At 36.3% G+C, this 57,671-nt stretch carries 58 protein-coding genes and 1 tRNA gene (1 of these 59 cut by a window edge); 24 read left to right on the top strand and 35 right to left on the bottom strand.

The genetic code is table 11. The annotated features are described in order from the left end of the window. Positions 1 to 5: 5 nt before the first annotated feature. Entirely contained in the window at positions 6 to 1,673 is a 1,668-nt protein-coding gene (locus JR347_RS12475) for a DEAD/DEAH box helicase (RefSeq protein WP_205720935.1), read from the bottom strand. 132 nt (positions 1,674 to 1,805) lie between these two features. Between JR347_RS12475 and JR347_RS18415 the strand changes: the two genes are divergently transcribed. The 3 genes from JR347_RS18415 (at position 1,806) to JR347_RS12460 (ending at position 3,247) form a co-directional block, all read left to right on the top strand. Beyond that, positions 1,806 to 2,222 (top strand): response regulator transcription factor, encoded by a 417-nt coding sequence (locus tag JR347_RS18415; RefSeq protein WP_262897025.1) that lies wholly within the window; start codon positions 1,806 to 1,808, stop codon positions 2,220 to 2,222. 88 nt (positions 2,223 to 2,310) lie between these two features. After that, the gene (locus JR347_RS12465; RefSeq protein ID WP_205720934.1) at positions 2,311 to 2,835 is read left to right on the top strand and encodes a DUF4199 domain-containing protein; all 525 of its coding nucleotides are present in this window, start codon (positions 2,311 to 2,313) and stop codon (positions 2,833 to 2,835) included. Further along, entirely contained in the window at positions 2,828 to 3,247 is a 420-nt protein-coding gene (locus JR347_RS12460) for a VOC family protein (protein ID WP_205720933.1), read from the top strand. Before JR347_RS12465 ends, JR347_RS12460 begins: the two co-directional genes overlap by 8 nt. Here the strand turns inward: JR347_RS12460 and JR347_RS12455 are convergent, their stop codons facing one another. The 3 genes from JR347_RS12455 to JR347_RS12445 all read right to left on the bottom strand — a co-directional run bounded on the left by JR347_RS12455 (position 3,248) and on the right by JR347_RS12445 (position 6,761). Continuing rightward, complete coding sequence (locus JR347_RS12455; protein ID WP_205720932.1) at positions 3,248 to 3,655, bottom strand: OmpA family protein; 408 nt, start codon at positions 3,653 to 3,655, stop codon at positions 3,248 to 3,250. A 46-nt stretch (positions 3,656 to 3,701) separates the two neighbouring features. Next, positions 3,702 to 5,735 (bottom strand): carboxy terminal-processing peptidase, encoded by a 2,034-nt coding sequence (locus JR347_RS12450; RefSeq protein ID WP_205720931.1) that lies wholly within the window; start codon positions 5,733 to 5,735, stop codon positions 3,702 to 3,704. 129 nt (positions 5,736 to 5,864) lie between these two features. Continuing rightward, positions 5,865 to 6,761, bottom strand: a complete 897-nt coding sequence (locus tag JR347_RS12445) for a nuclear envelope integral membrane protein (RefSeq protein ID WP_235689649.1) — start codon at positions 6,759 to 6,761, stop codon at positions 5,865 to 5,867. A 305-nt stretch (positions 6,762 to 7,066) separates the two neighbouring features. Here JR347_RS12445 and JR347_RS12440 point away from each other — a divergent pair, with 305 nt between their 5' ends. The 3 genes from JR347_RS12440 to JR347_RS12430 all read left to right on the top strand — a co-directional run bounded on the left by JR347_RS12440 (position 7,067) and on the right by JR347_RS12430 (position 8,466). After that, the gene (locus JR347_RS12440) at positions 7,067 to 7,312 is read left to right on the top strand and encodes a hypothetical protein (RefSeq protein ID WP_205720930.1); all 246 of its coding nucleotides are present in this window, start codon (positions 7,067 to 7,069) and stop codon (positions 7,310 to 7,312) included. 24 nt (positions 7,313 to 7,336) lie between these two features. Beyond that, positions 7,337 to 7,561: a hypothetical protein gene (locus JR347_RS12435; RefSeq protein WP_205720929.1), complete on the top strand. Its 225-nt coding sequence runs from the start codon at positions 7,337 to 7,339 to the stop codon at positions 7,559 to 7,561. Between the two features lie 119 nt (positions 7,562 to 7,680). Then, positions 7,681 to 8,466: a phosphatidylserine decarboxylase gene (locus JR347_RS12430; protein WP_205720928.1), complete on the top strand. Its 786-nt coding sequence runs from the start codon at positions 7,681 to 7,683 to the stop codon at positions 8,464 to 8,466. Here the strand turns inward: JR347_RS12430 and JR347_RS12425 are convergent. Next, the gene (locus JR347_RS12425) at positions 8,463 to 8,930 is read right to left on the bottom strand and encodes a pyrophosphohydrolase domain-containing protein (RefSeq protein WP_205723896.1); all 468 of its coding nucleotides are present in this window, start codon (positions 8,928 to 8,930) and stop codon (positions 8,463 to 8,465) included. The genes JR347_RS12430 and JR347_RS12425 overlap by 4 nt on opposite strands. Before the next feature lie 100 nt (positions 8,931 to 9,030). Between JR347_RS12425 and tyrS the strand changes: the two genes are divergently transcribed. Continuing rightward, positions 9,031 to 10,320 (top strand): tyrosine--tRNA ligase, encoded by a 1,290-nt coding sequence (gene tyrS / locus JR347_RS12420; protein WP_205720927.1) that lies wholly within the window; start codon positions 9,031 to 9,033, stop codon positions 10,318 to 10,320. 46 nt (positions 10,321 to 10,366) lie between these two features. Here the strand turns inward: tyrS and JR347_RS12415 are convergent, their stop codons facing one another. From JR347_RS12415 to JR347_RS12380, 8 genes are all read right to left on the bottom strand, one after another. Continuing rightward, the gene (locus JR347_RS12415) at positions 10,367 to 10,909 is read right to left on the bottom strand and encodes a porin family protein (RefSeq protein WP_205720926.1); all 543 of its coding nucleotides are present in this window, start codon (positions 10,907 to 10,909) and stop codon (positions 10,367 to 10,369) included. Positions 10,910 to 11,015: 106 nt separating this feature from the next. After that, positions 11,016 to 11,579 carry a porin family protein gene (locus JR347_RS12410; protein WP_205720925.1) on the bottom strand — a complete coding sequence of 188 codons (564 nt, stop codon included), beginning with the start codon at positions 11,577 to 11,579 and terminating at the stop codon, positions 11,016 to 11,018. 63 nt (positions 11,580 to 11,642) lie between these two features. Beyond that, positions 11,643 to 12,110 (bottom strand): outer membrane protein, encoded by a 468-nt coding sequence (locus tag JR347_RS12405; protein WP_205720924.1) that lies wholly within the window; start codon positions 12,108 to 12,110, stop codon positions 11,643 to 11,645. Positions 12,111 to 12,130: 20 nt separating this feature from the next. Then, on the bottom strand, positions 12,131 to 14,119 hold the full coding sequence (locus tag JR347_RS12400; RefSeq protein WP_205720923.1) for a urocanate hydratase: 1,989 nt from the start codon (positions 14,117 to 14,119) through the stop codon (positions 12,131 to 12,133). Beyond that, positions 14,116 to 14,886: a patatin-like phospholipase family protein gene (locus JR347_RS12395; RefSeq protein WP_205720922.1), complete on the bottom strand. Its 771-nt coding sequence runs from the start codon at positions 14,884 to 14,886 to the stop codon at positions 14,116 to 14,118. The genes JR347_RS12400 and JR347_RS12395 overlap by 4 nt, the downstream gene beginning before the upstream one ends. Then, positions 14,886 to 15,722, bottom strand: coding sequence for an MBL fold metallo-hydrolase (locus JR347_RS12390; protein ID WP_205720921.1), 837 nt, complete (start codon positions 15,720 to 15,722; stop codon positions 14,886 to 14,888). Before JR347_RS12390 ends, JR347_RS12395 begins: the two co-directional genes overlap by 1 nt. Beyond that, the gene (locus JR347_RS12385) at positions 15,719 to 16,366 is read right to left on the bottom strand and encodes a DUF6090 family protein (RefSeq protein WP_205720920.1); all 648 of its coding nucleotides are present in this window, start codon (positions 16,364 to 16,366) and stop codon (positions 15,719 to 15,721) included. Before JR347_RS12385 ends, JR347_RS12390 begins: the two co-directional genes overlap by 4 nt. Before the next feature lie 60 nt (positions 16,367 to 16,426). After that, on the bottom strand, positions 16,427 to 17,374 hold the full coding sequence (locus JR347_RS12380) for an acetyl-CoA carboxylase carboxyltransferase subunit alpha (RefSeq protein ID WP_205720919.1): 948 nt from the start codon (positions 17,372 to 17,374) through the stop codon (positions 16,427 to 16,429). 155 nt (positions 17,375 to 17,529) lie between these two features. On the opposite strand from JR347_RS12380, the gene JR347_RS12375 reads away from it, so the two are divergent. After that, a tRNA-Asp gene (locus JR347_RS12375) sits at positions 17,530 to 17,603 on the top strand. Between the two features lie 116 nt (positions 17,604 to 17,719). Here JR347_RS12375 and JR347_RS12370 read toward each other — a convergent pair. The 10 genes from JR347_RS12370 to JR347_RS12325 all read right to left on the bottom strand — a co-directional run bounded on the left by JR347_RS12370 (position 17,720) and on the right by JR347_RS12325 (position 29,644). Next, the gene (locus tag JR347_RS12370) at positions 17,720 to 18,901 is read right to left on the bottom strand and encodes a tetratricopeptide repeat protein (protein WP_205720918.1); all 1,182 of its coding nucleotides are present in this window, start codon (positions 18,899 to 18,901) and stop codon (positions 17,720 to 17,722) included. Between the two features lie 28 nt (positions 18,902 to 18,929). Continuing rightward, positions 18,930 to 21,452: a DNA gyrase subunit A gene (gene gyrA, locus JR347_RS12365; protein ID WP_205720917.1), complete on the bottom strand. Its 2,523-nt coding sequence runs from the start codon at positions 21,450 to 21,452 to the stop codon at positions 18,930 to 18,932. A gap of 133 nt (positions 21,453 to 21,585) precedes the next feature. Beyond that, positions 21,586 to 22,653, bottom strand: coding sequence for a hypothetical protein (locus JR347_RS12360; protein WP_205720916.1), 1,068 nt, complete (start codon positions 22,651 to 22,653; stop codon positions 21,586 to 21,588). 48 nt (positions 22,654 to 22,701) lie between these two features. Then, positions 22,702 to 23,313, bottom strand: a complete 612-nt coding sequence (locus JR347_RS12355; RefSeq protein ID WP_205720915.1) for a hypothetical protein — start codon at positions 23,311 to 23,313, stop codon at positions 22,702 to 22,704. Between the two features lie 114 nt (positions 23,314 to 23,427). Then, positions 23,428 to 23,883 carry a hypothetical protein gene (locus JR347_RS12350; RefSeq protein WP_205720914.1) on the bottom strand — a complete coding sequence of 152 codons (456 nt, stop codon included), beginning with the start codon at positions 23,881 to 23,883 and terminating at the stop codon, positions 23,428 to 23,430. A 116-nt stretch (positions 23,884 to 23,999) separates the two neighbouring features. Further along, the gene (locus JR347_RS12345) at positions 24,000 to 26,336 is read right to left on the bottom strand and encodes a TonB-dependent receptor (RefSeq protein ID WP_205720913.1); all 2,337 of its coding nucleotides are present in this window, start codon (positions 26,334 to 26,336) and stop codon (positions 24,000 to 24,002) included. Positions 26,337 to 26,356: 20 nt separating this feature from the next. Continuing rightward, positions 26,357 to 27,010: a ribulose-phosphate 3-epimerase gene (rpe, locus tag JR347_RS12340; RefSeq protein ID WP_205720912.1), complete on the bottom strand. Its 654-nt coding sequence runs from the start codon at positions 27,008 to 27,010 to the stop codon at positions 26,357 to 26,359. 24 nt (positions 27,011 to 27,034) lie between these two features. Next, entirely contained in the window at positions 27,035 to 28,612 is a 1,578-nt protein-coding gene (locus JR347_RS12335; RefSeq protein WP_205720911.1) for a S8/S53 family peptidase, read from the bottom strand. Then, a complete protein-coding gene (locus tag JR347_RS12330) occupies positions 28,599 to 29,258 on the bottom strand; it encodes a hypothetical protein (RefSeq protein ID WP_205720910.1) in 660 nt (219 codons plus the stop codon). The genes JR347_RS12335 and JR347_RS12330 overlap by 14 nt, the downstream gene beginning before the upstream one ends. A gap of 65 nt (positions 29,259 to 29,323) precedes the next feature. After that, complete coding sequence (locus JR347_RS12325) at positions 29,324 to 29,644, bottom strand: thioredoxin family protein (protein ID WP_205720909.1); 321 nt, start codon at positions 29,642 to 29,644, stop codon at positions 29,324 to 29,326. A gap of 110 nt (positions 29,645 to 29,754) precedes the next feature. Between JR347_RS12325 and JR347_RS12320 the strand changes: the two genes are divergently transcribed. The 8 genes from JR347_RS12320 to dapA all read left to right on the top strand — a co-directional run bounded on the left by JR347_RS12320 (position 29,755) and on the right by dapA (position 37,318). Continuing rightward, positions 29,755 to 30,336 carry a beta/alpha barrel domain-containing protein gene (locus JR347_RS12320; RefSeq protein ID WP_205720908.1) on the top strand — a complete coding sequence of 194 codons (582 nt, stop codon included), beginning with the start codon at positions 29,755 to 29,757 and terminating at the stop codon, positions 30,334 to 30,336. Next, on the top strand, positions 30,333 to 31,415 hold the full coding sequence (locus tag JR347_RS12315) for an aminotransferase class V-fold PLP-dependent enzyme (protein WP_205720907.1): 1,083 nt from the start codon (positions 30,333 to 30,335) through the stop codon (positions 31,413 to 31,415). The genes JR347_RS12320 and JR347_RS12315 overlap by 4 nt, the downstream gene beginning before the upstream one ends. Positions 31,416 to 31,470: 55 nt before the next feature. Next, entirely contained in the window at positions 31,471 to 32,391 is a 921-nt protein-coding gene (locus JR347_RS12310; RefSeq protein WP_205720906.1) for a universal stress protein, read from the top strand. A gap of 63 nt (positions 32,392 to 32,454) precedes the next feature. After that, positions 32,455 to 33,705, top strand: coding sequence for an exodeoxyribonuclease VII large subunit (gene xseA / locus JR347_RS12305; RefSeq protein WP_205720905.1), 1,251 nt, complete (start codon positions 32,455 to 32,457; stop codon positions 33,703 to 33,705). After that, entirely contained in the window at positions 33,692 to 33,886 is a 195-nt protein-coding gene (xseB, locus tag JR347_RS12300) for an exodeoxyribonuclease VII small subunit (RefSeq protein ID WP_205720904.1), read from the top strand. Before xseA ends, xseB begins: the two co-directional genes overlap by 14 nt. Positions 33,887 to 33,911: 25 nt before the next feature. Next, complete coding sequence (gene ligA / locus JR347_RS12295; protein WP_205720903.1) at positions 33,912 to 35,921, top strand: NAD-dependent DNA ligase LigA; 2,010 nt, start codon at positions 33,912 to 33,914, stop codon at positions 35,919 to 35,921. 3 nt (positions 35,922 to 35,924) lie between these two features. After that, a complete protein-coding gene (locus JR347_RS12290) occupies positions 35,925 to 36,440 on the top strand; it encodes a DUF6913 domain-containing protein (protein ID WP_205720902.1) in 516 nt (171 codons plus the stop codon). Beyond that, positions 36,440 to 37,318, top strand: a complete 879-nt coding sequence (gene dapA / locus JR347_RS12285; RefSeq protein WP_205720901.1) for a 4-hydroxy-tetrahydrodipicolinate synthase — start codon at positions 36,440 to 36,442, stop codon at positions 37,316 to 37,318. Before JR347_RS12290 ends, dapA begins: the two co-directional genes overlap by 1 nt. Positions 37,319 to 37,391: 73 nt before the next feature. Here the strand turns inward: dapA and JR347_RS12280 are convergent, their stop codons facing one another. Both JR347_RS12280 and JR347_RS12275 read right to left on the bottom strand, forming a co-directional pair. Then, the gene (locus tag JR347_RS12280) at positions 37,392 to 37,568 is read right to left on the bottom strand and encodes a histone H1 (RefSeq protein ID WP_205720900.1); all 177 of its coding nucleotides are present in this window, start codon (positions 37,566 to 37,568) and stop codon (positions 37,392 to 37,394) included. A gap of 109 nt (positions 37,569 to 37,677) precedes the next feature. Then, complete coding sequence (locus JR347_RS12275; RefSeq protein ID WP_205720899.1) at positions 37,678 to 38,925, bottom strand: aminotransferase class I/II-fold pyridoxal phosphate-dependent enzyme; 1,248 nt, start codon at positions 38,923 to 38,925, stop codon at positions 37,678 to 37,680. 166 nt (positions 38,926 to 39,091) lie between these two features. On the opposite strand from JR347_RS12275, the gene accC reads away from it, so the two are divergent. Genes accC through JR347_RS12260 form a run of 3 tightly spaced genes read left to right on the top strand, consistent with a single transcriptional unit; the run spans position 39,092 to position 42,430 of the window. After that, on the top strand, positions 39,092 to 40,585 hold the full coding sequence (gene accC, locus JR347_RS12270; protein ID WP_205720898.1) for an acetyl-CoA carboxylase biotin carboxylase subunit: 1,494 nt from the start codon (positions 39,092 to 39,094) through the stop codon (positions 40,583 to 40,585). A gap of 8 nt (positions 40,586 to 40,593) precedes the next feature. Then, complete coding sequence (locus JR347_RS12265; protein WP_205720897.1) at positions 40,594 to 41,895, top strand: DUF1015 domain-containing protein; 1,302 nt, start codon at positions 40,594 to 40,596, stop codon at positions 41,893 to 41,895. Continuing rightward, positions 41,861 to 42,430 carry a Maf family protein gene (locus JR347_RS12260; protein ID WP_205720896.1) on the top strand — a complete coding sequence of 190 codons (570 nt, stop codon included), beginning with the start codon at positions 41,861 to 41,863 and terminating at the stop codon, positions 42,428 to 42,430. The genes JR347_RS12265 and JR347_RS12260 overlap by 35 nt, the downstream gene beginning before the upstream one ends. On the opposite strand, the gene JR347_RS12255 is transcribed toward JR347_RS12260, so the two are convergent. Genes JR347_RS12255 through JR347_RS12240 form a run of 4 tightly spaced genes read right to left on the bottom strand, consistent with a single transcriptional unit; the run spans position 42,427 to position 46,086 of the window. Then, positions 42,427 to 43,518 carry a glycosyltransferase family 4 protein gene (locus JR347_RS12255; RefSeq protein ID WP_205720895.1) on the bottom strand — a complete coding sequence of 364 codons (1,092 nt, stop codon included), beginning with the start codon at positions 43,516 to 43,518 and terminating at the stop codon, positions 42,427 to 42,429. The two genes, JR347_RS12260 and JR347_RS12255, sit on opposite strands and share 4 nt — an antisense overlap. Next, positions 43,515 to 44,351, bottom strand: a complete 837-nt coding sequence (locus JR347_RS12250) for a class I SAM-dependent methyltransferase (RefSeq protein WP_205720894.1) — start codon at positions 44,349 to 44,351, stop codon at positions 43,515 to 43,517. Before JR347_RS12250 ends, JR347_RS12255 begins: the two co-directional genes overlap by 4 nt. After that, on the bottom strand, positions 44,348 to 45,106 hold the full coding sequence (locus JR347_RS12245) for a glycosyltransferase family 2 protein (RefSeq protein ID WP_205720893.1): 759 nt from the start codon (positions 45,104 to 45,106) through the stop codon (positions 44,348 to 44,350). The genes JR347_RS12250 and JR347_RS12245 overlap by 4 nt, the downstream gene beginning before the upstream one ends. Next, a complete protein-coding gene (locus tag JR347_RS12240) occupies positions 45,103 to 46,086 on the bottom strand; it encodes a glycosyltransferase family 9 protein (protein ID WP_205720892.1) in 984 nt (327 codons plus the stop codon). The genes JR347_RS12245 and JR347_RS12240 overlap by 4 nt, the downstream gene beginning before the upstream one ends. Positions 46,087 to 46,179: 93 nt before the next feature. Here JR347_RS12240 and JR347_RS12235 point away from each other — a divergent pair, with 93 nt between their 5' ends. After that, positions 46,180 to 47,199 (top strand): YncE family protein, encoded by a 1,020-nt coding sequence (locus JR347_RS12235; protein WP_205720891.1) that lies wholly within the window; start codon positions 46,180 to 46,182, stop codon positions 47,197 to 47,199. A 51-nt stretch (positions 47,200 to 47,250) separates the two neighbouring features. On the opposite strand, the gene JR347_RS12230 is transcribed toward JR347_RS12235, so the two are convergent. The 3 genes from JR347_RS12230 to sdaAB are packed head-to-tail and all read right to left on the bottom strand — an operon-like array spanning position 47,251 to position 50,763. Continuing rightward, a complete protein-coding gene (locus tag JR347_RS12230) occupies positions 47,251 to 48,624 on the bottom strand; it encodes an efflux RND transporter periplasmic adaptor subunit (protein ID WP_205720890.1) in 1,374 nt (457 codons plus the stop codon). A 2-nt stretch (positions 48,625 to 48,626) separates the two neighbouring features. Then, positions 48,627 to 50,075 carry a TolC family protein gene (locus JR347_RS12225; protein ID WP_205720889.1) on the bottom strand — a complete coding sequence of 483 codons (1,449 nt, stop codon included), beginning with the start codon at positions 50,073 to 50,075 and terminating at the stop codon, positions 48,627 to 48,629. Between the two features lie 10 nt (positions 50,076 to 50,085). Next, complete coding sequence (sdaAB, locus tag JR347_RS12220) at positions 50,086 to 50,763, bottom strand: L-serine ammonia-lyase, iron-sulfur-dependent subunit beta (RefSeq protein WP_205720888.1); 678 nt, start codon at positions 50,761 to 50,763, stop codon at positions 50,086 to 50,088. A gap of 132 nt (positions 50,764 to 50,895) precedes the next feature. On the opposite strand from sdaAB, the gene JR347_RS12215 reads away from it, so the two are divergent. Beyond that, positions 50,896 to 51,702: an aminotransferase class IV gene (locus tag JR347_RS12215; RefSeq protein WP_205720887.1), complete on the top strand. Its 807-nt coding sequence runs from the start codon at positions 50,896 to 50,898 to the stop codon at positions 51,700 to 51,702. Here JR347_RS12215 and JR347_RS12210 read toward each other — a convergent pair. Next, entirely contained in the window at positions 51,680 to 52,474 is a 795-nt protein-coding gene (locus JR347_RS12210; RefSeq protein ID WP_205720886.1) for a thymidylate synthase, read from the bottom strand. The genes JR347_RS12215 and JR347_RS12210 overlap by 23 nt on opposite strands. Before the next feature lie 143 nt (positions 52,475 to 52,617). On the opposite strand from JR347_RS12210, the gene JR347_RS12205 reads away from it, so the two are divergent. Together JR347_RS12205 and JR347_RS12200 are read left to right on the top strand one after the other, a co-directional pair. After that, positions 52,618 to 54,879: an efflux RND transporter permease subunit gene (locus tag JR347_RS12205; protein WP_205720885.1), complete on the top strand. Its 2,262-nt coding sequence runs from the start codon at positions 52,618 to 52,620 to the stop codon at positions 54,877 to 54,879. Next, positions 54,879 to 55,892: a glycoside hydrolase family 113 gene (locus tag JR347_RS12200; protein WP_205720884.1), complete on the top strand. Its 1,014-nt coding sequence runs from the start codon at positions 54,879 to 54,881 to the stop codon at positions 55,890 to 55,892. Before JR347_RS12205 ends, JR347_RS12200 begins: the two co-directional genes overlap by 1 nt. 1 nt (position 55,893) lies before the next feature. On the opposite strand, the gene JR347_RS12195 is transcribed toward JR347_RS12200, so the two are convergent. Next, a complete protein-coding gene (locus JR347_RS12195; protein WP_205720883.1) occupies positions 55,894 to 56,391 on the bottom strand; it encodes a TerB family tellurite resistance protein in 498 nt (165 codons plus the stop codon). 215 nt (positions 56,392 to 56,606) lie between these two features. Beyond that, positions 56,607 to 57,464 (bottom strand): hypothetical protein, encoded by an 858-nt coding sequence (locus JR347_RS12190; protein ID WP_205720882.1) that lies wholly within the window; start codon positions 57,462 to 57,464, stop codon positions 56,607 to 56,609. A gap of 143 nt (positions 57,465 to 57,607) precedes the next feature. Here JR347_RS12190 and JR347_RS12185 point away from each other — a divergent pair, with 143 nt between their 5' ends. After that, on the top strand, positions 57,608 to 57,671 hold the beginning of the coding sequence (locus JR347_RS12185) for a peptidoglycan DD-metalloendopeptidase family protein (protein WP_205720881.1). Its footprint extends 620 nt past the window's final position; only the first 64 of its 684 coding nucleotides appear in the window; its start codon is at positions 57,608 to 57,610; its stop codon lies beyond the right edge, outside the window.

Below are 57,671 nucleotides of genomic sequence, written 5' to 3'. Positions count from 1 at the left end.
GGGTATTATCTCCTCCTCTTTGATGGTTTGCCGTGTTTGGAAATCCTTCGTTTGCTTCTATCTTTTCTACCGCCTCTTCCTTGAGATTTTTGTCCAACTTCCTTATTTACCCTAAGCTTTCTATTATCCACATATAAATCACTAAATGCAGGTCCTACCAAGTGAGACGATTCTTTCTCAATCTCGAAATAAGACTTTTTATCATCAATGTTGATTTTACCTAGTGCCGATTTGCTTATGCCTACGGTTTCAGAAACAAAATCAACTAATTCTTTCTCATTCACCCCATCAATTAACCCTACATTGATAAAGTATTTATCATGTGTAGCGCTATGCCTTGAGTGCGTTGGAGTATCTTCCAGTGTTTGATTTTCGTCAAAAGCAGACTTTTTATTCAGCCCTAGTTCATTTAATTCCCAGGTAATTAGCTTGTCGATTAAATCCTCCTTAGTAAGCCCATTGAACTTCTCCCTAACATCATTCACATGCTCGGCAATCATGTCGTGATCGGCCTCGGTAGAAATAATTGTATCTGCCCATGTCATTAAACGTTTGTTTTCTACATGTTCAGCTTTAGGCAGTACATACTGGCTAAAATTCAGATTCAATTTCTTTTGTATAAAGCTAACTTTACGCTGCTCTGCACTTGTAATTAATGCCAGCGATATACCCTTTTTACCTGCCCTACCTGTTCTTCCACTTCTATGGGTATAATACTCCAGATCATCCGGCATAGAGTAATGTATCACATGCGTTAAATCATTTACATCAATTCCTCTGGCAGCTACGTCAGTAGCAATCAAAAACTCTAAGGAATGGTTTTTAAATCGCTTCATCACCTGATCACGCTGATTCTGTGATAAATCACCATGGATAGCATCTACAGGTAATCCTTTTTTCTGTAATTCTTCTGCCAGTTGTTGTGTTTCGCGCTTGGTTCTACAGAAAACGATCCCACGCATATCAGGCTCAAGCTCAATAATGCGTTTCATAATCTCTACCTTATCCTTGGCTTTAGCAATAAAGTATTTATGATCAATATTCTGGTTAACTACATTTGCCGCATCAATTTTCACCTCACTTGGGTTATCCATGTATTTCTTTACAATGGATTTAATTTCCGGTGCCATAGTAGCTGAAAATAGCCATGTTGATTTCTGGCCTTCGGTATAAGACAAAATATGATCTATATCTTCTCTAAAGCCCATATTCAGCATCTCATCAGCTTCGTCAAAAACCACATGCTTTATGCCAGAAAGGTCAATCGATTTTCTGTTAATTAAGTCTAAGAGCCTACCTGGTGTAGCTATAATTATATGTGGAGTATTTTTTAGTGCCTTCATTTGGGGCACTATAGATGCACCACCATAAACCACTTGAACACGCAGACCTTTCATATACTTGGAAAATGCCTGGAACTGCTGCGCAATTTGCTGACCCAACTCACGTGTTGGTGCCAATACAAGCGCCTGTGTTCTCTTTAAATCTGGATCCACTGCATCAAGCAATGGTAAACCAAAAGCGGCTGTTTTACCTGTTCCTGTCTGAGCCAGACCTAAAAAATCTCTTTCTTTTTCTTTTAGTAAAATTGGAATTGCCTTTTGTTGAATTTCTGTCGGTTGGTCGATATTCAACTCGGGAAGAACTTTAAGCAAAGGTGCTGAAAGTCCCATTTCTGAAAAACTTGTCAATCTATCTTAATATTAATGAGCCGCAAAGTTAGTGTTAATAATTTCAGGAAACTATTTGCACCCATTTTATTATATTGAGCTAAAAATAAGTACATCTACTAAAAATCGAGAGATTTGAAAGGACTTATCATCAAATTTGGACTGTTAGCGATCTTGTTAATGGTATTGATAGAGCTAAGCAATTACTCGGTATATACTGCCAACCATTACCGTGAGTTTCTCATTGCCATTTCTGCTATTGCTCTTGTGGTTTTCGGGTTCTTGTTAAGAAATCAACTAATCAGTAAATCATTGTTACTCAAAAGTGAATTAAAACCCGATGATGAAAAACTGGCTTTGCTGCAGATGAGTAAACGTGAGTTTGAGGTATTGGTAAAAATTGCTGAGGGAAGAAGTAACAGCGAGATAGCTGACTTATTATTTGTCTCGGAAAATACTATCAAAACGCATGTGTCTAACATATTTTCTAAGCTCAATGTAAAACGAAGGACTGAAGCTATTAAACAGGCCAAAGAGTATGGTTTGCTCTAATACTTTAGTACCAAATATTAAAAATCACCCAAAAGTATGAGTGCCATTTTCACTAAGAATGGCACTTTCGTCATTAAAAAAACGAACTATGAAAAACATTGTATTTAAAAACGGACTAATTTCTGTAGCCATAATAATGGGTATTCAGTTGATTACCTATCTTGTTTATGGCCTGCCCAATTCTTCAAATTTTGATAGGGATGAAATCATTGGGTACATATCCATCGTGGCATGTCTACTATTCGTGTTTTTTGGTATTAGGGAGTATGTCTTACTATATAGTAAGGGTTCATTTCTCAAATATTTAGGAATAGGTGCGGCTATTTCTCTATTCCCTTCCATGGCTTTTGGTGCTTACAGTGTGGTATACTATAAATGGATTAACCCCAACTTTCTTAAGGAGTATGGTGATTACCAGATTGAAAAATTGAAATCTACCTTGCCTGCGGATGAGTTTGAAGTGGCGAAATCGCAATTTATGGAGGAAATGGCTTTGTGGGATAGTGTAAGTTCACAATTCATTATTATGTTTTTGACAGTTTTTGTTATTGGTCTAATAATCAGCACCTTATCGGCATTATATTTTCAACTCAAAACATCTAAAAATGGCTAAAGGAAGAGTAACTGGTATTGGCGGTATATTTTTCAAATCCAATGAACCAAAGAAACTAACCAACTGGTATAAGGAACATCTTGGATTAGTGACAGACGAATATGGTTCTATGTTTGAGTTCAGGCATGCTAACAACCCCGAGAAAAAAGGCTATTTACAATGGAGTGCATTTAGCATAGACACTAAGTATATGGAGCCATCAAATCAGCCTTTTATGATTAACTACAGGGTAGAAAATATAGAGGCACTTGTTAAACAATTAAAAAATGAAGGTGTAAATGTGGTTGATGAAATAGCTTCGTATGATTATGGTAAGTTTGTTCATATAATGGATCCTGAAGGCAATAAAATTGAGTTATGGGAGCCTGTGGATGAAGGCTTTGGCGATTACTCAAAAAATACAACTAAGTAATTAAGAAGTGATGGGCACGAGGATAATATCTACCCTCCTGTTCATCACTCGCCCATCAGATGACTTATTGGAATAAAGTGGGTTATCCTGACCAAAGGCCCGTATGTCTATTTCCTCTTCTCTAATTCCAAACTGAATTAATTCATACTTGACAGCCTCGCTGCGCATATGAGACAACCACTCATTATATTGCTTGCCTCCTATGTTATCAGTATGGCTAAACAGAACAATTTCATATTTGGTAAGGTCATCGATGGAATTTAAAAAATCGATAATTTCGTCTCCTTGATATTCATCTATATAATAACTACCGCCACCAAAGTAGATGCTTTTTCTAATGAGACTATCCTGACCTTGAGCTGCTAGAGCTATACAAAACGCAAAATTTATGAATAAAAAAAGCCTCATTTTAACAACAACGTTAAAGTGAGGCTCTCTGTTATTTTACTAAAGGTTATCCGATAGCAGAAACAATGTCGCTTAATACGACTAATCCTTCTCTCAGGTATTTATCATCCACATCTATATTATTAACTTCATAAATGCCTTCTTTCCCTATTTTAGCTCCTTCCATAGCACTTTGCTCAGTTCGTCTTTTTTCAGCTTCTGCAATTTCTCTTTGTCTTTCTTCCTGATTTAATGAAATACGAGTAGTAGATATGCTTTTCTTAAGCTCTTCCGTTTCGCTAATCAAATCTTTCAAGTGCCTGTCATTCTGTAGGCGATCTCTATATTCCTTGCTTACCTCAGCAAGCATTTTCTGTGTTACCTGATCAGTAGGCTTGTATTTCGTGCCTTTTATCTGATCCCAGGGTAATGCACTTGGTCTGCTACTCTCCCCAAATTCTTCTGCTGAAAAAGCTGAAGGAAAATTAATATCAGGGTCAACACCTTTATGTTGTGTACTGCTACCTGTAACCCTGTAAAATTTCTGTAAGGTTAATTTTAACTGCCCTACTTTCTCTCCTTCAGGAACGTTTAGATACCTTCCTAAATCGATAACGCTTTGAACGGTACCTTTACCAAAGGAAGTTTCACCCAACACAACACCTCTGCCATAATCCTGAATAGCTCCCGCAAAAATCTCAGAAGCACTGGCACTGAACCTGTTAATCATCACTGTTAACGGTCCGTCATAAATAACTTTATCATCTACATCTTCGCCTAATTCTATTTTATTAGATGAATTCTTTACCTGTACAACAGGACCATCCTTAATAAACAAACCAGTAAGATCAATAGCTTCGGCAAGTGACCCACCTCCATTATTTCTCAAATCAATCATTAAACCATCAATATTCTTGGTTTCTAATTCTTCAATCAATCGTTTAACATCGCGGGTAGTGCTATTATAGTCTACATCACCCTTTTGATATGCTTCAAAATCCATATAGAAGCTTGGTAATGTTATCACTCCAAATTGATACTGGCGGCCATTTCTTGTTACGGGTACAACTTCTGCCTTCGCCTGCATGTCTTCGAGTTTAATCTTATCTCGAACCAAAGAAATGGTTTTTGATGCGCCATAAACACCAGATTCGGCAGGTATAATCTCTAATCTAACTGTAGTTCCTTTTGGCCCTTTAATTAGCTGAACCACATCATCAATTCGCCAGCCAATTACATCTACCATTTCACCATCTTCCCCTTGAGCAACACCAATAATTCGATCATCCGGATGAATCAGATCACTCTTCATGGCCGGCCCTCCTGGCAGTATCTCAACTACCTTGGTAAAATCATTATCAGTTTGAAGTCTGGCACCTATTCCTTCTAACGAAAGGCTCATATTTTGCTGAAACCGATCGGACGTTTTTGGCGAAAAGTAATTCGAGTGCGGATCATAAGCTTCTGCTATTGTATTTAAATAAAGCTCAAAGATGTCCTCACTATTATACTGACTAATAGCCTTTTTAAAGCGATCGTATCTCGTGACAATTGTTTTATTAATAGAACTATCAGCCTTACCATTAAGCTTTAAGCTCAGCACCTGGCTCTTGAGTATTTTTCTCCACAGATCATTTAACTCCTCTGTGTTTTCAGCATATTCCAATTCTGAACGATCAGTATCGTAATACTCATCGATGGTAAAATCAAAATCATAATCTAATAATGTACCATATACATAGTCCATTCGTTCATCAAACCGCTGCTTAAAACGATCGTAAATCGTGTAGGCAGGAAATACATTACCCTCTTTAGTTAAGTCGTCTAATTGTGTACTGTATTCCTGAAATTCAGCAATATCAGACTTAAGAAAATAGGATTTATTGTTATCCAACGTCTCGATGTATTCCTTTAAAATTACAGCTGACAAAGAGTCGTTCAGACTGATTTTGCGATAATGATAGGTATCCAATATTTGCACTGCTAACCGTGCTTCATCTCCGAAATATATCTTGGGTTTAAGATTTTCTTCTTGTGTAGATTGAGAATATGCAACTAAAGTTATTAGGCATAAACTCATTATTGATAAGTACTTTTTCATGCGGTTCTCCTCTATCTTCTTTTGTAATACTAGCTTAAACGAAAAACTTCTAATTTGTTTTACATTGAAACTAAATTTAAACAAAAATGAGACCGAAGTAGGTCTCATTTTAATGATTTTGATGGACGGTTATTTCATGGTGTCCACATCAAACTCTGACAGGAATTTTTCAGCCTGCTCAACAGTTTGAAATTCATAGTGCTTTTTCTGACCTAAGGCTACAACTTCTACTTTTACAAGATCAACTGATACATTCTTTTTAAAATGCATTTGATCTGGCTTAAAATGAGAGTAATCTTCCTCCTTAGCTATATTAAATGATGTTGCCCTAACTGAACTACAAAATTGACATTTATAATGTTTAATTAATTCTCCCTCTTGTTCAGCTGTTGGTTGCTGTACTATCTCCTCTCTTTCAACCTTCATAGTATAAAAACCACAATTACCACATTGAACGGCTTCTAAGTGGCCTTGATATTTTTCAATCTTTGTATCTCCGGTTGCCTCATCCAACCATACATCGTAATCCACACTAAATACTTCTTCTTCTGCCTGCATACCTTCATCTAAGTGAACATCTTCTTCATCTTCACTAAGAAGTCTCATTTTATTTCCTGTTTTAGGATTAACTCTTGGCATATAACGCCACTTTTTAAGTTTGCTATGGAGACGAGTTGGGTAATAATATTGTAAAATGAGTGCTCCCACGTAACCAATGAGTGTAGCTCCAGCTATAGAAATGAATATTAAAACAAAGAACCATACGAGGTCAAAAGTTCTAACATCTTTGCCATAAGTATTGATAATCATTCCAATACCTATCGCAATACAAATTATTGATGCCTTGAAGTACTTTATTTCTTTGGTGCTCAAGTAATCATATTTGGCTTTGTAGTCGCTTATACTTGAAACTTTAATTTGATGGATTAAATAGATGATTACTGCAATTGCAAAAAAAGCAATTGAACCTATCATCATAATGTTAATCCAAAGACTTAAGAATTCGTTTGGGGCGGTAGTCTCCATATTTTAGATTTTGATATAATATGCTCTAATATAAAGAATAATAACAGCAGGCAATACCCCATTTCAGGTGAATATTCACGGCTACACAAATTAGATTCTCATCACCCTAACAACCTGCATATAACTTAATTAATTATATCTAGTTGATTAATAGATAGTTATACATTTATACATTATCTAATAGTTGAGCTAATTAATTTTAAAATATTTGTGCATTTTTACACTATTATATTTGCATTTATTATTATATATACATATAATTACATCATTATTCATTTTTTAATAGTGCAATAACACACAACATTATGAGCGAGTTTGAGAAAAAAAGAATCGACAGAGAGTTTCAACTTTTTACAGCAAGAAACTTTGAGAACCCTAAGCGTTGCAAAAACCTCGATCAGATCAGGTTCTACGTGCAGGAGTTAAGCGCTAAAGTGGAAGAATTTAAAAGCAGGTTTAACTATGTGCCTTCTAAGGCCTATACCCTACTCACTCAGTACAACCAGATTCAGAATAAAATGGTATTCGCTGAGTTTAAGAATGCTTACTAAAAAATGGTTCGGACAACCAGATAAATGAGATATGTCCCCTCACCTATTAAAATGCGCTATAGTTTCATCTATAGCGCTACTGCTAACCCTTCAGGCAGGATGCAGTATCACAAAATCATTCCGGGTAAATCCAAAGTCAGAATTACCAGAACAGAATTTATCGAAGCGTTCAACACGCTCGAAATCCTTGCGCTAAAACCTATCCAGGAAAAGAACTCACCCGTATTCCAGTTGGAGTTTTATGTGTAGTAGGTCTTAATAACTACTCCGTTAATCTAAATTAAGTCGTCTTTAATCTAAAATAACTGTATTCAGAAATCCATGAGTCCTGCTTTGCGTTATACTGTAGCGAACAACATTATTAATTCATGACATCAGTCTATCGCTTTTTATCGCTTTCGGTTTGGGGTTCATTACCGAGTAACATACAAAGAAAAGTATCTAAATATTACTCGCAAGTTTATAACAAGAGCTTTACAAAGTATATTATTAAACCCTACTGCAGACTAAATAGACTGGATGAAGTGTATTTAAATCAGTTCAGGTCTGAAACCGGCAGTGTTAACTACTCTAGCTTTCAGGACTTTTTTACCAGAGTGTATAAAACAAGACCGAAAATATCCTCTGAATATATATGGCCGTGCGAAGGCCTTTTATGTGATAAAGGGAAAGTAGGTGAACTTCCCGCAATTAATGTGAAAGGTGACAAAAAGAATATAAAGGCCATATTCGGTAAGCAAGGTTGTAACATTCCAAATACGCATTATTTTACAAATGTATTCTTACATAATAATAACTACCATCGAATACATGCTCCTGTATCTGGCACAGTTAAATACATTGAGCACATACCAGGCGATCTAGTGATCCTTCGACCTTGGGTTTATAAACATGATCCATCTTTGCCCGCTATGCGAAATGAACGAGTAAACGTTACCATTGAAGATATATCTGGCAGATATTGGTATTTGTCCATTGTTGGTGGTCCGGCTGTTGGTACTATTGAGCTTCCTCAAGTGGTTAGAAAAGGAAATAGCATTACCATAGGTGACGAGGTGGGCAAGTTTTTATTGGGCTCTACCCTGTGCATGGCATCACCTCAACCAACGGATACGCCTAATAACTCGCAAGTTGTGGTTGCCCAGAAATACTAGCCTAAAATACTTTTTAGGTCTGCCGGGGAATAGTTGATTGATTTAATTGTTTTATTGTCGGATTTTCTGAACACTAAGTATTTACCATCTTTTTGTTCATAATAACATTCAGTATCCTTCTCATCTGCATAAAACTTTACAGTAGCCTGTGCTTCTTCTTCAGTATCGCAGGCTTTGCTCATATTAGATCTCTGCACTTCGTCAAAAAGCTCTTTAAACTTATTTGCCAAACCGAATTCTAATACTGCACCAGACAACACATATTGAATATCGCATAACGCATCAGCAATTTCTACTATGTCGTTATCTTTAATCGCTTCGGCTAACTCTTTTAACTCCTCAGATATTAACTCTACTCTTAAATCGCATCGCTTCTTATCAGGTATTTGAGGCGATTCCAATATTGGATGATTAAATGTTTTGTGAAATTGAGCTACTTGATTTAAAGAGTCTGGCTGTTGCATATTGATTGGATTACTTTTAGTTATTTGCGAATATCTGATATCTCTGGCAAATGCCATTGGTTTATGCGAGTTTTCTATATTTGCAGCTTAATTTTACACTATGACCAATTTTATTGAAGAACTTAAGTGGAGAGGTATGGTACACGATATCATGCCAGGTACGGAGGAGCAATTAAATAAAGAAATGACTAGTGGGTATATTGGCTTTGACCCAACAGCAGATTCACTTCACATTGGTCATTTGGTGCAAATAATGACACTAGTTCATTTTCAAAATTCTGGTCATAAACCATTTGCACTAATAGGTGGGGCAACTGGAATGGTGGGCGACCCATCAGGAAAATCGCAAGAGCGTAATTTACTTTCTCAGGAAACTTTAGAGCATAATCTTGAAAGTATTAAGCATCAGCTATCGAAATTTCTTGACTTTAATTCTGATACAAATTCGGCAGAACTAGTGAACAATTACGATTGGTTTAAGGAATTTAGTTTTCTGGATTTCATCAGAGATGTTGGTAAGCATATTACTGTCAATTACATGATGTCAAAAGACTCCGTAAAGAAACGACTGGAAGGTGAAAATGGAATGTCGTTTACCGAATTTTCTTATCAGTTAGTACAGGGTTATGACTTTTACTGGTTATATAAAAATAAAAACTGTAAACTACAATTAGGTGGGTCTGATCAGTGGGGTAATATTGTTACGGGTACCGAACTAATTAGAAGAAAAGATAGCGGTGAAGCATTTGCAGTTACTACTCCTTTAATTAAAAAGGCCGATGGGACCAAATTCGGTAAAACTGAAGGTGGTAATGTTTGGTTAGATCCTGATAGAACTTCTCCGTATGAATTTTACCAATACTGGCTCAATGCTTCAGATGTAGATGCAGCCAATTACATACGAATATTTACTTTATTGAGTAAAGAAGAAATTGAAACGTTAGAAAAGGAACATGCAGAAGCACCACATTTAAGAAGGCTGCAAGAAGCATTGGCGAAGGATATTACAATTCGTGTGCATTCTGAAAAAGAGTATGAATCTGCAGTGAAGGCATCTCAAATACTATTTGGAAAATCCACTACTGAAGATTTGGTAAACTTAGATGAAAAAACGTTTTTATCTGTTTTCAAAGGTGTTCCTCAAGCTAATATCTCTAAGGCTGATCTGGATAATAGTGGTGATGTAACCACACTCCTATCAGAAAGCACAGGTGGAATCATTTTTAAATCGAAAGGCGAGGCAAGAAAAATGATACAAGGTGGTGGTGTAAGCATTAATAAAACAAAAATTGCCACACCGAACGATGCTGTCGATTTTGAATTATTACAAGGTAAATACCTTTTAGCACAAAAAGGTAAAAAGAATTATTACATCATCCATATAAACTAAAAAAGGCCTCAAATGAGGCCTTTTTATTGTTATATAATTTCATCAATTAGTTGCCAAACAACTTGTAGCCTACATAAATCTGAAACGTTCTGTTTTTAGTTTCTGGTAGCGCGTCATTATCTGCAATATCACTTAAACCAAGTACATAACGCAAACCAGCAGATAGGCCTCCCGGAAGGTTTAAACCGGCTCCTACTACAGCACTTAAGTCCATTCCTTTAAGTTCATCCTTTATGTCCTGGCTACCTCCTCCAAAGTCTGCTTCAGCTTTAGTTAAGAAACCAAATTGCGGACCAAGGTGAACATTTAAAACTTTAGCAAAATTCTTTTTTAATAGAATTGGAACTTCAATGTAGGTAAGGTCAAAATCTTCAGCCCCTTTAAAAGAATACAATAATTCTGGCTGAATAAATATGCCAGCAGCACCAACTGTTAAAAATGCACCTACATGATATCCAGTTTTTCCATCTGGGTCACCGTCAGCATCAACGTTTGCAAAATTCACTCCTCCCTTTATTCCACCGGAAATTTGAGAATAGCCTAAAGTAGAAATAGCTATAAGACAAAATACAAGTAATACCTTTTTCATTTTAAAAAATTTAAGTTGTTAAAAAATTACTCTAAACTAGGTCGATATTAACATAAAAAGACCGGTTTTGCAACCGGTCTTTGTTAAATTCAATTAGTTGTAGGGATTAATTGCCAAACAGTTTCCAACCTACGTAAAGTTGAAATACTCTGTTTTTAGTTTCAGAACCTAAATCATTATCATTAATATCTGAAAGACCCAAACCATATCTTGCACCTGCAACAAGTCCAACTGGAAGATCAACTTGTCCACCAATTGCGAAAGTTAAATCTGTTCCTTTGACATCATCTTTAAAGTCATTTCCATCTTCATCTTCTGCTGATAGCAAGAAACCCAATTGAGGGCCAGCGTGTAAGCTGATCATTTCATTAATATTATAACGCACAAGTAAAGGAAGATTTAAATAATTGATATTTGCCTCAAAAGTTCCCGCACCAAAATCACGTTCGAAACCCTGTGCACTATACAAAAGTTCAGGTTGAAACCCTAAGTTATCTGAAAACATAATCACGCCAAAACCGCCTAAGTGTAGTGAAGTTCTAGCATCTGTTGAACCTTCAGTATCTACATTAGCAAAATTCAAACCAGCTTTTGCTCCAACAGTCACCTGAGCATTAGTTGAAAAAATCGCTCCAAAAATAAATAATGACAGAATAGTAATTTTTTTCATGTTTATTTCAATTTAGTGTATGTCAAATATATAAAAAATATCATACCTTAAAACTAACAGGTGTTAGTTTAATGGGAATTTTACACCAAAGGCAAAAACTGCTTGGTCAAAATCACTTAGAACAAATCTCAATTCTGCAAAAGGAATGATGGAGTCTCCCACATCAAAGTTCGCACCAGCACCAAGATTTAACCCCAATTCTGTATCAGAACTTTCACCAAAAGGTCCTAAATCTACTGACACTCTGGCCAAGTTCAAGCCACCCAGTGCATAAGCACTAACAGCACCTGACTCTGAAAAATAATAATTAATGTTAGCGTTTAACTCCCAAAAGCTAACCGGATCTTCAGCAAAATAATAGTTGAAGCTAGGAGCAATAGCCAAGTTATCATTAAAGAAAAATTCCCCTACAGCACCAATTCCTATTTCTTCAATTTCAGTACCATAGACCAAGTTTCCACCTATTCTTCTTTGAGACATAGATGAAATAGCAATTGTTAAAAATAATGCGAGTAAAAATGTCTTTTTCATAGTTTAAATGTTTTTGTACTCTAATTAAGTAAATCTTTAGATACTTTATTGGGTAATGTAACAATTAATTTGTCATTCATTTCCATGGCTCTTTTTATTGCGAACACAGCTTCTTCATTCCTCGCCCAGCTTCGTCTGGCAATGCCGTTATTCACATCATAAAAGAGCATATTTTCAATCCGTTTCTCCGCCTCGTTACTACCATCCAGAAGCATTCCGAAACCACCATTGATAACCTCTCCCCAACCTACTCCACCTCCATTATGTATCGATACCCATGTGGCACCTCTGAAAGAATCTCCAATGACATTATGAATGGCCATATCGGCTGTAAACCTGGAGCCATCGTAAATATTAGACGTTTCTCTGTATGGACTATCTGTACCAGAAACATCGTGGTGATCCCTACCTAAAACAATTGTACCTAATTCCCCTTTGCTGATCGCATTATTGAAGGCTTTTGCTATTTCTATTCTACCTTGTGCATCGGCATAAAGTATTCTAGCCTGACTCCCTACAACCAGTTTATTCTCCATAGCAGCTTCAATCCATTGAATATTATCAGCCATTTGTTGTTGAATCTCTGCAGGAGAATTTTCTTTAAGCTTCTTTAGTACATCAGCGGCAATCTCATCCGATTTAATCAGATCTTCTTCCTTACCTGATGTGCAAACCCATCTAAATGGACCAAAACCATAATCAAAACACATTGGCCCCATTATATCTTGAACATACGAAGGGTATTTGAAGTTGATTCCATCCTGAGCCATCACATCAGCTCCCGCTCTTGATGCCTCTAGTAAAAAGGCATTACCATAATCGAAAAAATAAGTGCCTCTTGCTGTATGCTTATTGATTGATGCAGAATGCCTAACCAGCGTTTTCTGTACCTCTTCCTTGAATTTAGCAGGATTTTCAGCCATCATTCTGTTAGACTCTTCAAATGAAATACCAGCTGGATAGTAACCTCCCGCCCAAGGGTTGTGCAAAGAGGTCTGATCTGAACCTAGGTCAACATAGACACCCTCCGCTTCAAACTTCTCCCACACATCAACAATATTACCTTGATATGCGATTGAAACTACCTCTTTGTTTGCCTTAGCCCTATTAACGCGATTGACCAATTGATCCAAATCCGCAATCACTTCATCAACCCAACCTTGGCTATGTCTGGTATTTGTAGCTTTAGGATTTATTTCGGCAACTACTGAAACACAACCAGCAATATTTCCTGCCTTTGGTTGCGCACCACTCATTCCACCGAGACCTGAAGAAACAAATAGTTTACCTGCTAAGCCCTCTCCTGCTTTAGAAATTTTTCTACCAGCATTTAAAACGGTAATGGTTGTTCCATGTACTATCCCTTGTGGGCCAATGTACATATATGAACCAGCCGTCATTTGTCCATATTGTGTGACGCCTAGTGCATTGAATTTATTCCAATCATCTTGCGAAGAGTAGTTAGGGATCATCATGCCATTAGTTACCACTACTCTTGGTGCTTCTTTAGATGAAGGAAATAATCCCATAGGATGACCAGAATACATATGAAGTGTTTGATCATCTTCCATTGTGGCGAGATACTTCATTGTTAACAGATATTGCGCCCAATTCTGAAACACAGCACCATTTCCCCCATAGGTTATTAATTCATGAGGGTGCTGCGCTACTGCCGGGTCGAGGTTATTCTGAATCATAAGCATAATTGCCCCAGCTTGTTGCGATTTAAAAGGATAATCACTCAAAGGTCGAGCATGCATTTCATAATCCGGGCGAAATCGATACATATAAATTCTCCCAAATTCCTCAAGTTCCTTCTTAAATTCAGGTAGTAGCACCTCGTGGTGTCTTGGCTCAAAATATCTTAACGCATTTCTTAAGGCGAGGATCTTTTCTTCATTACTGAGGATTTCTTTCCTCTTCGGTGCATGATTTATAGTTGGATCAAAAGGCTTATGTTCCGGCAATTGCTGTGGAATACCCTGTAATATTTGTTCTTTAAATGTCATATGGTTTCTAACATTTTTGATTCATTAATTTGGCGTATAGCTTCTTTGTAGCCAATGCTGAATATTTCTTCAGCTTTGCTAATGTCTAGTACTTTAAAAGGCTCTAAGCCGTTAGGTTCAATAAGAAAATTGCAATTTTTGGAACTTTGATAGACATTGCTTGTAATTGCTAGCATTAGTGCCCTTTCTAGTCCACTTGAGAAATTTTTAAGCTCAAAATTTCTATCAATCGGATTGGAGTGAACACCAATAACTATTTTTGTTTTATCTCTTATTGCCTCAACAGGTAAATTATTTAAGATTCCGCCATCGATATATAATTCATCATTGTATTGAACCGGATTGAACAGCACGGGAATACATGAAGAAGCACAAATGGCCGGCACTAGATGACCTTGATTAAAATATTCTGTTTTACCTGATTTTAGATTCGTAGCGGCTATGTAAAGAGGAATTGTTAGTGTATCAAAGCTATTTTCAGGAAGGTAGCTAATGAGAAACTTTTCAATTACCTCCATTTTAAGCAACCCTTTAGTATTCAGTGCCGGCTGAATAAATCGCATAGGTTTAAGTTCTATCAACAATTTTAAAATCTCATTGATACTTAAACCACCTGCATAAAGGGCTCCAATTATTGCTCCTGCACTAGTTCCTGAGATAACATCAATCTTTATATTATGCTCCTCAAGTGCTTTTAACACACCCAAATGGGCTATCCCCCTTGCTCCGCCTCCAGAAAGAACCAGGCCAATGTTGTATTCAGTCATCAAAGAATTTCAGATAACTTAAATGTTTCATCTAACCTTACTCCTTTTTCTGTGTGTTTAACTGTGCAGCATTCATTTACAGAGTCGTGCTCTAAGAAAAGGATATAATTATTGTCAGCAGCTTCATTCAGAAACCGTTCTTTCTCATCTAAAGTGAGTAATGGCCTTGTGTCGTAACCCATAACATAGGGCAAAGGAATATGACCAACAGAAGGTAACAGATCAGCCATAAAAACAATGGTTTTGTCTTTGTGCTTGATTTTTGGTATCATCTGCTTGTCTGTATGCCCGTCAAACGTTTCTACATCAAATTGGCCGAAGGCACCTTTAGTATGGTTCAAAAAATTCAAATGACCACTTTCTTTCATTGGTAGAATATTCTCCTTTAGAAATGAGGCCTTTTCCCTTGCGTTAGGCTGTGTTGCCCAATCCCAATGTTCACTATGCGACCAGTATTTTGCGTTTTTAAAGGTTAACTTCAGTTTCTCACCATCTTGCTTAACTCCGCCACCACAATGATCGAAATGCAAATGAGTTAAGAACATATCTGTTATATCATCTTCGGAAAATCCTGCTTCATTTAATGACTTCTTTAAACTATAATCGCCATGTAAGTAATAATGACTAAAAAATTTATCGCTTTGTTTATTGCCAATGCCATTATCTATTAAAATAAGGCGATCTCCATCTTCAATTAACAAACAGCGCATGGCCCAAGTGCACATGTTATTTTCATCTGCCGGGTTAGTTCTCGACCACAGTGTTTTTGGAACAACACCAAACATAGCACCACCATCTAGTTTAAATAAACCTGTATTAATAATGTGTAGATTCATTTAAGATTAGCTTTTAATTCTCTTTCTAATTTTAAAGCCAAATTATGCCCCCTCTGGTAGGCTTGAATCTTTTGTGCCAGGAAACTTGAGTGTAACCCTAAAACCGTTCTGAACTTATCAGATTTGATCACATCAGTGTTAAGGCCAGTTCCTGTTCCATAGGCGTCATTTAATAGAATGGGTATTATTTGGTTGTCAAAATTCATCCTATAATAGGACTCGATTTCATCAATTTGATCATAGCCTGAATGATAAAATTCAATAATATCTATCCTTAGCTTAAGATCAAGAAGTTCAAATTTGCCTGAAGATTTTATTGATTCATAGGTAATGTTTTTACTTGTAAATGAGTTTAATGAGGCAATTCTGGCGAAGGCTATGTTTAATGAATCATCTGATAAAGGCGGTTCACTTCTACTTAATAACCTTCTAAATATTTTAAGGCTTTCACTTTCATACTTCACCAATGAATCTAATTCAGCAATATCAAAGTCTAAATCGTCAATCATTGCCTGAATGTATGTATCATGCAATTCATTGGTCTTTTTCTCCTCATTCCAATTATTTAAAGCAAAGGCAACTGAAATACCTGTGATAACTACAATTAAATTTACAAAATGATCAAGCCAGCTTATTTTTCTCATAGTGATATAATTAAAAAGCCACGGAATATTCCGTGGCTCTAATTTATGAATCTTTAGTTTTTATTCCTTGAATTTACCCATAGAACAGAATTTGTCTATTCGAGCACTGATTCGTTCCTCTGCGGATTGCTTTGATAACTCCTCATAAGTACTTTTTATATACTTCTTAACTTCTTTAGACATCCATTTAAGGTCTGTATGTGCACCTCCTAAAGGCTCTTTTATAATACCGTCAATTAATTTGAGGTCCAACATATCTTTACCTGTAAGCTTTAAAGCTTCAGCTGCCTGTTCCTTGTAATCCCAACTTCTCCACAATATTGATGAACATGATTCAGGGGATATTACAGAGTACCATGTATTTTCAAGCATCACTACTCTATCACCAATTGCAATACCCAAGGCTCCGCCAGAAGCTCCTTCACCGATTATTATACATATAACAGGCACCTTGAGCATAAACATTTCTTTCAGGTTTCGAGCAATAGCTTCACCTTGCCCTCTCTCCTCAGCTTCAAGACCTGGGAATGCACCGGGAGTATCAATAAATGTGATGATTGGCTTATTAAACTTCTCAGCTAACTTCATTAACCTAAGAGCCTTTCTGTAACCTTCAGGATTGGCCATACCAAAGTTTCTCATTTGTCGCTGTTTGGTATTTCTACCTTTCTGCTGACCAATGACCATATAAGTTTGCTTGTCAATCGTTCCAAAACCTCCTACCATGGCTTTGTCATCTGCTACATTTCTATCGCCATGTAACTCAACAAAGTCATCTAAAATCTCATAAATATAGTCTAGTGTATATGGCCTTTCAGGGTGCCGGGAAAGCTGCACTCTTTGCCATCTGGTAAGGTTGTTGAAAGTATCTTTTTTCAGACTTTTTATTTTAGACTCCAGCGATTTTACAGCTTCCTCCACGTCAACATCGCTCTCAGAAGCGATTTTTTTCATGTCTTCTAATTTTGCCTCTAAATCTGCAATAGGCTTTTCAAAATCCAATAGCATATCTGTTTTATTAAAGGTACAAAATTAAAACTAATCCGCACTTATGACAGATTAATCTACTCTAATTCTAGGCTTAAAAAATAATGAAATAAATTCAACCTTAGTGTTGCAAATAATAAATGACCGATATACATTTGCACCACCTTAAACGAAAGGGTCTGGTAGTTCAGCTGGTTAGAATGCCTGCCTGTCACGCAGGAGGTCGCGGGTTCGAGTCCCGTCCAGACCGCTTAAGTAGCCTCTAGAGTAATCTAGGGGCTTTTTTTATGATTAATTGTTGAGGGTTATTATAAAAAAAGCCATCTGTAAATAACAGATGGCTTCTCATATTATTCTAATACTTGCTTATTCATCGCCCAAAGCTTCGAGTTGATTTGAAACCTTTTCAGCTTTGTCATACATTTTTAATTGGGTATAAATATATTGAAGCGTTTCCAAAGTAGTTCTGTCGTTGGCCTGAAGTGCATTTAATTTCTCCCAGTGTGGTAATGATTCTTTCAATCGCTTTTCAATTTCCAACTGCATTGCTTTAGCCTTTTTCTGATCTGCTTGAGAAATACCTAAATTATTCTTCTCTTTTATTAAATCTACAGCTTGGTTGTAAGAAAGAACAGCCAAATTGAAACGTGCATTATAATATTCAGGGTCAACTTCAATAGCTCCTCTGTATGCTTCTTTTGCTTTTGCTGGATCTCCAATCTCCTCGTACATTACTCCTAAAGTAAACCTCAAATTAGCATTATCAGGTTCACTAGCTATTGCAGCCTCTAATTCCTTTTGAGCCTCATCTATTCTTTCTAATTTAATTAAAGCGTTAATTTCAGATTTAGCAAAATCCATGTCAGAAGGAAACTGTGCTTTTGCGGCTCTTATCATTTCTAAAGCCTTTTCATTATCTTCATTTATAACACCTTCAATGTAAATAATTGCTGAATAAATATCCTTACTATGGTAATCTAAATCATTTGTAAGTACATAATAGTTCTTAAGTGCCTTATCATATTCTTTATCAGCTTGAGCAACAGAAGCAGAATAAATATAACCTGTAGTATCTTCAGGCTGCACCATGGTTGTTTTCATAAAGTACTTATATGCTCCTTTGTAATCTTGCACATTATAATACTCAACACCTTTATTTAAATAGTGCCCCCAAAGTGTACTTATTTGCTCTCCTTTGGTTACTGGAAACCCATTCGGACCAGTAATATAAAACTCGTTATTACCGGCATTCATCTCGTCTGCCTTTTTAAATGATTCCATTGCTGTTTTTAATGGATCATTCGCTAAGTTTTGATATGTTGGATTCTGAGTAGTATCTAAGGAAGCATATATAAGTCCTCTGTAGTACCATGTTTTTTCATCGTCCTTGGTTTTTTCATGCACGATAGCTTCATCAATAATATTCTTTGCTTCTCCCAAATTACCTTCAGTTCTTGCTTTTTCTGCTTGATTGATTTTCGGCTTCTTCTGTCCGTAAGAATAACCTACAACCATTATTGCAAGCATAAATACGATTAATCGTTTCATAGTTTGTGTATTAGTTTGATCTTTAAATTTATTCTTTTTCTTCATTATTAGGTTCAGCACCTTCATTATTTTCGTCTGCATCTTCCGATGAGTCATCCTCTACTCCTTCAATCCTTTCAATTTTCTCCACAGAAGAGATTTCATCATTTTCATTCAAACGAATAAGCTTTACACCTTGAGTGGCTCTTCCCATTACTCTCAAATCTTCAACTGCCATTCGAATGGTAATACCTGACTTGTTGATAATCATCAAGTCATCAGTATCAATTACTTCTTTGATAGCAACAAGCTTGCCAGTCTTCTCTGTGATATTAATTGTTTTAACTCCTTTACCACCTCGTTTTGTAATTCTATAGTCTTCAATTAATGATCGCTTACCGTAGCCCTTTTCTGAAACTACTAAAAGGTTTGAGTCTTCTCTATTAATACAAACCATACCCACAACTTTATCCTCACCTTCCAGAGTTACTCCCCTAACACCAGAAGCAGTTCTTCCCATAGATCTTACATCTGACTCATGGAAGTGTATTGCTTTACCTCCTGTTTTAGCAATAACTATGTGATTATCTCCATTTGTTAAGCTTACATTGAGTAACCTATCACCTTCTTTCACAGTGATGGCATTAATACCATTTTGGCGAGGTCTTGAATAAGCTTCTAAAGGTGTTTTCTTGATGGTACCATTTTCAGTACACATCATCACAAAGTTGTTGTTGATATAGTCTTCGTCATCTAAATTCTGAACGTTAATAACTGCTCTTACAACATCTCCTTGCTCAATGTTAATAAGGTTTTGTATAGCACGCCCTTTAGAAGTTTTGGATCCTTCAGGAATAGCATACACCTTTTTCCAGAAGACTTTGCCGTACTCTGTGAATATCAATAAGTAATTGTGAGCCTTTGCTATGAATAAATGCTCAGTGAAGTCATCATCCTTCGATTTGGCACCTCTTGAGCCAACTCCACCTCTACTTTGGGTTCTATATTCTACAAGCGGTGTTCTTTTAATATAGCCTTCATGAGAAATGGTAAGAACCATTTCATCATTAGGTATCATATCTTCAAAAGTAATATCATCTGCGCTATGAACAATTTCCGTTCTTCGCTCATCACCATAGCGCTCCTTTAACTCAAGCAACTCTGTTTTGATGATTTCCATTCTTCGAGGCTCATTAGAAAGAATGTCTTTTAGATCTTTGATCAATTCAACAACTTCTTCATATTCCTTCTGAATCTTATCTCTTTCAAGTCCTGTCAATCTCTGAAGACGCATCTCCAAAATAGCTTTGGCTTGAATTTCAGATAACTCAAATCTTTTTATTAATTCTTCTTTTGCCGTATCCGGATCTTTCGATTTTCTGATCAAATCAATGATCTCATCCAGATTATCAAGGGCTATAATATAACCCTCTAATATATGAGCACGCTTTTCAGCTTCATCCAACTCATATTGTGTTCTTCTCACAACAACATCATGACGATGTTCCACAAAATGAGCAATCATATCCTTCAAGTTCAGCGTCATAGGTCTGCCCTTAACCAAGGCAATGTTGTTGACACTAAATGAAGTTTGTAACTGAGTGTATTTGAATAAGTGATTTAAAACAATATTAGGAATAGCATCCTTTTTAATATCATATACTATTCTAAGTCCATCTCTATCCGACTCGTCCCTGATATCTGAAATTCCTTCAATCTTTTTCTCGTTAACAAGGGCTGCTGTTTTCTCAATCATATTAGCCTTGTTAACCTGAAAAGGTATCTCAGTAACAATAATTTGTTCCTTTCCAGTTTTAGTGGTTTCAATTTCTGCTTTTGCACGCATTAAAACTCTGCCACGTCCTGTTTCAAACGCCTCTTTTACTCCCTGATAGCCATATATAAGCCCCCCTGTTGGAAAATCCGGAGCAGTGATATGTTTCATCAACTCAGGAATATCTATATCCCTATTGTCGATATATGCAGATATACCATCTATAACTTCAGTTAAGTTATGTGGTGCCATGTTGGTAGCCATACCTACTGCAATACCAGAGGCACCATTCACCAATAAATTAGGAAGCTTAGCCGGAAGTACTGTAGGTTCCTTTAAGGAGTCATCAAAGTTAGATTGGAAATCAACCGTATTCTTATTGATATCTCCGAGCATTTCTTCTGAAATACGCTTCAACCTTGCCTCAGTATAACGCATGGCAGCGGGTGAATCACCGTCAATTGATCCAAAGTTACCTTGCCCATCTACTAGTGTATACCTTAGTGACCATACCTGGGCCATACGAACCATGGAATCGTAAACTGCAGTATCACCATGCGGGTGATACTTACCTAAAACCTCTCCAACAATTCTAGCCGACTTTTTATAGGGTCTGTTGTAGTTTACGCCCAGATCAAGCATACCGTATAAAATTCTTCTATGTACGGGCTTTAATCCGTCACGAACATCTGGTAATGCTCTAGAAATGATTACTGACATAGAATAATCTATGTAAGCACCTCTCATTTCATCTTCAATATTGATAGGAATGATATTCTCGTTTGCTCCTTCCGCCATTTTATCTATACACTTATCAGTTTAAAATAATGGCGAAATTACACAAAAAATATCAAGCTACACATGATTAGTATTGACAATCTTCAATAGGTCAAAAATGATGTAGTAACTATCAGATTATCAGTTATTTATACTAATAAGGATGGAGTTTTTTTCTATTCTTTTTCTTGTATTTAAATAGCTTTGGAAAATTCTCTCCGTGGTGAGGATTTTGCTTTTTCCATATAGGGTGCATTCTACTCCTGTACTGTTTATTTCCGTGTTGATGATTTATTTGTGTGGTACAACTTTTTATAAGGCACTTCTTCAACTCTGGAATTCTATAAAACACCCCAACACCTAAATAAAATGCATTCATGTTTGTTGTGATAGACGTACTAGATTCAGGCACATTTAAAGTGAAATTCTTGAAATCGAATGAAGGCCTAACAAATGCTGAGAAGTATTCGGATAGTTCTCTTTCTATGGTAGCTCCTATATTGAAAAACACGCCTTTCTGAATTAGTCCTTTGTCGAATTTATTAGATAGGTTAAATGCGCCAATATTAGCATCAACAGACAACACGTAATCGTAATATCGGTATACTTTACCACCTAGAATTAGAAAGTATTTTTTATAGAATGTGCTTCCAAAGTTTGGCGATATTGCAGCAATTGAACCGTCAAAATTCTTAGAGGTAAACTCACCAACCCTATGATATTCAAACATAAACCCACCACCTATTTTATATTTATTTTGGATTTCAACATGTAAGGTAAGTTGCAATGGAATACTTGTGCCCGGGGCTCTAAAAATTAGCTCTGAGGTATCTGAACCTACAAGAAAATCATTATTAACGTCTACAGCTACATTATCTGACTGATTGACTGTGTTAAACCAATATCTGTAACCTCTTGGGATATTACCGGTTGTAGGGTCAACATCGTTGGAAAACAATAGCGGTGTGCTATCCTGCTGTTGTAGAATACTGTAACCAGATAAATCTTGTCTGTAGAAGGTTCTGCCATATCCAGTAGATAAGCCAAAATGCAGCTTGGATAGCAATAGTCTTAAAGAGCTGACATTATCGGGTTTAGCATAGAAATGATCCAAAGGAATGGCTGGTTTTTCCTGATCCTGACCTTCAACTTGAAATGCACAGCAAAATAGCATCACGAATGTTGCTACTTTAATTAGCCGATTGATTTCTAAGTTGATCATGAAATTATAACAGGCAAAAATAGAGATTATTCTCAGAAGCCTGCTAAACTATTTCACATTGAAGGTTTTACAAAATGAAGCAAATACCAAATGTTCACTTAACTCCAATTTATTTCCTATATCCTGAATCTTTTCAAATTCTACTTTGGATATGCTGCGCTCATCTACAATCTCAGCTTCGTCATGCAGAAAAAATGAGCTAAGAAACCTAACATACGCATATGGAACTTGCATTAATTCCTGAGCAAATGTTGTAAGATTATAATCGTCCTGATCAGAACCTACTTTCCTCAGTTTAGAGTTATCAAACGTTTTAGCCATGCATATTTTTATTATCTTATAAAAAGGTAATTCCCATTTATCGAACGCTTTTATCAAAAATTTCATTGCATGAGCTACAGGATCTATTTTTAGAAAAAAACCTCCTTTAGACATTTTTCTAGCCATTTTATTTAAGGCGAGCTCTTCAAATAGGCTTATAGTACCATTGGCCAATGCTATACCTACTGTTGGTGTCATCATTACCAGAGAAAGAAAATCATGCTCTGATATTTCCAAAAAATTGGCCTCATTACCAATGAACTCCTTACGTGCGGCAACCACAGCATCCAACACTTCAGGAATCTCAATCATTATAGCAACTTCATTCTCTGTGAACATATTTTCTTAATTAAAGTCAAAAGATACAAAATCCCACTAATATTGATCAAGGATATAGCAACAAAAAAAGGCGCTTAAAAAAAGCGCCTTTTAAATTTTTAATATCAAAACTCGTTATGCACCTTCAGCTGGAGACTGAATTTCTGCCAGAATAGCATTGTAACGACTTTTTACACTTTCATCAGAACCTAATGCAGATTTTATAGCCTTGTAAGCTTTACCACCATCAGGAAGCATTTTTGTGGCTAAGATTTGTACTACATCTCCAATTGCTTCTTTTCTCTCATCCTGCATTTTTGTGATGTTCTCCATGAATTTTTGCTCGAATTCAGAAGCTGGTTCACCTTCACCTTTAGATAACTCCAAATACCTTTTACCAGTCATTCCTTCCTGGTTCTTAATCATTTCATTTGTTAAAACGCTAATTTCAGATTTCATAGCATCAACAGTTTCCATCATCAAAGCGTAACGTCTTAAGTTTTCGTCAGTGATTTCTTCGCTTTGTGCATTAGCTACTGTTGCGCAAAAACCCATTACAAATGCAGCAATTAAAAGTCTCATCTTCCTCATTGTATCAATAGTTTGTTATAAATAAAAATTAAAAATCTCGAAGAAAGGCCAATCACCCTTTTTAAACAAATTTATTGGCTAAAAATTAATGTTGTGTCCCGTATTTTACGTGACATTTAGATGTTAATTGTAGCTCTTATATTAAAAAACCGGGCAGATAATGAATTAGGAACGGCAAACTGATCATTATTAACATCAGATATCCAGGTATATGAAATTGGATTAGCAGTGCCAAAAAGGTTTAAAATTTCTGCAGAGATAGTCAATCTTCTAGCTCCTTCATATTTCTCTTTATTAAAGTAGAATAATCTTGAAAAGCCAATATCGAGCCTCGTATAATTACCACCATCATAACTATTTCTGTTTTGAAATTCACGTGGAGGACCAAATGGCAGGCCACTACCATAAAACAAATTTACACTCACCCGCATATCAGGATTGTTAGGGAAGTGATCCTGAAAGAAAATAGCAGCATTTATTCGTTGATCGGTCGGACGTCTAATGTAACCGTTCCCATCGCCTTCTACTTGTTCTTGCGTATTTAAAATACCTAAGCTAAACCAAGACTCAACGCCTTCAACAAATTCTCCACTTACTCGCATATCTAAGCCTGTAGCAAAAGCTTTCGCATTATTATTCGCATAGTATCTGATTTTCACATTCTCAACTTCGTAAGGAACTACATCTGTAATTCTTTTAAAATAGGCATCAGTTTGAATTACAAATGGTCTTCCCCACCACTCAACATTGTATTCTAAACCAGTAATGAAATGAATTGATTTTTGTGCCTTCAATTCTTTATTTATTGATCCATCAAATGCTCTTAACTCTCTATAGAAAGGTGGTTGAGAATAGGCCCCAATAGCCGTTGTAACTTTTAGCCTTTGATTTGGAAGAAAGGTTATTTGTGCCCTTGGGCTTATTAATAACTCGCCATTCAAATCCCAGTAATTGGCTCTAACGCCAATTGTTGAGAATACTTTCTTACTTAAGGTGATTGTATTTTGAATAAATCCAAAGTATTGATTGGATGCTAAATCTGCCTTAGATTGCACTGCGTCTACGTCAATTACATAATCTGCCGAATCAGTGAAACTATATTCCTGTAGCTGATCATCTATTAACTGCCTGCTGTAGCCAAACCCGAATTCAATTTTGTGGTTATCCAATTCAACCGTATTTCTATTTTCAAGATTCACCAATTCGGCCGTTAAATTATTTCTGCCATAGTCGTAATTAGTGCCAATGCCTCTTATGAAAACACAATCGTTAAAAGTTGAAGAAGAAACATTTTTATCAACATCACATAAGCGATAGCCACCTTCAACATCAGTATATTCCCTTTCAATAGCGTAAACAGCAGATCCTACCAACTGAGATGACCAAATAGAATTAAAACTGTGTGTTAGTTTAGTGCCTATCTGATAAGTATCATATTCCAACGTCTCCTCTCCTGCAAATGCCACAAACAATCGCAATGACTGATTAAAATTTCCAAACTCTGTTTCTCGGCTTTCAGGCCTTACTAAATATCTATTTCTGGCGTATGAAGAAAGAACGCTTAGTTTGGTCTTATCCTCATTGCCAGTTTTGCCCAACTTAAAATTTATAATTGACTGATAATCAGTAAATCTGGGTAAGTATTGACCTTGAGTCTCCAAGGTGTTTAAAAGGTACTGAGAAGACTTATGGCGAACTCCTAGCGCATAACTCATTCGGTTTTTAACTCCTACTCCTTCGGCATGTACTGACCCACCCAAAAGACCAATACTGGCAGAAGCATGAAATTCCTCTGGCTCTTTGTACGTGACATTTAATACTGATGAAAGTTTATCTCCGTATTTGGGTTGCCATCCACCTGCTGAAAATTGGACTGACGAAACCAAATTGTTATTAATGAAGCTTAGTCCTTCTTGCTGACCATTGCTAACTAAAAACGGTCTGTAGATGGGTATATCATTGACATAGATTAGGTTCTCATCATAATTACCACCCCTCACAGAATATGTAGATGATAATTCATTATTACTTGAAACTCCAGGCAGTGTTGCCAAAATCTTATTAAACTCTTGAAATGGCGTGGTAAGGGCTTCAACACTTTTAGGCTGAATTTTTGTTACAATAGCTTCTTTTTCACGCTCTCCACTGATACTAATTTCCTCTAAATAAGAAGTTTTACTTTTTAGCTGAATAGACTGTCTATTGACCAATTCACTATATCTTACCGTGAAAGATTCATGAGCCACATGTGAAAATATAATAAAAGTAGAGTCAGAGGTTGGCTCTAATTCATTCAAATTGAAATGACCTGATTCATCAGTAATAACACCTTTGTTACTGTTTTCAACCTGGACAGAAACACCTTCTATGGGCTTGTTCTTTTCATCAACTACACTTATTTGAGCATCAACAACCAACGGTAATAAAGAAAGTAATAGAAAATAAAGCCGCATTAACTAATAGAATTAATCTCTTAAACGGTCTTTAGCTTAGATATTGTATTGATTGGGTCTTCAGAACTAAAAACAAAGCTACCTGCAACAAGTACATCTGCTCCTGCATCAAGAAGATCTTTGGCATTATCCTGATTCACGCCACCATCAATTTCAATTAAAGTAGTAGCCCCGGCATCACTAATGATCTCCTTCAGCTGGCGCACTTTTTTATAGGTGTTTTCAATAAATTTCTGACCACCAAAACCTGGATTTACTGACATAATGCACACCATGTCAATATCCTGAATGACATCTTCTAATAATTGAACATTGGTATGCGGATTCAGTGCTACACCAGCTTTACAGCCTAAATCCTTTATTTGCTGAATGTTTCTATGTAAGTGTGGACAAGCTTCGTAATGTACAGTTATGATCTCTGCTCCGGCTTTTTTGAACGCCTGAACATAATTTTCGGGCTTTTCTATCATCAAATGAACATCTAAAGGTTTGTTAGCATGTTCATGAATAGCCTGCGTAACAGGAATTCCAAAAGAAATATTCGGAACAAATATGCCATCCATTATATCCACGTGAATCCAGTCAGCTTCACTGTTATTTAACATCTCTACTTCTCTTTGGATATTAGCAAAATCAGCTGCTAAAATGGACGGTGCTATGATAGGTGTTGTCATAGCCGCAAATATAAAAAAATTAACCTAGCGGACTTTTAGAAGTTTGAGTTTCTCTTGTTGATTATTTGAAAGGACTATATTGAAAATGTAAAGTCCGGAATGCCATTCTGAAGTATCTATAGATGCTTCAGTGTCTAAACTATTAAATTTATTAGACATTATTAGTCTTCCCATTTGATCATAAACAAAGATCATCTGTATATGCTCATTCGTTGATATTGTAACATTCTCATTAAATGGGTTTGGGAAGATTGATAACCTTTCTAAACCTTCATCGACTGAGGTAATTAACTTTTTATAGCTTGGCACACCGTAACCATACTCATTATCAGGTGACTGAAATCTATTTGCTGAAGATAAAATAAGGTCAAACAATTCCTTATTCGTTAGGTCTGGATATTGCTGCCATAACAGTGCTGCATACCCTGCAATTTGAGGTGAGCTGAACGAGGTACCCGAAGCACCTACCACATTACCCGAAGAGTTGACGACAGTTGCTCCGGAACCTAAAGCCATTACTTCTGGCTTGGTCTGGCCATTAGCATTGGGGCCTATTGAGCTAAAATCAGACTTACTTCCATCTTCTCTAATGGATCCTACACTTAAAACATTAGGGCCATCTGCAGGAGCAGTAAGATAAGGCCAATCACCATTTCTCCCCTCATTACCTACACTGGTAACTACCAAAATTCCTCTTTCAAAGGCTAATTCTGAAGCTCTGGTAATAACAGTAGTTGCACCATCCATTTCTTCATAAGTATAATCCATGCTTGATACCGTGAAAAAATTATTGTAGCCAAGAGAGGTATTAATAATATCTACTCCTGCACTATCAGCCATCTCTGCAGCAAAGAGGAAATTATACTCTTCAATTCTATATTCAGTAGGTAAATCTTCAGTAACAAAAAGTAAAAAATTAGCATTTGGAGCCACACCTTGATACTCATCAGCAATTTGAGCAGCAACTGTACTTAATACTCGCGTGCCATGATCTTGATATTGATAGATGTTATTGTCATTCTCTACGAGATTTAATTCCATATCTATTAGCATGCCGTTAAAAGCAGATTGCGTATTTACTCCGGTAAATCCACTGTCCATAAAAGCTATGGTTATTCCCTCGCCATACAAACCATCTTCATGCAAGATATCAACTCCCAAAAGACTGTTTTGAAATCCGTTAGCAACTGCTTCCACCCCTTCACCATCTTCTGTAAACGAAATTCTTGATCCTTCTTTTAACCTGGAATTATTGGCTACCAACTCAGCGTTAGATACAAAGCTTAAATTCTCTATATCTAAAATAACATCAGAAGTAGTCTGAACAAGTACTGCATTAAACCATTTACTTTTAAAGTAAACTTCTGCCCCGAGATTTTTTACTTGATCAACGTATGTCTGATTAACAGGTAAATCCTGTTCGGTAATGGCTATATTTTGTTTTACTCTACGGTCTATTGCTTTTGCAGATAAAAACTCTTGAGGTTGTGAAATAGAATAGGGCGAATTGTCCTTATCAGTAAAGAACACCACATACCTATTCTGCGCCTTCAGAATTAAAGCAGTTAAAAGAAAGTATATAACTAGACTAATCCTTACCATAATCAATTATAGACTGGGTTCTGAAGGTACCGTTTTCAATTTGCTGCTGACCAAGACAATTATCATCAGTGCAGTATGAGTATAAAAGCTCTTCACTGTAAATTAATCCAACATTTAGAGCGTACACTTCAAACCTCCTATCCTGTTGAACAATAAAATCCTCATTATCGTTTTGAACAACGGTGATAGTACTTTCAAATTGTTGATCATTAATTGTGTAAGGGAAATAAAGGCTATCGAGTTGATAGTTGTCTTCTTCCAACTGATTCTGACTGTTTCCATCCCATATTTTACCAGCAAAAATGGGGAAAGTCAACTTCACAAATGGTGTGTTACCCTCAGTAACTATTAATTGCTGGTTGTTAATTCTGGCCTGCCAGGTATCAAAATAAGACCAATCATCTGCTAAATTTGCCCTAGTGTATTGATAGATTACGTAAACAGAATCTTGCGCATTGATGAGGCTTTCAACCACCTCTTCTCTAAGATAAAATGTTGTATCAAGAACAAGAATGTCATTAGTATAACGCAGCTCACCTATTTCATATTCGTGAAACAGGCCAACTTCCCATGGCACAAATTGATCACCGGTGGCCAATGGAATGTTCTCGTCATTGTTACAGGCAACTATTGCCAGAAACGACAAAAATAAAAAAAGGGAGGCGTTATTTATTTTAACAAACACCTCCCAAAAATAAGATAATTACTCTTTTAATTATTATTCAATTTGCCAAGAAGCTCAACTACTGCATCTTCTTTGCTGGTTGCTTTAGCATCTATTAATTTATCTCCATCAAATACAGCGAAAAATGGCAAGTTAGTAACATTGGCTAATTTTCTTGCTTCCGGATTTTTCTCTGCATCCACATCTACAAAATTGATTCCTTGAAATCTTTCGTCCTCAGAGAGTCTTTTAAACTTTGGGGTAAACAACCTGCAATTGCCGCACCAGCCAGCAAAATACTTTACAATTGTTTTATTTTCCGCTAACGCTTCCTTGAAATTTGAATCATCTAAAACTGTAACAGCCATATCTATATCATTTTAATTTTCTGCCGCAAAGCAAGCTATTTTCATTTAGCTTTGTGAACAAAACCTATCGATTATTCTTATTTATTGATTATCAGAATCTATAAAACATTATGGCATTAAAAACATTTGTGAAGATAAACTCTGTAAATAACTTATCTGACGCTCGTTACTGTGCGGGTATGAATGTAAATATAATTGGCTTTAAGGCAGGCATAGATGAAAACTCAGTGAGCCCTGAACAATTCAAAGAAATAACTTCGTGGGTTTCTGGCGTAGACTACTGTCTTGAATTTGAAAGTGAAATTGATGATGCTTTCAAAAATTATGATGCGCAATATATTCAAAGTGGTAATCAATCAGAATTATTGAAGCATATTGGTGAAGCAAAACTTATCTATTCAACCGAACTAACATCTATTGACAAAGAAATAAGCTCTGACATAGATTACATCATAATCAATGGGGCGAACTTAAAAGATGAAACTCAATTGAACCAGGTTAAGGAATTAGCTCAACAGTTTAAGGTTTTACTCGGCTCTGGTTTCGATGATTCTGACATTAATGATATTCTGGATGCAACTCCCATTGCCGGTATAGCTATAACTGCCGGTGATGAGATAAGACCAGGTTTTAAAGACTATGACGAACTTGCTGATGTTTTAGAAGCTATTGAAATTGACGAATGGGCATGAAAAAATTATACTTTACTCCGGGTCCGTCTCAACTGTACTTCACTGTAGAAGAACATCTTAAAAATGCGCTAAAAGAAGGAGTACCTTCTATTTCACATAGAAGTAAGGATTTCCAAGCTATTTATTCTAATACAGCAGAGCAATTAAAGGAACTACTTAATATTCCGGAAGGCTACCATATCGTGTTTACTTCTTCTGCTACAGAAGTATGGGAAAGAATTGGGCAGAATTTGATCGAACGTGAATCATTTCATTTTGTCAATGGTGCCTTTTCTGAGAAATTTCAAAATGTCATTGAAAATCTTGGTAAATCGGCCCTAAAGAAACAAGCCGATGAAGGATCAGTTGTAGATGTGGAAACCGTATTAATCCCTGAAAGCTCTGAGTTGATCTCAATCACCTATAACGAAACAAGCACTGGTGCTTCTCACACTCAAAATGACTTAAGCCTCATTAGAGAGAGCTTTGAAGACCAATTAATTGCCCTTGATGTTGTATCCATCACACCTTCTGTTGAAATCGATTTTTCTGTGGTAGATACCTTTTACTTTTCAGTTCAAAAGTGCTTTGGTTTGCCTGCAGGGTTAGGTGTATGGGTTTTTAATGAGAAGTGTATTCAAAAAGCAGAATCTTTATTAAATAAAGGAATTAGTATTGGCTCTTATCACTGCATTCCTGAATTGGTTAAGAAATCGGTAGTTAATCAGACCCCTGACACACCTAACATGCTAAATATTTACCTACTAGGTAAAGTTGCTGAAGACATGAATAAAAAAGGTGTTCAACAAATAAGACAAGAGACTAACTACAAGCACGCTCTGTTACAACATACAATTAATGAGAGCAAGTATCTTTCTCACTTCGTAGAAAAAGAAATTAACAGGTCTAAAACTACTGCTGTGGCTATTACTACTATTGATTCTAAATTGCTAATAGATGCGCTTAACAAAAAGGGGTTAGTTATAGGAAGTGGCTACGGCAATTTTAAAGCTTCACAGATTAGAATTGCCAATTTTCCAACGCATTCGAAAGAACAAATTGAGATGCTTTCAGATCAAATATTATCTCTAAATATTTAAGTATAAAACTAGAGTAATGTTAACTGATTGTTACCTTTGCGGCTAAATTTGAAACATGGAGCCGTTTAAGAAAATACTTGTAGGGTTAGATACATCAGCGCTAGACGAAACGCTTATAAAATACGCAGCTTTTATTGTTGATCACACATCAGCAGAAAAAGTTGAATTCGTTAATATTTTACGAAACCTTAATATTCCTACCGAAGTAAGAAAGGAGTTTCCTGAATTAGTAGAAACGGCTATTAACGATAGAAAAGCTAAGATTAGAGAGTCAATTAAGAGTTTATTCAAAACTCAAAAGAAGATTAAATATTCTATAAATGTTAAAAAAGGCCAAGCAGGAGATTTACTAAATATTGCTCATAAAAGTGGTTCAGATTTAATTATTGTAGGCCAAAAGAAAACGCTGGATGGTACCGGTGTTACTACCTTAAGACTAGCAAGAAGAGCCAGCTGCAACTTGCTCATTGTACCTGAAAATGTAGAGCCTAAGGCAGAAAAACTTTTGGTACCTATCGACTTCTCTAATTACGCTAAACTAGCACTTGAGCAAACCATAGATTTTGCTGTGAAAAATGATAGTATACCCGAAATAATTTGCCAAAACGTTTATACAGTACCTGCAGGATATCATTACACAGGTAAATCCTTCGAGGAGTTTGCCGAAATCATGAAGAAAAATGCGCAGAATGATTTTGCAAAATTCATGAAGAAAATTGACAAGCGTAATATTAAAATCAGTGACATTTATTCACTTGATACCAACGACAACCTGGCGAGTGACATCTACGACCTGGCTGATGAAATTAATCCCGATTTCATTATTATAGGCGCTAAAGGTAGAACCGCAACAGCAGCATTATTCCTTGGAAGTTTAGCAGAAAAGATGGTGAATGAAAAAATGAATCACCCTTTGTTAGTAGTTAGATTTAAAGGTAAAAATGCAGGTTTAATAGAAACTTTAAGAGAATTCTAAATCAACAATTTCCTTTTTTATAATTAGTTGTTAAGACTGACCATCAATTGGTAAATTTGATGAATGTCTGCGCACTTAAGCCTTCTTGAACTTAATAAGCTAATCCAATCCACACTATCGGGAAACCTTGAACCTGGATATTGGGTAATTGCAGAAATTAGTGAGTTAAAGGTTAATCAAAATGGCCATTGCTATATCGAGTTAGTCGAAAAAGACAAACAGCGTGTAATTGCCAAGACAAGGGCAACCATCTGGGCCAATGTTTACAACAACCTATCTATATGGTTTGAACGCATGACAAGTCAAGAGTTGAAACCGGGAATGAAAATCCTATGCTTTGGAAGCATTCAATTCCACGAACTGTATGGTCTTAGTTTCAATATTAAAGATATAGATGCAAACTTCACTCTGGGAGAAAGAGAGCGACTAAGGCAAGAAGTTATCAATAAGCTAATGGAAGATGGGGTCTTTGATATGAACAAAGAACTACCCGTTGATTTGGCACTAAACAGAATTGCCATTATTAGTTCTCCTGCAGCAGCCGGCTATGAAGATTTCATGAATCAAATTGAAGCCAATGAATATGGATATAAGTACGATATTGATTTATTTAAAGCCACAATGCAGGGTTCGGCAGCATCTGAATCAATTATTAATGCGTTACATACGATCCATAACTCAAATACAGATTATGATGCTGTAATTATCATTCGCGGTGGTGGTTCTAGGGTAGATTTAGATTGTTTTGATGACTATGAGTTGGCATTCAATGCTTGTCAATTTCCCATTCCCATAATTACTGGTATAGGCCATGAAAGAGATCAATCAATATTGGATTTGATTGCTTTTAAGGCGCTTAAAACACCTACAGCAGTAGCAGAATGGATTATTGGAAAGTCTATGGATATTGAATCAACCATGATTGATCTGATGCATCGGACGGGTAAGTACGTTCAACTGATTTTAAACCAAAAAAGAACTGATATATCCTCTCTTACGAATAGGTTAAGCAACTCATTTAAAATACAGCTATCGAACAATGACTATCGACTGGATAGAATGTCCTCTCAATTAAAATCTGACGTAAAGCTTTTTATGAAACAAGCTCATAGCGGGCTAGATGATTATGGAACCAAGGTCAATTATCTGAATCCTATAAATACGTTAAAAAGAGGTTATTCCATCACCAGCAAAAACGGTAAAATGCTTGGCAATGAAAAGTTAAATGTTGGTGATATTATTGAGACAAGAACATTATATTCGTTGCTCGAAAGTAAGGTGCAAAAAATTGATGATTTGAATGAAGAAGATTAAGACCTATACCGAAGCCCTGACAAAACTAGAGAAAACAGTAGCTGAAATAGAAAGCGGAGAACTTACCGTTGATGAACTAACGGATAAGGTAAAAGAAGCCACTGAACTTGTAAATATCTGTCGAAAAAAACTCAGGTCAGTTGAGGAAGATATTAATAAATCATTAGATGAATTAAATTAACTTATCATCATTTTGCAGTTTAAGCATGACTAAGGAACAAGCTAAAAAGGAAATAGCTGAGCTTTCAGAAAAGATCAATTATTACAACGATCTGTATTATCAAAAAGACACTTCTGAGATTTCAGATTACGAGTTTGATCAGCTTTTAGAAAGATTAATCAATTTAGAAAAAGAGCACCCAGAGTTGAAAGAAGATGACTCTCCTACTCAGCGTGTTGGCGGAACTGTAACTAAAAGCTTTGAGACGGTATATCACAAACATGCCATGCTCTCGTTGGGCAATACCTATTCCACAGATGATTTAAGGGATTTTGACAAAAGAGTTGAAAAAGGGTTAGAAACAACAGAATATGAGTATTTCTGTGAATTAAAATTTGATGGTGTTGCTCTGAGTCTCACTTATGAAAATGGAAAACTCACTAGAGCTGTAACTAGAGGTGATGGAACAAGAGGTGACGACATTACTAATAATGTTAAAACCATAAGAACAATCCCGTTAAAATTAAAGGGTAACTATCAGACCGAATTTGAAGCTCGGGGCGAAGCATTTCTTTCCAAAGAAGCTTTTGCCAGGTTGAATAAAGAGCGAGAAGAAAATGGGGAGGAATTATACGCCAATGCCCGTAATACAGCTTCCGGTTCGCTTAAAATGCAGAACTCCTCGCTGGTGGCAAAAAGAAAATTAGATTGTTACCTCTACTCAATGGTGGGTGATAACCTCAATGTAGAAACCCATGAAGAAGCTATTAATACATTAATTGAATTTGGATTTAACGTTTCCCCTACTTTTCAAAAATGCTCTACTATTGATGAAGTGATAAAATACATTGAAAAGTGGGAAACTAAACGTCATGAATTACCACTAGAAACTGATGGCATCGTAATTAAAGTAAACAGCTTAAAACAGCAAAGGGATTTAGGTTTTACAGCTAAAAGCCCAAGATGGGCCATTGCATATAAGTACAAGGCTGAAGATACCACTACTATTCTGGAAGGTATCACCTACCAGGTAGGCAGAACGGGAGCTGTAACGCCTGTAGCTGAATTAAAACCTGTATTGCTAGCTGGTACTACTGTCAAACGGGCATCACTACATAACGCCAATGAAATTGAGCGTTTGGATGTAAGAATTGGCGATACAGTCTTTGTTGAAAAAGGAGGTGAAATCATTCCAAAGGTAATTAAAGTTGATTTCTCTAAAAGAAAAGTTGATTCTAAACCTGTCGAATATATTACTGAATGTCCTGAATGTGGCACAGAACTGGTTCGAGTGGAGGGCGAAGCTCAACATTACTGTCCTAATATAGATGGTTGTCCCCCTCAAATTAAAGGTAGAATAGAACATTTCATACAGCGAAAAGCAATGAATATTGATAGCCTTGGAGAACGAACCATTGACTTACTCTACCAAAAAGGGTTAGTTAACAGTCCAGCTGATTTATATGATTTAAGTTATGATGACGTTTTTAGTTTAGAGGGTTTCAAAGATTTAAGTACAAAGAATCTCTTAAAAGGAATTGAAGAATCTAAAACCACTCCTTTTGAAAGTGTGCTATTTGCACTGGGAATTCGTTTTGTAGGTAGAACTGTGGCTGAAAAGCTTGCACGCTACTTCAAAAATATTGAGTCTTTAAGTCAAGCAAGTTATGAACAACTTATTGATGTCCCTGAAATAGGAGATCGAATTGCTAACAGCCTAATATCTTATTTCCAGAATGATAAGTACATTCGTGAAATACAGAGGTTGAAAGATGCTGGGGTGCAATTTGAAATAGTTGAAAAAGAGGACACTAGTATTTCCAATGTTTTGGATGGTAAAAGCTTTGTTGTATCGGGTGTATTCGAAAACTACGGGCGTGAAGAATTGAAAGAAACCATTAAAAATCATGGTGGTAAGGTAATATCGGCCATTTCCGGTAAATTAGATTATTTATTGGCAGGTGATAAAATGGGACCTGCAAAACGAGAAAAAGCAGAAAAATTGAATATCACAATTATAAGTGAGGAAGATTTTACAAAGATGATTAACAATTAATCCATGCTATCTAAAAAATTACTTACACATAAGGCCAAAGGTTTTGTTAAGAAAAATCAAGCGCCCAGATCTAGCATGAATTACAATCAGGTGAATGATATTGGCATACTCTTTAGCATCAATAGTGTGCAGAAACATGAGCAAATCAAGCACCTAATAAAAACACTGGAGAATGATGGTAAGAAAGTAGAGGTGCTCGCATTCTTGCCTAAAAACCAGGAAAACCATGAGTTTCTGTTTGACTTCTTTACAGCCAAAGAGATTACTTTTTGGGGAAATATTGAATCGGATAAAGTAAAGAGCTTTATAAACAAAAGCTTTGACTATCTTTTTTATATAGATGAAGAGAGCAACCTCATTCTAAGAAATATTCTGGCACAAAGTAAGGCTAAATGCCGAGTGGCTAAATATGACGAGGAAAATGCGCTATACTCAGAGATGATGGTACAAGTACCCAAAGATGGGGGTATTAAAAAACTCGTTGAAGAGATGTACCGATATACAAAATTACTTTCTTAATGGATACTACTAAATTATATGGAACCGGTGTAGCCTTAGTTACACCATTTAATAAAGATGAAAGCATAGACTTTGATGGGCTCAAAAGACTACTTGAAAGTACAGCAAAGCAGGGCGTTGATTATTATGTAGTTCAGGGTACAACTGGCGAATCTGTTACAACCACCCCTGCAGAAAAGCAACAAATTCTTGATTTTGTTAAGAAAAACAACTCAGCAAAACTGCCAATTGTATTTGGTATTGGTGGTAATAACACCAGGCAAATCATCGAAAATATAAAATCAGCCGATTTAAGTGGTGTCGATGCTATACTCTCAGTTAGTCCATATTACAACAAACCTTCTCAAGCAGGAATTATTAAGCATTTTGAGCTTGTGGCAGACGAATCACCAATACCCGTTATTCTTTATAATGTGCCGGGTAGAACATCTTCTAATCTCACTGCAGAAACAACATTAACACTGGCAAAGCATCCAAATATCATAGGGGTTAAAGAAGCATCGGGCAGTGTAGAGCAATCGATGGCGATCAGCGCAAATAAACCATCTGATTTTCTTTTAATCTCCGGTGACGACATGCTCACTGTTCCTTTGTATTCAATAGGTTCGAAAGGGGTTATTTCAGTGTTGGCTAATGCCTTTGGAGATATTTTCAAAGAAATGAAAGACAATGCCTTTTCGGGAAATTATGAAGCAGCATCAAAAGCAGCATTCAAATTACAAGGTATTAATCCGTTAATGTATCAAGAAAGCAATCCTGTAGGCATTAAAGAAGTGCTTAAACTTCAGGGCATTTGTGATAATTATGTGAGATTGCCCTTATTAAGTGCGAGTAGTAATCTTCAATCGCAAATAAAATCAACCTTAGATTCTATGTAAGAGTCTTAAAATGTAGGACATAAAAAAAGGCAATCGAATGATTGCCTTTTTTTATTTATTAATTGGATATTAATTAACCTTTGTTTTTGATATCCTGAACTTCAACTCTGATATCTTGAGCCATGTTCTTCAACTCTTGCATGCCTTTTCTTACTCTTGTTCCAGCTGCGTTATTCTTCTTGTCATAGAACTTTTCAAAGTCAGACTCAAGACCCATTACTAAGTTTTTAAGTTCTTCAAATTTCTTCATGCTTGATAATTTTTAAGGTTATTGAAAATTTTTCTGTTATTATTTCGAGGTGCCAATATACTCAAAATGTTGTTAATTCAACTAATTAACCGCTTTTTTTTGATTTTTTTTATCGAGTTATTGACATTATCTCCTCTCTCTTGTAAACACCTTCATCTAACTTGGTCTTTACAGAGGCAAAAGCTTTAATTGTTTCCTCTACATCTGCTAAAGTATGTGCAGCTGTTGGTATTAATCGTAGCATTATTATGTCTTTAGGCACTACAGGGTACACCACCATTGAACAGAAAATGTTATAATTCTCTCTTAAGTCAACTGTCATGTTACCGCCTTCTCCTACTCCACCTTTAAACAATACAGGAGTAACACAAGATTTAGTTGTTCCAATATCAAATCCTTGTTCTTTCAAACCTGATTGTAAAGCATTTACAACCGTCCAAAGCTGCTCTCTTAATTCTGGCTTTGTTCTTAGCAATTCTAAACGCTTCATTGCACCTACTACTAAAGGCATAGGTAATGATTTAGCGTAGATCTGAGAACGCATCGTATACCTTAAATAAGTAATAATACGCTCATCACCACCTACAAAAGCACCAATACTAGCCATTGATTTAGCAAAAGTAGAGAAGTACAAATCAATTTCATCCTGAACTCCTTGAGCTTCACCAGCACCGGCACCAGTTTCACCTAACGTACCAAAGCCGTGAGCATCATCAACAAATAGTCTGAAAGCGTACTTTTTCTTTAACTCAACAATGCTCTTCAAGTCACCTTGGTTACCTGACATACCGAATACACCTTCTGTGATCACTAAAATACCACCTCCAGTTTCGTCAGTAATTCTTTTTGCTCTCTTTAGTTGAGTTTCAAGATTCTCAATGTTATTGTGTGGGTAAACGAATCTTTTACCAATATGCAATCTTAAACCATCTATGATACAAGCGTGAGATTCGGCATCATAAACGATTACGTCTTTTCTATCTACAATTGCATCAATAATAGAAACAACCCCCTGATATCCGTAATTCAAAAGCATTACAGATTCTTTTTTGATAAAATCTGCAAGTTGCTCTTCTAGTTTTATGTGATTTACTGAGTTCCCTGACATCATTCTTGCACCCATTGGATAAGCAAGACCCCATTGTGCAGCAGCATCAGCATCAGCCTTTCGTACTTCAGGATGATTAGCCAAACCAAGGTAGTTGTTCAAACTCCATGTCAACACCTCTTTGCCATTAAACTTCATTCTTGGAGCAATATCCCCTTCCAATTTAGGGAACATAAAATAGTCTTTTGGTAAATGTGAAAACTTACCTAAAGCCCCTTCTGCAACGTTCAATTTTTCAAATAAATCCACTCGTATATTCGTTTTAATTATTTATTGTGCTTTCACTAAAAAACACACAAAGCTAACATTAATAATGGGTTTTATCAAAGGAGAAGGCATTTGAAATGAAAAAATGGAATTTAGATTTTAACAATTAATTATTTAGCATTGTGAGTGATAAAAAGAAGCGAGTCCTATGGCTAAAATAAAGAAGATATTAATAGCGAACAGAGGTGAAATAGCACTGCGAATCATGCGTACAGCGCATGAAATGGGCATAAAAACAGTTGCCGTATACAGTGAAGCAGATCGAAATGCACTCCATGTTAGATATGCTGATGAAGCGGTATGTATAGGTCCTCCGCCCTCTTCACAATCTTATTTAGATGTGAATAAGATAATTGAGACCTGTAAAAGATTGAAAGTTGATGCCATTCACCCGGGCTACGGATTCTTATCTGAAAATGCTGCATTCGCAAAAACAGTTACTGACAATAATATTATTTTCATAGGGCCATCGCCTGAAGCTATAGAAACCATGGGGTCTAAGCTAGCCGCAAAAGCTGCAGTAGCTAAATATGACGTTCCTTTAGTTCCGGGTATTGAAAAAGCAATTGATGATGTAAATGAGGCAAAAGAAATTGCAAAGGAAATTGGCTACCCTATTCTTATTAAAGCTAGTGCCGGTGGTGGTGGTAAAGGAATGAGAATTGTTGAAGGAGAGAAGGATTTTGAAGAACAAATGAACCGTGCAATCAGTGAAGCAAAATCTGCTTTTGGTGATGGGTCAGTTTTTATCGAAAAATTTGTAACCTCACCAAAACACATTGAGTTTCAAATACTTGGAGATCAGCATGGCAATATTGTTCACTTATTTGAAAGAGAATGTTCCATACAAAGAAGACATCAAAAAGTAATTGAAGAAGCACCATCTTCCTGCCTTACTCCTGAAGTGCGTGAAGCTATGGGAAAAGCGGCTGTTGGTGTGGCAAAAGCTTGTGATTATTATGGTGCAGGAACGGTAGAGTTTATTGTGGATGATAAACTCAATTTTTATTTTCTAGAAATGAATACGAGGCTGCAAGTAGAACATCCTGTTACTGAAGAAATTACTGGAATTGATCTTGTCAAAGAACAAATTAAAATTGCTGAAGGTGAAAAATTACCATTTAATCAGGAAGATTTATCCTTTAATGGACATGCAATTGAGCTAAGAGTTTATGCCGAAGACCCGGCCAACAATTTTCTACCGGATATTGGCAAGCTGATAACTTACAGAAGACCGGAAGGTCCGGGTGTAAGAGTTGACGATGGATTTGAAGAAGGTATGGATATTCCAATCTATTATGATCCTATGATTGCGAAGCTAACTGTATATGCCGATACAAGGCAAAAGGCAATTACAAGGGCACTCAGGGCCATTGAAGAATATGAGATAAGCGGTATTGAAACTACTTTAGACTTCTGCAGGTATGTACTTCAGCATGAGTCATTTACCTCTGGTAAGTTTGATACAAAATTTGTAGACCATTTCTTCTCACCTGATAAGCTTAAGCAAGAATCTACAGAAGAGGAAAATAAAATTGCTGCCGTATTAGCTGCTCACGTTCTAAACAATCAGTCTGAGAAAAAGGAGAAACAAGAGATTGAAAGAAGTGTAAGTAAATGGAAACAGCGCGCCCGGAAATAATTTAAAGCATGGCTGAAATTAAACCTATTCGTCCCTGGAGATTTAATGACGATCTATCTAAGAATATAGATAATTTAACCTCTCCACTTTTCGATGTTGTTTCTGATAAACAGCGTGAAAGTTTATATCAGAATCAGTATAACAGCATTCATCTATCTGTTCCGAAAGGTCCGAATGCCGCTGACAATGCGAAAAAACTGTTAGAGGAATGGAAGACTTCAGGAGCTGTAAAGCAGGATGATCTTTATGGCATTTATGTTTATTACCAGTACTTTACGTTGCCAGGTAGCCATAAAGAGTATTGCCGAAAAGGATTCATTTGCAATTTAAGAGCTTATGATTGGGAGGATAAAGTACTTCTAAGGCATGAAAATACCATGCCCGGGTCAGTAAATGATCGTATTGATATCCTTGAAAAAACCCAGCTTAACGTGAGCCCTACTCATGGCCTCTATACTGATGAAACTTTTGAGTTAGAGAAATACATGGATGAGAGCATGAAGTTTCCCATCTATGAAACAGAAGATTATCAAGGTGTTAGAGATGTATTAAGTGTAATACATGATGCCGAAGTAATAAAAAGGTTTATAACTCTGATTGACGACAAGCAAATCATTTTGGCTGACGGCCATCACCGTTATGAAGGTTCTTTGATGTATCGTCATAAAATGATGGCTGAGAATAAAAATCATACTGGTAAGGAAGGATACAATTATCATTTGATGTTTTTAACCAACACTGAAGCTGATGATTTAAGAATACTTCCCACACATCGTCTGATTAGAAACATTGAAAATTTTGATCCACAAGAATTACTTAAAAAGCTTGAACCCTATTTCATTTTCAAACCAGTTGATGATCCTTACAATATCAACGAAATCATATTAGGTAAACAATGGGCTTTTGGTCTACTCTTTAAAGATTTTGCAATTAAAGTGCGATTGAAGCCTGAAATGATTAATGAAATCAAGTGGAACTTCCCACAAGAAATAAAAGAGCTTGACCTTACTGTCATGCATTATTTTATCATAGAAAAGGCACTTGGAATTGAAGGTAAAGACCAACGGGCATCGGATAAGTTAATATTTGATCGCAGTTTCGGGGATTGTTTGGCTAAAGTAATTACCGAAGAAGTTCAAATGGCCATTATCACTAATGACATTTCTATGGAGGATGTGAAAAAGGTGTGTTATAGTGGTTATACAATGCCTCAAAAATCGACTTATTTCTATCCTAAAGTAATATGCGGATATCTTTTCAGTTCAATTAAAGAAGATGAGTTTCAATCGCCACCTTATACTTGCTTCTAAATCACCGAGAAGGCAGCAATTACTGAAAGAAGCCGGCTATCAATTTGAAGTGCTTACGAAAGAGGTTGATGAATCATTTCCTGATGATCTGGACCCTAAAGATGTAGCTGCGTATTTGTCAAGAAAAAAAGCAGATGCATTTAGTGATGAAATCAACGATTCAGTCTTAATTACAGCGGATACGGTAGTTAAGGTTGGCAAAACAATTCTCAATAAACCTGCTGATGAAAATGAAGCATTTGAAATGCTATCGCTGTTAAATAATAGGAGTCATGAGGTAATTACCGGTTTTACGATTAAAGACAAATCAAGGCAAGTCACAAAATCTTGTACCACAATTGTTCATTTCAGGAATTTAACTGATGATGAACTTTGGCATTATATTAAAACCTACAAGCCCTTTGATAAAGCTGGTGCCTATGGTATACAAGAATGGATTGGTATGGTAGGAATTGATAAAATTGAGGGGTCCTATTTCAATGTGGTAGGCCTACCTGTTCATGCTATTGCAGAAGCTTTGAAGGACTTCAACTAAACTATTTCCTGATATATTTTCAGCGTCTTTTTTGCTGTCTCTTCTTTTGTGAAGTTCTTAATGTGTGCTTTAGCATTGGTAATTAATCGTTGCTTTAATTCGTTATCCGAAGCCAGTCTTAAAACCGCCTCAGTTAAGTGATTGGAGTCCTTCACATCGCATAGAAGGCCTGTTTGCTCATTGATGACCAACTCAGGGATACCACCCGCATTTGTTGCAACAACAGGAATGTCATTTGCAAAGGCATCAATAATTGAGGTGCCCAGACCTTCTGTTTTAGAGGTAATAAGAAATAAATCAAAGTTTCTCAGATATTCGATAGGGTTGCTAACAAATCCTGTAAAAATAACATGGTCTCCAATTCCCTGGCTATAGCAATATTTCTTAATCTCATCTTCTAGCGGCCCATCTCCAAGAATAAAGAATTTGCATTTAAAGCCACTTTGAATAATCAAATAAGCAGTATCTATAAACGTGTAATAATCTTTATGATCTGCCAATGCCGAAGTATTACCAATAATAAATGTAGCTGGATCAATTTTATACTGCTTTTTTAAATCCAGTTCATCAGTTGATTTAAACTTATCCAGATCCACTCCGCTATGAACAGTAACGCATGCATCCTCATATTTTTCACCCAAATAGTTGATCATGATATTTCGTATGGCTTCAGAAACACATAGTATCTTTTTAATGCCTTTAAAGGTGTATTTCCATCTGGTGAATAGACTTGATCCAGGAACAAAATCGACCCTTCTTGATAATACAAACTTGGCTCTACACCCTCTCAAGTATGAATAGAACGCCACTGTATGCCCTTTCGAGGTATGTAAATGAATTAGATCAAACTCTTTAGATATCTTTTTTAAGACTTTAGCCCCTTTGCTAAAACCCTTTAAGCCTGAGAATTGTGTAGTATGATAATTAATAGAATTGGATTCACAATATTTCTCAAACTCTGATCCTTGCTGACATAAAACCTCGTTATGTACGCCATGAGACTGCAATTCAGTAATCAGGTAAGCTATCTGCTGCTCACCGCCCCGCCAACTTCGTTCGCTTGATATGTGTAATACCTTTAGGCTCACTTCTTTCTCAACACAATTCTAAACCCTGATTTAAACAAATACTTATCAATCCAAGAATTCTTAACCTTCCCATTTTCAATTTTCTTCACATCATTGCTCATATGTAGCGTTTCAAAACCAAATTTCGAACTTAAAATGTTTGAAAAATGATGTGGGTTATAGTAGGTTAAGTGCTGCCATGTATCGTAGTAACTGCCTTTCTTTTTTCTTAAACCTAGTGAGTCTAAGGTCTTCTTAATTTTAATAGAAAGAGAATCTATATTTGGTGTTGCGATGTAAAGAATACCGCCAGGCTTTAAAATTTCTCTGATCTTGCTTAAATACTCGCCTGGATTTTTAGGGTGCTCAATCACATGGTTCATATACACACAATCATATGTTTCAGCAGGTAAATCAATATCTTCAAACTTTCCGGAGTACATTTTAATTGAGAACTTATCCGCTAACTCCTTTGTAAAATCCGGATCAACCTCATAGCCTTCAACCTCCCAGCCCCTGTCTCGTGCCACTTTCATGTCAAACCCATTTCCAGAACCTATAGAAAAGAATTTACCTGGATTGATGTATTCTTCAATTAACTGAATGTTGTCCTGATGCTTTGCAAATCGTGGGTTTTCTTCATCACCATATCTATGATGTTTGAAATCCTTACTTTGATATTCAGCATAGAAGTCACTTAGATACTGATCAGTGTATTGAGGATTCATGAACTTCATGTTGCAGTTATTGCATTTAAAAATCCTGATTCCTTTATGGTCTTGAGTAAAATAGTTTATATCAGACGAACCACATACAATGCACTCTTCAAGTTCTTGATCAAAGGTGAACTTCATTTATTTCTGCTTAATACAAATAGTTTAGCGTATTTCTGAAACTTATAAAAAGCTCCGTTAATACACACGATAAACCCATAATAACCGTCTAAGATACCAAGCTTTAGAAAATAGTTCTTAAAAAAAAGCCAAAATGGGTATATCATCAAATGTGTTAAAAAATAGGCCTTTTTACCGCGCTTAAAGCTTTCCTGAGCCGCAATAGTAGTGAACTTATCAATTTGTTGTATGTGCTGACTAATCGTATGAAATGAATAATGAAGTATGTCGCCTTTTAAGTGTTGAACTTTAATGCTTTCATTCACTTTTACAGAATCGTGAGGGTTTTCACCACCCCACTTACCTTCATTTCTATTCCAAAACCTAATTTTAGTATCAGGGTACCAACCACAATGATGAATCCACTGCCCACAATAAGATGTAAGCCTATTCATTTTATAAGCTACGCCACTCTCTCCTGAATTTTTTAATTGTTGAATTGACTCAATTAATTTTTCAGAAAGCTCTTCATCGGCATCTAAAGAAAGAACCCAGTCATAACTCGCTGATGCCATGGCAAAGTTCTTTTGTTCAATATGGCCTTCAAATTTATTTTCGATGAACGTAGCTCCCATTTCTTGTGCAATCTCTTTTGTTCTGTCAGTTGAAAATGAATCAACAACTACTAGTTCATCAGCTACCTTGCCTAATGACTCCAAACATCGCCTGATGTTCATCTCCTCATTAAATGTAATTACAACTCCTGATATCTTCATTTCATAGCAAGTTGATCAATACTAATATTCTCAGCGCATTTAAAATGACCTTTTGGACATTTTCTGTAACCATGCAGGCCACAAGGTCGACAAGATAAGTCCTCTTTAACCTCTACAATTCTAGTGTCATCTGATAATGGCCCAAAACCAAAACCGGGTACGGTTGAACAAAAAACGGCTGTTACAGGTGCATTTACTGCAGAAGCAAAATGCAGAGGCGCTGAGTCATTTACGTAATTCATTTTGGCCTTCTCAATGAGAGCAACAGATGCTAAAGGCTTAAGCTGACCCGCCAAATTGATAACCGAAGTATTTGTTGTGGCTTCTAAAATCTGATTGCACAGTTCTTTGTCGGAAGGTGCGCCAATTAAATATACCTGCAAACCTTCCTTTAAACTGTTTAGTAGCTCAATCCACTTATGTGCAGGAAATTGCTTTGTAAACCACACTGAAGCAGGAGCAACAGTTATGTATTCTTTGGTTTGATATACTTCAACTGATTTATAATCATCAGCCGAAGGGTATAATCTTGGTCGCACAGGTTTGCTATCCGTAAATGATTCAATCATACGCTGATTTCTCATGACTTCATGATCGCTCCCACTCGATTCAATGATATGATCAAATGATTCGCTGAAAAGAAATGACATGGGATTCTTCTTAAATCCGATGGTGCGCTTTGCCCCAGATAACACAGTGATGACTCCCGAGGATAAAAAACGTTGCAAATTGATTGCCAGATCAAACTTTTCTTTTCTAAAACTAGAAATAAGGCTGCGTGTACTTGCCCATTTTTGACCTTTATCTAATATCCAAAGCCTATCAATTTTGGGATGATTTTTTAGAACTGCCTCATTACCCTTTCTCAACAAAAAGTGGAGCTCAACATTAGGTAATTGCGCCTTGATTTTTTCCACTAAAGCAGTGGCTAAAACCACGTCTCCAAGAAATGCAGTTTGTATGACAAGTATTTTATTCACTTTTTACTTAATTGCCGTGTGAAGATAATTTTATTCACAAGAGCGACCAAATTGGAGTTGCTAAACAATTACAGAACAAATTAAACAATCGACATGAAATATTTTTTGATTATTACGCTGCTCATGGTCAACGTGTTTGTTCACTCTCAACCTTATGGACAAGGTGAATTATTGGTATTGAACAAATCAGATCATAATGTGTCATTCATATCGCTGGCGACAGGCAAAGAAACTACTGTACTCGAAGTTGGAAAAAATCCTCATGAGGTAGCAGTTTCACCCAATGAAAAGTATGCAGCGGTTACAAATTATGGGAATGGTGAAAACCCGGGAAATACAATTTCAATAATCAATTTAGTTAAAAGAAAAGTAGTGAACACTCATGAATTTGTGCAAGGCATTAAACCACATGGTATTGAATTTGCCGATAATGAAACATTGTTATTCACTGCAGAGGGTACCGAAAGTTTTTATCTGATTAATCTAGAAGGAGAAGTTCTTGATGTCATCAAAACTTCTCAAAAAATAAGTCATATGCTGGCTTATGATTCTAAAAGTAAATTAGCGTTTGTAGCAAATATTGGATCAGGTTCGGTAACCGTTATTGATGTTGCCAAACGTGTTAAGGTGAAAGACATCATGACAGGTGACGGTGCAGAGGGCATAGCTATAAACCTAGAACAAACAGAAGTCTGGGTAACAAATAGAGAAGATAACTCTATAAGTATCATTGATATCCAGTCCTTAAAGGTGACTCAAACTTTAGCTACAGAAAACTTTCCAATTCGTATTAAATTCACTTACAACGGAAACATGGCACTGGTATCATGTGCTAAGGCAGGTACCGTAATGGTGTTTGATTCTAAGTCCAAAACTAAGATCAAGTCCATTGTTATTAATGAACAAGAAGTGGAGGACAATGGCGAGCGTTTGTCTGCTTCGTTTGGTGAAGGGCCAATTCCAATCGGAATTTTAATTCATCCATCAGATAAGTTTGCCTATATCGCAAATACAAATGCCGATATTGTAACCGTACTTGATTTAACCAAACTTGAGATTTGTGGAAGAATAAGCACTCGAAGTGAACCTGATGGATTGGGTTATATAAAATAAAAACACCCTCATTTTGAGGGTGTTTCCACAATTCATTTAATTAGGCTGAAGTTATTCCTCCTTCTTCTGTTCTTTCTTCTCTTCCTTTTTCTTAATAGCATCACCATCATTTAAGCGTTTAGATACCACCAAAAACGGACCTGAAACTACTTCGTCACCTTCAGCTACGCCACTTACTATTTCAATATTCTCGTAATCGCTTATTCCGGTCTTCACTTCAACCATCTTAGCTTTACCTTCTTTGTTTAAGAACACCACTTCTTTAACTTCCTCATCTTCTGTATTCTTCTTGTCTTCCTGAGGTGGAGTTTCAGAATCATCGTCAGACTTTCTATTCATAAACCCTACTCTTTCACCAGGTTTTCTGGTAGTAACAGCGGCTAAAGGCACGGTTAAAACATTTTCTTTTCTTTCGGTAATAATTTCTACACTTGCAGTCATACCCGGTCTGAATGGATATTTGTTACCTTTTTTGATCAAATCTTTATAGGATGAATTTAGAATCTTAATTCGTACTTCAAATTCTGTTACTGCATCTGGTGAGGCCTTGTCGTTAGCAGTATTAGCTATTGCCGTAACCAAACCTTTAAACTCCTTTTCTAAATGACTATAAGAATCAACATCTATTAAGGCAGTGTCACCTAATGCCACTCTGATAATGTCATTCTCATTCACATTTACGCGAACTTCCATTTGGTTTAGGTCTGCAATACGCATCATTTCAGTACCTTGAAACTGCTGCGTACCTAGAACTGTCTCCCCTTTTTCGACATTTAGTTTCGAAACAGTTCCTGTCATTGGAGAATTTACCGTAGCTCTTCTCAGGTTTTCTTGAGCCTGATCTAACTGGGCCTCACTACTTTTTACAATAAACCTTGAGGCTTCAACAGATTCTTTTGCAGACTTTAAATCATTTTCAGACACGGCATAATTCTGCTGTGCCAATTGCCAATCTGCTTCAGAGATTACCTTATCATCAAACAACTTCTTTTGGCGCTCGTAGTCTTGTTTTGCTCTAATGAATGTTGCCTCTGCTCTTGCCAAAGAAGCTCTGGAAGATGCTAAATTAGCCTTTTGCTGATTTAAAGAAGCCCTGGCTTGTTCAGCGGCTGCTATAAAATTATCAGGTCTTATTTTAGCCAGTACATCTCCTTTTTGAACAGAATCACCTTCCTCTATATTCAGAACAATTAGCTCACCAGAAACTTCAGGACTCAATTTAACTTCTACTACCGGCTGCACCTGACCAGAAGCACTTACCTTTTCGGTAATTGATACTTTTTTAGCCTTCGCTAATTCAACTTCAGTTTCTTTTGCTTTACCAATCCAACCAGCCTGTTTTGCAACTACCAATAAGATGATCAATACAATAAGGCCTCCTATTGAATAATAAAGCCATTTATTAGTTTTTTTTGTTTTTGCCATGATTAAAATTCTAAAGGTTTTCCTTGATAGAAATCGAGTATTTTTTGTCTAAAAATAAAATCAAATTTTGCTCTTAATAAATCAGATTTTGCCTGAAATAAATCGTTCTCCGCAACCTGATAATCTACATAGTTGGCTGCACCAACTTCATACCGCTGCTTAATTACCCTAAATGATTCCTCTCTTGCTTCCACTTGCTTTTGAGATGATTCGTACGACTTAGCTGCAGCAATTACATTGTTATATGCCTGTTCAATGGTTTGCCATAACTGATACTTTGTTTCTTTCTCAGTAAGATCAGCACGACTTTGAGTGATTTGTGACCTCTGAACACTATTTCTTGCAGCAAAACGATTAAAGATGGGTATGCTCAGGTTTAGGCTAATAAACTTTCTCAATTGATCTTCATACTGTTCAGTAAATGGGTAATCAGGCAGAAGCTGACCTGAGGGTATCTCCTGTTCGGCTAAAACAGGTGTACCTGAACCCTGTACAAAACCTATTTGTTCTTCTATGATTCTTGGCGCTCCCCCATCCGGCACAAACCTGGGGCCATCTGCCACATCGGAATATTGCGTACTCAAGCCTGCATTCAAGCTCAAAGTAGGATATAATGTGCCCTGCTGCGTCTTAACACCATATTCAGCACTTTTAACATTATAAGCTGCTGCCTGTACATTTGGCTGAGAGCTTAATGCAATATTATATATCTCTATAGCTGTCAAGTCCATTACAGGATTAACATTTATCTCCGCATCAGGTAATGCTATGTCAATATTTTGTTCCGGAGGAAGTTGAAGAGCCTGCTTTAATTGTATTCTCGCATTATTATAATCATTTTCCCGGTTCACTTGATTGAGCTCATTGGTTGCCTTTTGAGCTAATAAATCAAGTAAATTAGATATTGGTAACGCTCCTGCATCTACCCTTTTTCTCGTTATCTCCACTTGCTGAGTTGTTGATTCCAATTGTTTCTTCGAGTTTTCAAAAAGCTCTTTGGTAAACAACACATTTGTGTAAAATGAGACGACATTTAAAATTGTGTTATTCTCTGTGTCTTCAACAGTCTTTTCTGTTGCCTTATAGCTGTACTCATTCTGTTTAATGTTATTATTAATATTAAAACCATTAAAAAGAGTTACTGAACTGCTCACATTAGCATTAGAAGATACAATTCGCTGATTTTCAACGAATAAGTTGGTGGTTGGATCGATAGATCTACCCCAGCTAAAACCGTAAGATCCATTGGCATTTAGATTTGGTAATCGGTTGTATTGTGCCTGCTTATAATTGATCTCAGCATTGGTTAAGTCAAGTCGACTTCTTTGTATAGTTATATTGTTTGCCAATGCATAATCAATACACTCTTGGAGCGTCCAAACGTTATTCTCCTGCCCAAAGGCACATAAAGAAGTGAATACTAATAATATAAGTAGTTTAAATCGATGCATTTTTAGTTGATTATAAATCGATGTCTGGAATGTAAATTATTTGGTTGACCCAATTAAGACTTTTGAGATAATCTAATGTTACAGGTTTAAGGCCGGAGTCCATTTCAATGACAAGACACGCCTCATCATTCTTACCTTTTCTGGAAACGCTCATTGTAGCTATGTTGCAATCATCATTAGATAGAATGCTGGATATATGCGCTATTGAGCCTTTTGTATCCTTTGCCTTAATAATTAGTGTATGCAAGCTAGCTGAGAAATCAGCATCAAAACCATCTACCTCAGCGATGTTAATTACACCGCCACCTTTACTTTGGCCTATAATTTCCACTTTCTTATCCCCTTTCTGCAAATTCAGTTTAATTGAATTCGGGTGCATTGTGGATGCATTGCCAACAGATTTAAAAGTGTATTTCAAACCCTCTTTTTTGGCCAGATCAAAGGAGGTTTTAATTCGGGCATCATCTGTCTTAAAGTCTAAGAGACCGGCAATTATTGCTTTATCGCTACCATGGCCCTCATATGTTCTTGCAAATGAATTGTAAAAAGTAATAATCGCTTCATCTGGCCTACCACCCAACACTCTGATTGCCGCACGAGCTATTCTAACCACGCCAGCAGTATGCGAGCTTGACGGTCCGATCATCACCGGGCCTATCATATCAAATACACTACTTTTTTCTGCCATACCTGTGGTAAATTATCTGTGTCAATATTAACTATATTTTTACTTTCGTGATGATGCTTTGATTATAAATGGTTTATATTCATTTTAAACTCCGAATAACTTAGGACAGAATTTTATAAAAGCCTCTAAATTTTGAAATACATCTATAACAGTGAGCCAGTAGATAAGATTGAATTCTTAACTCCCAACAACCGATCATTCTTATTTGGCGATGGTGTTTTTGAAACTATTTTGGTTCTTCAGAATGAAATAAGGTTTCTTGAACAACATCACACTCGCTTTACGGCTGCAATGAAAGCCATTGGTTTGAATTCAAGCAAGCTCACACGAGAATTATTTACAAAGAGTATCAGTTCTGCTTTAGAAATTAACTCATCAGCAACAGCCCGAGTAAAATTTATGCTCTGGCGAAAGGAAACCCCTGATCAAGTTGGTTATAGAACTTACACAAGCGATTTTGATTTTTTGGTGAGCATTAAAAACAACGTTAATCCTGTAATAATTGAGTCAAGTAATTTAGGGCTATCACATAAAGTTCAATTATCACCATCCCCATTCTCAGCCTACAAAACAATGAATTCGCTTCCTTATGTTTTGGCAAGTATTGAAAGATCGGAACGTGAAATTGACGATTTAGTATTAATGAATGTAAAAGGCAATGTTTCAGAGTGTAGCTCTAGCAACCTGTTTTGGATAAAAGAAAATAATCTGTTTACATCACCTTTAGATTCGGGATGTATCGCTGGCATCATGAGGTCAGCAATTCTTGATCAATATAATGTTTTTGAAGAGAATACATCTTATGACGCACTAAAAGGCGCAGAGGCGATATTCTCTACCAATGTTGCAAGACTTCAAATTTTCAAAAGTATCGACAAAAAAGCTCTTGAAACCTCCCACAAACTAATTGATGAAATTAAACAGCTATGGGCGCCTTAATGGTAGGATGAGCCTGATAGTTAACGATCTCGAAATCCTCATATTGGTAGTCAAATAAAGACTCAGGCTTTCTTTTAATATTTAACTTCGGTAATGGATAAGGCTCTCTGGTCAATTGTAGTTCAGCCTGCTCAATATGGTTAGAGTATAAGTGAACATCACCTCCGGTCCATACAAATTCTCCCGGCTCCAAATCGCACTGCTGAGCAAACATGTGAACCATTAATGCATAAGAAGCAATATTAAATGGTACGCCTAAAAAATAATCGGCACTACGCTGATAAAGCTGACAAGAAAGTTTACCATCTGCCACATAAAATTGGAATAGTGCATGGCAAGGAGGCAAAGCCATATTATCAACTTCTGCAGGATTCCACGCAGAAACTATATGCCTTCTCGAGTTAGGGTTATTCTTAATTGAGTTTAAAACATTCGTAATCTGATCAACCGTGCCATTCTGAGGTGTTGGCCAGCTACGCCATTGGTGACCATATACAGGACCTAAATCTCCATTTTCATCGGCCCACTCATCCCAAATAGAAACACCATTATCTTTTAAATATTTGATGTTTGTATCACCATTTAAAAACCACAGTAATTCATAAACTATGGAACGAATGTGTAATTTTTTAGTAGTAACTAATGGGAAGCCTTCACTTAAATCAAACCTCAATTGACGACCAAAAACACTTTTGGTTCCTGTTCCTGTTCTATCTCCTTTTTGAACTCCATTGTCCAAAATATCACGCATCAAATCAAGGTACTGCTTCATAAATGGAAAAATTTGTAGTGGTCTTCAAAAATAAAAAATTATTGTCCGGTTTCACTGCTTAAAATTTCGAAATTTGATCAAATGTTAAAGATTTATAGAAACACTCTCCATTCAATCATGTTATCCATGATGAAAATCATATCATGACAAAAAAGGCAGCACTCCTCTCCATTTTTTTGGTAGTGATAATTACAATTATTGCTGCAAGCCAACTACCGAAGCTTCAATTCAACTATGTATTCGAAGAGTTTTTTCCTGTAGATGACCCTGACCTTATTACTTACCTTGAGTTTGCCGATAAATTTGAAAATGATAACGACTATCTTCTCATCGGTCTTCAGTCAGCCAATGGCATATTTAACGAGGAGTTTATTAAAAAGCTAGATGGCCTCACTACGCATTTCGAAAAACACCCCGCCACAAGTGAAGTTAGGTCAATCGCAAATATCCAACAACCCATTATTTCCATGGCTGGCTATTATGAAGTGCCTTTAATCCATGTTAATGAGCTAAATCGACTAGAACAGGACAGTATACGCTTGTTTAAACAAACAGAGTTAGCGGAAACTTTCATATCGAAATCTGGTAAAGCCACATTGGTATTACTGAAACATGACAAGTTCAGGTCAAAACAAGAGGCAGATGAGTTTGTAAACGAAACCATCAAGGCGATTAAGTCATACAATTTTGATAATTATACTTTGGCCGGAAAACTTTATGCCCAGGGTATTTTTATTGATAAAATACAGCAAGAGCTACTTAAGTTTTTAAGTGCTTCTATTTTACTTGTAATAGTCTTTTTGGTTCTTGCTTACAGAAGTTTTTGGGGTGTACTAATTCCGTTGGCTATTGTACTCTTTTCAACGATTTGGATTCTGGGTTTTATGGCCTTTATGGGCAAGCAATTGGACTTACTGATGGTGTTACTCCCTACTATCATGTTTGTGGTGGGCATGTCTGATGTTGTTCACCTTATGACCAAATATATTGAAAATCTAAGACGCGGGAGTTCAAAAAAAGAGGCTATAAAAGTGGCAATTAAAGAAGTTGGTCTTGCCACATTCCTTACTTCTCTCACTACAGCCATTGGCTTTTTAACATTATTGACAGCCAGTATTGGGCCAATTAAGGAGTTCGGACTTTATACCGCCTTAGGTGTACTTATTGCTTTTGCAGTAGCGTTTATGTTGCTGCCTGCTGTATGGGTTCTTATTAAGAAACCTAAAATCTCCTTAAAGTCAGAAAATAAAGAAGAATGGATCGGTTTTCTTTCTAGCAAATTCATTTGGGTGATAAGAAACAGAAAGCTTATTTCTGTCATTTGCCTTTTAATCATTGCTATATCAGGTTATGGAATCTCCAAAATAGTTGTAAATACTTATTTAATCGAAGATTTACCTCAAGATGATCCGTTAAAGGAAAGCTTTACATTTTTTGATGAGCAATTTGGCGGTTCACGCCCTTTCGAAGTAAAGCTGGAAGTTGGTGAAAGTCATACACTATTATCTCCAGAGGTAGCAAAATCTATTAATCAAATAGAAACCTATTTAAAAGACTCGGTAAAAGTTGGTGGCTTGGTGAGCTCAAATACCATCATCAAATCTCTGAATCAGGCCACTCATGGCGGCAATAGTGAATATTTCAAAATACCTGAAGGCAATAAGTATGATAGCGATCTTAAACGAAATCTGCGAAGAGTAGTAAAAAGAGGTAATTTTGATGGGAAACTGTATGCCGATAGTCTGAAAACAGGTAGAATAAGTGGCTGGGTTAATGACATAGGTAGTGCTATCAGTCTACAAAGAGTAGAAGATTTTCATAAGTATAAAGATAGGGTTCTCGACACATCAATTATTGATGCTCAGGTAACAGGTACATCACTTCTGATAGACAAAAACAACAAATATCTGGCTGATAATATGATGCAAGGTTTAGCAATAGCTTTTGGGGTGGTGGCAATTATTGCAGGGTTTCTATTCAGGTCTTTTCGAATGGTGCTTATTACGTTGATACCAAATGTGATTCCTTTGATGATGGTGGCAGCCATTATGGGTTTCTTTGGTATAACTCTTAAATTATCTACTTCAATTGTCTTTACCATTGCCTTTGGTATTGCTGTGGATGACACCATACACTTTACCAGCAAATTGAAGCTGGAATTACTCAAAAATAAAAGCCTGATCTATGCGCTAAAACGAACCTATCTGAGCACTGGGAAAGCCATTATTGTAACAAGTCTAATTCTTTCAGGAGGGTTTCTAATCTTAATTCTCAGCTCCTTTGGAGGTACATTTTATACAGGTTTGCTGATCAGTCTTACGTTAATCTTCGCCATGATTATTGACTTGACAGTTTTACCCGCGTTTATATTGCTATTTTTAGAAAAACATCGTTTAAGCAAGTAATGAAACTCAAATGGCCTCTGCTATTTTTATCGTGTATACTTATTATTACACTAGCTATTAGTTTTAAGAGTAATACTCCAGAAAAAATTAATGGAGTTAGTCTTGTTGCTCCACGCAACAAAGTAGGTAAAGAAGTCTATGAGCCAATCAATCGTATTGCAGCCAATTGGGTAGCAGTTATCCCCTATTCTTTTACAAAAAGAACTGACCCAAAAGTTCAATTTCAATATAATGGACAGTGGTGGGGCGAAAGTGTGACGGGTACGATTCAAACTATTACGCACGCTAATGAAATGAACTTAAATGTAATGCTCAAACCGCATACCTGGGTGTTAGGTGAAGGTTGGGCTGGCGATTTTGATCTCAACTCAGAAGATGAATGGAAAGTTTGGGAAAGTAGTTATAGAGACTACATTCTTACATTTGCTAAAGTAGCTGACTCACTTAACGTACCACTTTTTTGTATAGGTACTGAATACAGAAAGGCCGTTGTAAAAAGGCCTGCATTTTGGAAAGAACTTATTAGAGAAGTAAGAGATGTGTATTCAGGTAAGTTAACCTACGCTGCGAATTGGGATAACTATCAAAATGTGAGTTTTTGGCAAGATTTGGACTATATAGGTGTAGATGCTTATTTCCCACTTAATGATGCCAAAACTCCAACAATAGAACAGTTAGAATCGTCTTGGGCTCCCATTATTAATGAACTTGAATCATTCTCAAAAAAGTGGAATAAGCAGATACTATTTACCGAATTTGGGTACAAAAGTACAGATTATACTGCCGATGGCCATTGGAAATATGATGGGAAGGAATTGGGTACCAATCAATTAGCACAGGCTAATGCATATGAATCTGCATTTGGGTTATGGAAACAAAACTGGTTTGGTGGCGGGTTTTTATGGAAATGGCATACAAACCATGAATCTGTAGGTGGTCCTGATTGCAAAGAGTTTACGCCACAAAATAAAAAAGCTGAAGAAGTAATTCGTAAATTCTACTCGAAGAATTAAACTACATTGGAAACGAAAGCTTTGGCTTGTCAGACTTAGAAGGCTTGTAATCTGACTTTTTAACTTCGGTTTCTGGTTTTTTGGCGGGTGTTGCAGAAGCTTCCGGGATGTCACGATATTGCATAATGAAACGGTGCAATTCTTTCTGGCGCGCTGTAATATCAGATAAAGTTAAACCTAACTGCTTATGATAGATTCTATAAATCAAATCCCACTCGTTCTTGTCCATGAATCCGTCTGCATTGGCAATTAAACACATCCAGGCAAGACAATTAATTTGATCATTCTGAGTAAAGGACTTTAACTCCTTCATGCAATCTGCAAAAATGGCTTCTTTACTCTCCTTTTCAAGTATACTAATCTGATCGTTAAATTTCTCCTTGCTCATGGCTTCATGCCATAACATTTTCTCACCCATTTCCTTCTCCTTCTCATGCAACTCGCCATCAGCATAAGTGAGTAAATAATAGAGCTTGGTGTTTACAGATATTGACTTCATGATTCAATGTTGAATGTAATATATTTATTAAAGAATAAAAACGATGCCAAAGAAAATATTACATTAAATGCCTATTAAACAGATATTTAGAAAAATGAAGAGTCTCATATCGGGAATTGTTATAATGTATTTCCAATATTGGGATGTATGTTTAATATAAAAAAACCACCGAACTAATTTAGCTCGGTGGTTTAGTAATTACTTTTACTTTAGGACTATTCAACAACTATATCATCGCTTACTCCATCGACAACAATTCTCACCCTTCTATCACATTCGCCATCTCCAAAGTACATTGTTATTATGTTGTTTTCTGTGGTAACAACATTGATACCTTCAACAGGTAACTTTCCTCTTTTGCTTATTCTACAGTTTCTAACAAACACTAAATCTTCTGTTATTAGTCCTGAATATGCCACTCCTCCTCTTGATACACCTGAAGCAGTACCTGAAACTAAAACCTTATCATTTAGAGGGTTAAGGGCTCTTTCCCAAACACGTACTCTATTTACTTCGCGAGTTGCAAAACTTTCGTCTGGCCATGTTAATTTACCTCCTTTAAGTGTAACACTAAACATTAATGTATCCGATAATGATTCAGTAATATTCTCAATTGTCCTTGTTCCTTCAACCTGAATGTCATTAATAGAATAATTATCAAATGACACCACCGAAATTCCACCCGGTGCAAAGAAGCGCCCTGTATGCGAAATTGTGATAATTCCCTTTCTTACGTTCCCTTTTCTATCCACACAACCATCTCCAAAGTCTAATGTAATTGTACCTGACTCTTTAGTTCCTTCATAAGAAAATACACCTTCACACAACCTATCATCTTCAAACTCTTCCATTCTTCCACCACTATTTGCTTCAGTTGCTTCAAGGGATATACTTGATAGGTCATCAATATCTTCAAAAACGGCATCCATTTCGGCATCTGCTTCTACCACATTGGTAGATACAGATTGGTTCTGTCCTACTTCATCATCGGCACAAGAGAACATTAGTAATGATAAAATACCAGCGCTCAAGCTTAGAGTTACTCTTCTAGAATTTAATTTAGTTAGTTTCATGATATGTTATTTTCTTTTTAATCTTCAACCAATCATTTGAATGGCTTTCACTTTAATAACACCGTACCTAACTTGTACCCTTACTCGCTTTCTAAACTTTTTTTTATTGCCTTCCTTTGCACACCTAAATTATCCAATTGCTAATGACTCGAATTGAAGCCATACTGTCCAGAAATAAAGATTTATTTCACCCAACAACACCATTTA

The organism is Fulvivirga lutea (genome assembly GCF_017068455.1).
Classification (GTDB): Bacteria; Bacteroidota; Bacteroidia; order Cytophagales; family Cyclobacteriaceae; genus Fulvivirga; species Fulvivirga lutea.
This window is presented reverse-complemented; position numbering and strand designations above follow the sequence as displayed.

What these genes read in the sequence shown, in the direction of transcription:
- JR347_RS12475 (WP_205720935.1), bottom strand. Translation starts at nt 1,673, where the DNA reads ATGGGACTTTCAGCACCTTTGCTTAAAGTTCTTCCCGAGTTGAATATC.
- JR347_RS12465 (WP_205720934.1), top strand. Translation starts at nt 2,311, where the DNA reads ATGAAAAACATTGTATTTAAAAACGGACTAATTTCTGTAGCCATAATA.
- JR347_RS12460 (WP_205720933.1), top strand. Translation starts at nt 2,828, where the DNA reads ATGGCTAAAGGAAGAGTAACTGGTATTGGCGGTATATTTTTCAAATCC.
- JR347_RS12455 (WP_205720932.1), bottom strand. Translation starts at nt 3,655, where the DNA reads ATGAGGCTTTTTTTATTCATAAATTTTGCGTTTTGTATAGCTCTAGCA.
- JR347_RS12450 (WP_205720931.1), bottom strand. Translation starts at nt 5,735, where the DNA reads ATGAAAAAGTACTTATCAATAATGAGTTTATGCCTAATAACTTTAGTT.
- JR347_RS12445 (WP_235689649.1), bottom strand. Translation starts at nt 6,761, where the DNA reads ATGGAGACTACCGCCCCAAACGAATTCTTAAGTCTTTGGATTAACATT.
- JR347_RS12440 (WP_205720930.1), top strand. Translation starts at nt 7,067, where the DNA reads ATGAGCGAGTTTGAGAAAAAAAGAATCGACAGAGAGTTTCAACTTTTT.
- JR347_RS12435 (WP_205720929.1), top strand. Translation starts at nt 7,337, where the DNA reads ATGAGATATGTCCCCTCACCTATTAAAATGCGCTATAGTTTCATCTAT.
- JR347_RS12430 (WP_205720928.1), top strand. Translation starts at nt 7,681, where the DNA reads ATGACATCAGTCTATCGCTTTTTATCGCTTTCGGTTTGGGGTTCATTA.
- JR347_RS12425 (WP_205723896.1), bottom strand. Translation starts at nt 8,930, where the DNA reads ATGCAACAGCCAGACTCTTTAAATCAAGTAGCTCAATTTCACAAAACA.
- tyrS (WP_205720927.1), top strand. Translation starts at nt 9,031, where the DNA reads ATGACCAATTTTATTGAAGAACTTAAGTGGAGAGGTATGGTACACGAT.
- JR347_RS12415 (WP_205720926.1), bottom strand. Translation starts at nt 10,909, where the DNA reads ATGAAAAAGGTATTACTTGTATTTTGTCTTATAGCTATTTCTACTTTA.
- JR347_RS12410 (WP_205720925.1), bottom strand. Translation starts at nt 11,579, where the DNA reads ATGAAAAAAATTACTATTCTGTCATTATTTATTTTTGGAGCGATTTTT.
- JR347_RS12405 (WP_205720924.1), bottom strand. Translation starts at nt 12,110, where the DNA reads ATGAAAAAGACATTTTTACTCGCATTATTTTTAACAATTGCTATTTCA.
- JR347_RS12400 (WP_205720923.1), bottom strand. Translation starts at nt 14,119, where the DNA reads ATGACATTTAAAGAACAAATATTACAGGGTATTCCACAGCAATTGCCG.
- JR347_RS12395 (WP_205720922.1), bottom strand. Translation starts at nt 14,886, where the DNA reads ATGACTGAATACAACATTGGCCTGGTTCTTTCTGGAGGCGGAGCAAGG.
- JR347_RS12390 (WP_205720921.1), bottom strand. Translation starts at nt 15,722, where the DNA reads ATGAATCTACACATTATTAATACAGGTTTATTTAAACTAGATGGTGGT.
- JR347_RS12385 (WP_205720920.1), bottom strand. Translation starts at nt 16,366, where the DNA reads ATGAGAAAAATAAGCTGGCTTGATCATTTTGTAAATTTAATTGTAGTT.
- JR347_RS12380 (WP_205720919.1), bottom strand. Translation starts at nt 17,374, where the DNA reads ATGCTATTGGATTTTGAAAAGCCTATTGCAGATTTAGAGGCAAAATTA.
- JR347_RS12370 (WP_205720918.1), bottom strand. Translation starts at nt 18,901, where the DNA reads ATGAAACGATTAATCGTATTTATGCTTGCAATAATGGTTGTAGGTTAT.
- gyrA (WP_205720917.1), bottom strand. Translation starts at nt 21,452, where the DNA reads ATGGCGGAAGGAGCAAACGAGAATATCATTCCTATCAATATTGAAGAT.
- JR347_RS12360 (WP_205720916.1), bottom strand. Translation starts at nt 22,653, where the DNA reads ATGATCAACTTAGAAATCAATCGGCTAATTAAAGTAGCAACATTCGTG.
- JR347_RS12355 (WP_205720915.1), bottom strand. Translation starts at nt 23,313, where the DNA reads ATGTTCACAGAGAATGAAGTTGCTATAATGATTGAGATTCCTGAAGTG.
- JR347_RS12350 (WP_205720914.1), bottom strand. Translation starts at nt 23,883, where the DNA reads ATGAGGAAGATGAGACTTTTAATTGCTGCATTTGTAATGGGTTTTTGC.
- JR347_RS12345 (WP_205720913.1), bottom strand. Translation starts at nt 26,336, where the DNA reads ATGCGGCTTTATTTTCTATTACTTTCTTTATTACCGTTGGTTGTTGAT.
- rpe (WP_205720912.1), bottom strand. Translation starts at nt 27,010, where the DNA reads ATGACAACACCTATCATAGCACCGTCCATTTTAGCAGCTGATTTTGCT.
- JR347_RS12335 (WP_205720911.1), bottom strand. Translation starts at nt 28,612, where the DNA reads ATGGTAAGGATTAGTCTAGTTATATACTTTCTTTTAACTGCTTTAATT.
- JR347_RS12325 (WP_205720909.1), bottom strand. Translation starts at nt 29,644, where the DNA reads ATGGCTGTTACAGTTTTAGATGATTCAAATTTCAAGGAAGCGTTAGCG.
- JR347_RS12320 (WP_205720908.1), top strand. Translation starts at nt 29,755, where the DNA reads ATGGCATTAAAAACATTTGTGAAGATAAACTCTGTAAATAACTTATCT.
- JR347_RS12315 (WP_205720907.1), top strand. Translation starts at nt 30,333, where the DNA reads ATGAAAAAATTATACTTTACTCCGGGTCCGTCTCAACTGTACTTCACT.
- JR347_RS12310 (WP_205720906.1), top strand. Translation starts at nt 31,471, where the DNA reads ATGGAGCCGTTTAAGAAAATACTTGTAGGGTTAGATACATCAGCGCTA.
- xseA (WP_205720905.1), top strand. Translation starts at nt 32,455, where the DNA reads ATGTCTGCGCACTTAAGCCTTCTTGAACTTAATAAGCTAATCCAATCC.
- xseB (WP_205720904.1), top strand. Translation starts at nt 33,692, where the DNA reads ATGAAGAAGATTAAGACCTATACCGAAGCCCTGACAAAACTAGAGAAA.
- ligA (WP_205720903.1), top strand. Translation starts at nt 33,912, where the DNA reads ATGACTAAGGAACAAGCTAAAAAGGAAATAGCTGAGCTTTCAGAAAAG.
- JR347_RS12290 (WP_205720902.1), top strand. Translation starts at nt 35,925, where the DNA reads ATGCTATCTAAAAAATTACTTACACATAAGGCCAAAGGTTTTGTTAAG.
- dapA (WP_205720901.1), top strand. Translation starts at nt 36,440, where the DNA reads ATGGATACTACTAAATTATATGGAACCGGTGTAGCCTTAGTTACACCA.
- JR347_RS12280 (WP_205720900.1), bottom strand. Translation starts at nt 37,568, where the DNA reads ATGAAGAAATTTGAAGAACTTAAAAACTTAGTAATGGGTCTTGAGTCT.
- accC (WP_205720898.1), top strand. Translation starts at nt 39,092, where the DNA reads ATGGCTAAAATAAAGAAGATATTAATAGCGAACAGAGGTGAAATAGCA.
- JR347_RS12265 (WP_205720897.1), top strand. Translation starts at nt 40,594, where the DNA reads ATGGCTGAAATTAAACCTATTCGTCCCTGGAGATTTAATGACGATCTA.
- JR347_RS12260 (WP_205720896.1), top strand. Translation starts at nt 41,861, where the DNA reads ATGAGTTTCAATCGCCACCTTATACTTGCTTCTAAATCACCGAGAAGG.
- JR347_RS12250 (WP_205720894.1), bottom strand. Translation starts at nt 44,351, where the DNA reads ATGAAGTTCACCTTTGATCAAGAACTTGAAGAGTGCATTGTATGTGGT.
- JR347_RS12245 (WP_205720893.1), bottom strand. Translation starts at nt 45,106, where the DNA reads ATGAAGATATCAGGAGTTGTAATTACATTTAATGAGGAGATGAACATC.
- JR347_RS12235 (WP_205720891.1), top strand. Translation starts at nt 46,180, where the DNA reads ATGAAATATTTTTTGATTATTACGCTGCTCATGGTCAACGTGTTTGTT.
- JR347_RS12230 (WP_205720890.1), bottom strand. Translation starts at nt 48,624, where the DNA reads ATGGCAAAAACAAAAAAAACTAATAAATGGCTTTATTATTCAATAGGA.
- JR347_RS12225 (WP_205720889.1), bottom strand. Translation starts at nt 50,075, where the DNA reads ATGCATCGATTTAAACTACTTATATTATTAGTATTCACTTCTTTATGT.
- sdaAB (WP_205720888.1), bottom strand. Translation starts at nt 50,763, where the DNA reads ATGGCAGAAAAAAGTAGTGTATTTGATATGATAGGCCCGGTGATGATC.
- JR347_RS12210 (WP_205720886.1), bottom strand. Translation starts at nt 52,474, where the DNA reads ATGAAGCAGTACCTTGATTTGATGCGTGATATTTTGGACAATGGAGTT.
- JR347_RS12205 (WP_205720885.1), top strand. Translation starts at nt 52,618, where the DNA reads ATGACAAAAAAGGCAGCACTCCTCTCCATTTTTTTGGTAGTGATAATT.
- JR347_RS12200 (WP_205720884.1), top strand. Translation starts at nt 54,879, where the DNA reads ATGAAACTCAAATGGCCTCTGCTATTTTTATCGTGTATACTTATTATT.
- JR347_RS12195 (WP_205720883.1), bottom strand. Translation starts at nt 56,391, where the DNA reads ATGAAGTCAATATCTGTAAACACCAAGCTCTATTATTTACTCACTTAT.
- JR347_RS12190 (WP_205720882.1), bottom strand. Translation starts at nt 57,464, where the DNA reads ATGAAACTAACTAAATTAAATTCTAGAAGAGTAACTCTAAGCTTGAGC.